The sequence below is a fragment of the Pseudomonas sp. PS01301 genome (assembly GCF_029960215.1).
Classification (GTDB): Bacteria; Pseudomonadota; Gammaproteobacteria; order Pseudomonadales; family Pseudomonadaceae; genus Aquipseudomonas; species Aquipseudomonas coleopterorum.
In genome coordinates, this window is record NZ_JASCPM010000032.1 from 1 (window position 1) to 57,671 (window position 57,671).

The following is a 57,671-nucleotide window of genomic DNA, read 5'->3' on the forward strand; positions in this document are numbered from 1 at the left end:
GGGGCAGGGCCGGCCTCTTCGCGGGCAGAGCCCGCCCCCACAATACTGCAATGCAACCCTGCTCCATGTGGGAGCGGGCTCTGCCCGCGAAGAGGCCCTCACTGACACACCGCATACAAAAAAGGCGACCCTAGGGTCGCCTTTCTGCATCAAGCCCGAGATTACTTGGGCCGACGCACGTACAGCACCAGGTTGTGATCGACCAACTCGTAGCCGTTCTGGATCGCACGCTCCTTCTGGAGCCGTTCAATCTCGTGATCGGTGAACTCGATCACTTCACCCGACTCCACATCGACCATGTGGTCGTGATGCTCGCCGTCTGCCAATTCGAACACGGCATGGCCGCCGTCGAAGTTATGACGTGCTACCAGACCGGCCGCTTCGAATTGAGTCAGAACACGGTAAACCGTGGCCAGACCCACATCCTCGCCAGCTTCCATCAGCGCCTTGTAGACCTCTTCGGCGCTCATGTGGCGTTGCTGTGCCGATTCCAGCATTTGCAGAATCTTGACCCGTGGAAGGGTCACCTTGAGGCCGGCTTTACGCAGTTCGCTATTATCAACCATGGTCAGCTTTCTCAACGATGCGGCTTCGCAGCATCTCTTAATACGGGTATGATCGGGGTTTACGTTGTCCCAGCCAAGATAGTGGAAGTCGCCCACCGATGCAAAACACCAAGCACTTGCTAACCAGCCTCACCTTCGTGGGACTGCTCGCACTCGCCGGTTGTTCATTCCCCGGGGTTTACAAAATCGACATCCAGCAGGGCAATGTCGTCACGCAGGACATGATAGACCAGTTAAGGCCCGGAATGACCCGTCGGCAAGTAAGGTTTATCATGGGCAACCCTCTGCTGGTCGACACGTTCCACGCCAATCGCTGGGATTACCTGTACAGCCTGCAGCCAGGCGGCGGCGAACGTCAGCAGGAGCGCATGAGTGTCCTGTTCAACGGCAACGACCAACTGGTTGGCCTGTCCGGCGATTTCATGCCTGGCGTCAGCAAGGATCAGGCGATTCTGGGCAGCGATACCGACACCAACGTCGTGCCCCAGCAGGGCGAGCCACAGAAAGCCGAAGAGCCACCCAAGCCTGGGTCGATGCTCGAAGACATCCAGCGCGATGTGGACGGTGTGAAGACGGTTCCCGTCCCAACGCCCCAGCCGCTGGACGTTTCGCCGCAGTAAGCAGGCGATACGAAAAAAGCCCGGTAATGCCGGGCTTTTTGATGAGCGAAGAAAACAGATCTCAGCGTGCCTTGCGCGCTTGCGCCGCCTTGGCCGCGCGCAATCGCCGCACTTCTTTCGGGTCCGCCAACAAAGGTCGGTAGAGCTCGATGCGATCACCTGCCTGCAGCACCTGTTCCGCAGGAGAATCCACAAGCTTTGCGAAGATGCCTACCGGGCATTGGGAGAAATCCACGTCAGGAAAGCGTTCGGCGATGCCCGACATTTCGATGGCCTGGGCCACCGTGGCACCTACGGGTACCTGAAGCGAGATCAATGCCTGGTCATCGACAGCGGCATAGACCACCTCAATCTCGATCGACTGGTCAACCATGCAACTGCTTGGCGCGCTGGCAAAAGGCATCGACCAAGGTATTGGCAGCCTGGTTGAACAGCGGCCCCAAGGTGGCACGAACGATGGGACCCGCGTAGTCGAAGGATAGATCCAGGCTGATCTTGCAGGCCTTCTCACCCAACGGCTTGAATACCCACATACCGTGCAATTGATTGAACGGCCCTTCTTCCAGATTCATCTCGATGGAGCGACCGGGCTCCAGGGTATTGCGGGTCACGAAGTGCTGACTCAACCCACCCTTGGCAATGTCCAGGTTGGCGCGCATCAAGGTGTCGGTTTCTTCGAGGATGGTAGTGGCCGAACACCAGGGCAGGAACTCGGGATAGCGCGACACATCGTTGACCAGGTCATACAGAGCCTGAGCAGGATATGGCAGCAAAGCCGAGCGTTGAATATGGGTAGTCATGCGAGCGTCACTTCCAAAGCTGGGCGGCGGACGCGAGCATCACGCGCCGGCCGGACGACGCCAACGGCGCCTTGAAAATAAGGTAGGCATGCCAGCAGACAGGGGGCACGCCAACGAAATCATGGGGCTTCTTTGTCGACAGCGGCAGAGCGCAGGCTATCCAAAAAGATCACGTATTGTCCGGTATTCATTGCAACCGCTCAAGCACACCGCAATACCGTAGCCGAGAGCGCAACGACTGCCTATAATGCGCGCCCTATGGCCAAATTAAAGAAACACCCTACAGGGACCATCGCGCAGAACAAGAAAGCGCGACACGATTACTTCATCGAACACCGTTTCGAGGCTGGCTTGGTCCTGGCCGGTTGGGAAGTAAAAAGCCTGCGTGCCGGCAAGGCGCAACTGGTGGACAGCTACGTGCTGCTCAAGGATGGCGAAGCCTGGCTGATGGGTAGCCACTTCACCCCCCTGACCACGGCCAGCACCCACGTGATCGCCGACCCGACGCGCACCCGCAAACTGTTGCTCAACCGCCGCGAGTTGGAAAAGCTGTTCGCCCAGGTTCAGCAAAAGGGCTATGCCTGCGTGGCCTTGTCGATCTACTGGAGCAAGCACTTGATCAAGTGCGAAATCGCTCTGGGCAAGGGCAAGAAGGAATACGACAAGCGCGATACCGAACGCGAGCGCGATTCCAACCGCGAGTTGCAGCGTGCCGTGCGCAACAAGGGCAAGGAAGACTAATCTCCCCGCCTTTGCAGCGCCGGTTTCACCGCTTTTTCCGGCTTGCTTTCACAAGCCGTTGCGCCGCTGCGCGCGAGCGGTTCGCTGCACCGTCTGCCGCGCCTCGTCGAGCACGCCCTGCACGTAGGTGATGTGCAGACTGGCCAACTCCCGCGCCTGTTCTGCCTGCCCCTCGACGATTGCTTGAAACAGCCGCCGATGCTGCGCGATGAGCTTGTCGCGGGTTTCGACACTGTGTCGATGCATCCCCCCGATGTTCACCACCATATTGCGCTTGAGCATGTCGAACAGCCCACGCACCGTGTGCAGCAACACCGCGTTGTGACTGGCTTCGGCGATGGCCAGATGGAAGTTGGCATCGGCCACGCCCTCCTCCTCCCGCGTCACGCTGTCGACCCGCCGGTAACAGTCTTCCAGAACATCCATGGCCAGCTTCAGTTGTTCACGATCGATCTCAGTGGCGCGCTGCGCCGCATAGAACGCACATGACGCTTCCAGCGTGTGACGAAATTCCAGTAGGTCGCGCTGACTCTCCGGATTGCTTTCCAGCAGCGCCAGCAAGGGATCGCTGAAGGTCGAGCCCAGCTTGTGGCAAACATAGTTGCCGCCGCCCTGACGACTGACCAGCATGCCCTTGGCCACCAGCTTCTGGATGGCTTCGCGCAGCGAGGGGCGCGACACGCCGAATTGCTCGGCGAGCGCCCGCTCGGCCGGCAAGCGCTCGCCTGCACGCAGCGTGCCCTCCAGAATCATGGCTTCCAGACGCTCGATGATGCCATCGGACAAACGCCGCTGACGGACTTGATCAATACCCATGGGTGGCTCCAACACACGATTGCTTTGGCCGCACTCGACCAAAGTCATAGATAAGGAAATTGACAGCCCCACGGCTGCGCCCTAACCTGACTTGGATTTATTGTAAATTGGTATTACCAATTTCTGCAATCAAACAGCCGCACGACAGCGCCAAGCCTTCCAAAAAAAACAAGGGGCCTCAGCTTATGCAAACCTGGCAGCAGATCTACAATCCGCTCGGAAGCCTCGGGCTGTCCGCCCTGGTTGCCGTCATTCCCATCGTGTTCTTCTTCCTGGCGCTGGCCGTATTTCGCATGAAGGGGTACATCGCCGGCAGCATCACGCTGGCGCTGTCCATCATCCTGGCCATCTTCGCCTACGGCATGCCCGCCGACATGGCGCTGGCCGCCGCGGGTTACGGGTTCATGTACGGCCTGTGGCCGATCGCCTGGATCATCGTGGCCGCCGTGTTCCTCTACAAACTCACGGTGAAGAGCGGCCAGTTTGAAATCATCCGCAGCTCGGTGCTGTCCATTACCGACGACCAACGCCTGCAGGTGTTGCTGATCGGCTTCTGCTTCGGCGCCTTTCTGGAAGGTGCGGCAGGCTTCGGCGCGCCAGTGGCGATTACCGCAGCCCTCTTGGTGGGCCTGGGCTTCAATCCGCTGTACGCCGCAGGGCTGTGCCTGATCGCCAACACCGCGCCGGTGGCCTTCGGCGCGCTGGGCATCCCGATCATCGTCGCGGGTCAGGTGACCGGCATCGACCCGTTCAAGATCGGCGCCATGACCGGCCGCCAATTGCCACTGCTATCGCTGATCGTCCCGTTCTGGCTGGTGTTCATCATGGACGGCCTGCGCGGCGTTCGGGAAACCTGGCCAGCGGCGCTGGTCGCAGGCCTGAGCTTTGCCATCGTGCAGTACCTGACCTCCAACTTCATCGGCCCGGAACTGCCCGACATCACCTCGGCCCTGGCCAGCATCGTCTGCCTGACTCTGTTCCTCAAGGTGTGGCAACCCAAGCGCGCGGCCAGCCGCGAAACGGTCGCCGTCAGCGGTGGCGCAGCCGTGATGGGCGGCGGGCCAACAGGCAAAGCCAGCACCGTCGGTGGCTCGACGCCAACGCCCTACAGCCTGGGGCAGATTCTCAAGGCCTGGTCGCCGTTCCTGATCCTGACCGTACTCGTCACCATCTGGACCCTGAAGCCGTTCAAGGCGATGTTCGCCCCGGGCGGCGCCATGTACAACTTCGTGTTCAACTTCGCCATCCCGCACCTGGACCAACTGGTGCTAAAGACCGCGCCCATCGTCGCCACCGCCACACCGATGCCCGCCGTGTTCAAGTTCGACCCGATCTCGGCCACCGGCACGGCGATTCTGTTTGCCGCGATCATCTCGATGATGGTGCTGCGCATCGACATCAAGACCGCGTTCAAGACGTTCGGTGAAACGTTGTTCGAACTGCGCTGGCCGATCCTGTCCATCGGCATGGTGTTGGCCTTCGCCTTTGTCACCAACTTTTCGGGCATGTCCTCCACCATGGCGCTGGTCCTGGCCGGCACTGGCTCCGCGTTCCCGTTCTTCTCGCCGTTCCTGGGCTGGCTCGGTGTGTTCCTCACCGGCTCGGACACCTCGTCCAACGCCCTGTTCGGCTCGCTGCAAGCCACCACCGCGCACCAGTTGGGCGTGAGTGACGTGCTGATGGTGGCCGCCAACTCCAGCGGCGGCGTGACTGGCAAGATGATCTCGCCGCAGTCCATCGCCGTCGCCTGCGCCGCCACCGGGCTGGTAGGACGGGAGTCCGACCTGCTGCGCTTCACGCTCAAGCACAGCCTGTTGTTCGCCACCATCATCGGCTTGATCACCCTGGCTCAAGCGTACTGGTTCACTGGCATGCTGGTGCACTGATCGGCAGCCGATCTACGTCTATCACACCAAACCTGGGGGCTATCATGCCCCCTTTTGGTGCCTTATGAATTTTTTTACATCCGCACACGTTTTGCGTAGAACCCCTGCATTGGCGCGAAGTCCATTCATCAAGCCCGCAAGCAATCGGGCTATTTCTGACTGCGGACGCCGATCCTACCGAGGAGCGCCGAGTCCACCTTGAGTAAGGAGATTCTTATGAAGCGTACCTATCTGCCCGGCCTGATCGTAGCCTCCGCCCTGGTAGCATCCCCTGTGTTCGCAGCTGAAGACCTGTGCGCCGTCAACATGCAGAAGCTGAACGACGCCAAGACCACTTCCATGCAACTGGGCGACCCTGCCAAAAGCCAATACGACGACGCGTACAAAGCAGCCATGGCCGCCCACGCTGCCAAGGACGAAAAAGCCTGCATCTCGCACTCCACCGATGCCATGAACATCCTGATGGATGCTCAGAAAAGCAAAGGCTGACCGCCAAGCCAACCATAGGGTTGGCCTGACGCCGCAAAATGACGTAGACTACGTCTCCCCTGCCTAACCGCAGGGGCTGGGGCCGATTAGGATTCGACGCCGGTTGCGAAACTTTAGGTGCATGCCGACTTGGTAACAGAAGTCGTAAATCCACTGTTGCAACTTTCTATAGTTGCCAATGACGAAACCTACGAGGGCCAAGCTCTCGCTGCCTAACGGTAGCTGAGCCGCTCTTCTGGCTACTTCGGTGCCAGCGATCATCAGGGGATGCCTGTAAACCCAAAGTGATCGTCACGCAGAACAGGATCGTCGTGTAGCACGCTGTGGGCAAAGCGACTAAAACTTACACAGCTCGTCCAATGCACCCTGCCAGTCGGGCGGCTGCGGATTAACTCAGTAGACACGGCTAAGCATGTAGTACCGACAGCGGAGTACTGGCGGACGGGGGTTCAAATCCCCCCGGCTCCACCAAATCTGCAGAAGAAGGCGTCCTCGGGCGCCTTTTTTTGTGTCTGGAGTTTAGTGAATGCACGGGTTTAGGTTCTACCGGGCTCCGCGGAGGGTTTCCGAACTCCAGCCGTTTAGGTATTCCAAACGGTATTCCAATCCATCCGGTGCTATTTTTTGGAATACCAAAACGGTGTCAGAGGGACCTCTCACGCCTGCTCCGGCCCTTCGCCTTTCCGACCGCCAGCTCAAGGCAGTCAAGGCGAAAGGCAATGACTACGTCCTCAACGATGGCGACGACCTTCAGCTCCGAGTCAGGAGCGACGGCTCGATGCTGTGGAACTTCAACTACCGCGAGCTGATAACCAAAAACCGTATCAATATGGGGCTGGGCACGTACCCAGAGCTATCACTAGCGAACGCCAAGAAAAAAGTGGTGGAAGCGCGCGAGCTGCTTGCACAAGGCATTGACCCCAAAGTGCAACGCAATGCACAGGACGAAGCCAAACTAGCGGACACGGAATATACGTTCGAGAACGTGTCCACCGCCTGGTTCGAGCTGAAGAAGGACTCCGTTACGCCGGCGTAGGCCGAAGGCATTTAGCGATCGCTCACGCTGCATGTATTTCCAGACATGAAAACAACGCCGCTTTGGAAAATTACCGCACCGATTGTCATCGAACCGCTTCGCCCAATGGTTGATTGGCAACGCCGGCGACAACCCGCGTAATACCCGGCCTGGTGCATGGCGACATAAGTAGTGACTGTCGCCAAATTCGCTTAAAAAAACGACTCAATCAACCCTCAATTGCTTCCAACCGTTGCTTCAGCAGCGCATTCACTAACGCTCCGCGTACCCCAGAATGAATCTCCCGATGGCAACTCGGGCACACAGCTCCCACATAACGCGGGTGATCTAGACCCCCATCCGAGAGCCGGTTTACATGATGTAGCTCTAAGTAGGGCGTGCCGTCCTTTTTCATAAATGGCGCCGGCTTCTCACAGCTTTCGCACGCCCCCTGGGCGCGCATAAGCACATAGTGAGCAACTTTTTGGCTTCGATGGTAAAGCTTACGCGGCGCGGATTGGCCTACTTCATCGATACCGGGCTTACATGCCCTCAGCGCAGCCAACCGAGCGGCGGCCAGAGAGCCGGGGAGGTCGGTCTCGTCCTCTACTTCAGCCTCAATGATCCGACTAGGCATACTTACTGGCACTAAACGGAAAACAAGCGCCGGACGCTCCCGCCCCTCAACATCCGGTTGGGTTCGCGTAAACATGTCGGCGCATGAAAACTCGCCCACGTAGGCGTAGCCGTTCCCTTTGCCGAGAGACTTAAACAAATACAGCGCGCGGCCAGCCTCAGCATGCTCAGCAATGGCTCGGTTGCCGCGGGTTAAGGTCATTGGCCCGCGCTGACCTTCGCCGGTATAAAAAAAAGCCCCTTCCTCCCAATGGTCGGCATACCCATATTGCTCACCGCTATCGCCTGTAAACAAAAAAATCGCGGGGTAGGTAGAGGACGCTGCAATGCCGCTCTGAAGGCTTCCGCCGAACGGTCCGTTGATCTCAGTTTTGCGGTCGTATACACACCCCGACGTGAACTGCACTGCTAGCTCGCTCTCCGTCCGCGGTAACTCCACAATGTTGAAGCCTCGCTTTTTGAGGTAACTATTGGTGGGGTGCCCGCCGGAAAACTCACCTACGGCAATGCCGGTAGCCAGGGAGACAATTTTCTTCGCTGGATACAACACACCACCGGAGTGAACCGCATAACGATGAGCCTGGTTATTTTCCCAGTCCTGCCACTCGCGCCTACTTCGGCACTTACTGTCAAATTCCAGCAAGGCTTTATCTATTCGTTCCTTCGAAACCGCTTTTATCGCCACGAGCCCTACCCTTTGTCTTCGAGCGTTGTAGGAAAACTCCTATCGTCGCCAAAGTGCAAAAGAGTTTCAACACGTATAAGGGCTAAAAGCCACTATCTTTTAGCCAGTGCTTGGGCAGCAGCACCATGACCAAATAGAATCCGCTAAAGGCAATCAAGACCTTGTCGCTGCTATGGGATGGCAACCCAACCGATCGGGCGCGCTCAATGGCTGGAGAAAGCCTGCGGGCCTATGATCGCCGCCTCAGCCTGCACCTGATGCTGCAGCCCTATCCGACCACTCAGCTGTTCAAAGACCCAGTGATCAATGGCCAAGGCATCCTGGGCCGTTGCCTAATCAGTTGGCCCGAGCGTATGGCCGGCCAGCGGCTCTACAAGGTGATCAACTTGAGCCGGGATGCCAGAGTCCAGCGCTACCAACAGCGGATCACCGCCCTGCTGCAACAGTCCTGGTCGCTTCATAAGCATGGCTCACTCAATCCCGCCACAATGGAGCTGACGGCCCGTGCCCGCCGGGTCTGGATCGATATTCACGACACCATCGAATGTCAGTCTGGTGAGTTTGGTGAACTGGCCGGCGTCCAGCCTGTCGCAGGCAAAGCGGCGGCGAATGTACTGCGTATCGCCGGTGTGCTGGCCTTGGTTGAGGAGGCCAGTGTATTGGAGGAAGCACACATCCAGCGCGCCTCCACGCTGATGGATTACTACCTGGCCGAGATCCAGCGCCTGACCGAACAGGAGCCGGTCAGTAGCCGATGCGAAGAGGCGGATCGACTGCTGCGCTGGTTGGTGCAGAAAGGCTGGACTCACTTCACCATTCGCGACGTCAATCGCAACGGCCCTCGCTTTGCCCGCAAGAGCGCTGACCATACCGCCTCTCTATTGGTCGTGCTGATCACTCATCGCTGGCTGAGCAGCCGCGACGGAAAACGTTCGAGGTCCGCCATGTTTCGCCTCAATGACGCGGTGCGCCGCTACCAGGCGCAACTTCAACCGCAACCAGAATCGCGGCGTGTCGCCGCCGCTGTCGCCACCCTGTCGCCACGCGCCAGGCCAGAAATGACGCGGGTTGTCGCCACTGTCGCCGCTGTCGCCACACCACCCTTTGAGCCTGCCAACCTCGCCCGGCTGATCAAGCAACTGCGCGAGGAAGGGGGCACTGCTGCAACACCAGGACAACGCCCTCCTGATCCGCCCGACACACTGGCAGCAGTTGGACAGGCTCAGCCCCCACTGGAAAGCCTTGCTGCTCTTTCTGCAAACGAACGAAAACGGAGATGACGATGGCCCTGGTCGGTCGGCGTGAGGGTCGCAACTTTGGCTATGGCCGCCAGCTGAGTTACGCCGGTCCACAAGCGCTCAAGGATCTGTTCGGCGGCGGCCACTTCACCACGGTCAAAGCGCATAGCGATCGCTGGCAAGCATTCGTGCGTTGGTGTCGGTCAGAGGACGGCCCTGGTTACAACGATGCGCGCCAGATTGATCGACAGACGCTGCAAGACTACGCCACATATCTGCGCCAGCAGATCCAGCAAGGCGAACTCGGCATCGCTACTGCGCAGAACCGCCTGAGCAGCGTCAACCGCACCCTCGCGGCGCTACGTGGTGATCAGGACGTGAGGATCGCAAGTCCGAGCCAGGCTTTGGGACGGCATCGCTCAACCCTACGCTCCAGCGCACCAGACGGCCAGGATCGTCAACAAGTGCAACGTGTGATGCAGGTACTCACGGAGCACCACTATGGGCGTGTAGCCGCGATTGCGTTGTTAGCAAGAGAGACCGGAATGCGTCTGCGCGAAGCTATTCTCGCTGACCTACCGCGCTTGCAACGAGAGGCCCACCGGCTGGGCCGCATCAACATCCAGGACGGAACCAAGGGTGGTCGCTCAGGTGCCTTTGCGCCCCGTTGGATCGACATCACGGCGGGGGCAAAGGCAGCACTGCAATTAGCAGTAAGCGTCTCCCCAAGTGGTAGCCGCAACATACTGGCTCGAGACGAAAGCTACGCTGCTTTTCTAAGACAGGTCGTGCGGCCAGCCCTAGATATCCTCCATGAGTACGGCATGAAAGGTTTACACGAGCTTCGAGCTTCGTTCGCCTGCGAACGCTACGAACAACTTACCGGACACGCTGCACCGGTCAATGGTGGGCACTGCTACCGCATCGACCGTGAACTGAATCGACAGGCGCGTCTGCAGATCAGCGATGAGCTCGGACACCATAGAATCGATGTGGTGTCCGCATACATTGGCGGCCGGTCATGAGCCGACCGTTTGATATGTCCTTGTTCCTGAGCGGTGCCCTGACTGGCTCGATGGCTACACAGCAACGACACCTGCGGCAAGCTCTAATCAAGCAAGCGGCTATCCGACAGAGATGGCACCGCGATACCCCCTGGACCTGGCAGCACAAGCATGTGTGCTGGTTCCTAGTTCACCACCTGAGGGATCGTTCTGAGGCGACCCGATACTACTATCGACTTACCGCCCAATTGATCCGGAAACGGTCAGGTAAATGATTATTGTTGGGAGGGCGCCCGCCAAGCATCCCTCGTCGGCAAGAATTTGCGGCCGAAGGGATGCGGCGCCTCGTCACCATTTTTCGAGGACGGCAAGCTGTTCACAAGCGGCTCAAGTCAAAAACGCCCTAATGATGTCAAAATGACTTGACAGAATCTCAATGTGGTGCTCGAATCTTGGGATGCCTTTAGGAGGCGAGCGGGTGCCCTTGTACTCTGGGATGCACCTAGAGAGATGGACGTTGGCGAGATAAAGCTTATTGCCAACGAATCTAGCGACTTACTTTTACGTGGTTGCGCCCGTGGACAGCCCGACTTCGGTCGGGCTTTTTTATGGAGAAAAGTCATGAGTCTGGAAAAAAAGTTAATTGACCTTATAGATGTCGAAGGACTAAAACTTACCGATAGGCAACACGCCTATCACAATGCACTTCATCTGGAACATGAGAGGAAGACCAGACGGCTGTCCAGCCCAGGAGTCAAGGATGTAAAAACGCCTGCATATTGGATCAAAGATAAAAAATTCAATCCATTTTATGTCCAAAAACACAAAAAACAAATCGCGCATTCAATTGCAAAAAAAATCATCGCAGGCACCTACACTCCAAACAAACCTGAAATAAAGAAGATCCCAAAATCTTCTGGCGGCACCCGATCGGTAACTATTTACCAAATTCCTGACGCCGCCGTCTCCAGAATGATATATGAGCAACTCATCAGAAAAAACAAACATCGTTTTAGTTCATTCTCATATGCCTATCGCAACGACAGAAATGTTCACTTTGCAATACAAGACATCGGTATTGAACTAGCTCAAAACTCTAGAATATATATAGCCGAATTTGACTTCTCTAAATTCTTCGACAGCATCGACCACAAATATTTATTTGAGCAGTTCTCAAATAACGGCTTTTTAATAAGCACTCCCGAAAAGCAAGTAATAAAATCTTTCTTAGGCGAGGACGGGAAAGGTATTCCCCAAGGCACATCGATTTCATTATTCCTAGCCAACCTAGTCTGCTGGCGATTAGACCGCGAACTTGAGCAGGCAGGCCTGCGATTTGCGAGATATGCCGACGACACCGTCATCTGGTCAACAGACTATGATCGAATCAGCAAAGCCTCTCAAATCATAAACGACTTCTCTTTTGAAACCGGCGTAGCCATAAACTCTGAAAAATCTAAAGGCATAAGGTTACTTTGCGAACAGAAGATGAAAGTCGAAATGGAAAGTACTCACTTTATAGATTTTCTGGGGTATTCCATATCAACCAAAAACATTTCAATCAAGAAGTCATCCGAAAATAAAATAAAGAGACAAATAAGCTACATTTTATACAAACACCTAATTCAACCTTTGAGAGGGACAAAGCTCGCAGCTCTGAAAATCCCGGCCAACAACAGGGATGAAAATCTCGTAAGTGCCATTATGGAGATCAGAAGATATCTCTACGGGGACCTTACGGACCAAATGATTGCAAACTACATAAACGGAGTGAGCAATCGAATATTCTTCAAGGGCATCATGAGCTTCTACCCATTAATCAATGACGAGAACCAGCTGAAAGAGTTAGATGGCTGGCTGGTTACGGCAGTTTATAAGGGAGTAAACATTCGCGGGAAACTATTAAAAGCCTGGGGATATAACCGCGACCACAACTTCCCGTTCAATGTTAGCCATGGCGAAATTATCACCGAATTCAGAAAACAAAAAATTCACGGCAAAAAACTTCTAAAACTCCCTAGCTTCTATTTCATCTACCAAGCGCTCAGCAAGGGGCTGACGGATTTTGGTGTTGAAGGGGTGATGAATCCAACATCGAACACTTATAACTACTACACATAGATCCGTCCTTTCCTCTGTCAACAGTAGCGCGTGAGCTGCAGTTAATTGGAGAATCGTCTACCAACAGGTGCGTGAGGGTTCTACCCCACGCCATCCTAGACCGTCGCCTGGCAAGTGGCTGACCGCCTTGACGTCAGTTCTAGCAGGACGGTAACCCACTTTCCAGAAGGTACCGTCTGGCTTGAAAGAGCTCCCCCACCCGTATGATTCTGCAAGGAACATACAACCTAAACACGAGCAGAAACAGCAGCTAGCTGCGTCGTAAACTCAAATATCTCGGCTGCTACCGATTTAATATGATGATTAGTATCGAATGATATCCAATTTGTGGAACTTCCAGTAATCCCTCCCAAGCTACATTCCATTATCTTCAAATCACCCCAGCTAAACTCAGGCTTTCTATAGTGAACGGAGTTGACAATCACTCTCGATAATTTTTGACTCTGAGCATAGCCATCTTCACCCTGTACCGAGTGCCCTCGAGCAATAAAGAAGGCATTACTTATGGTATACCGGATCTTCACATTCATATTGGTAGCAATGATATCGGACGCTCGCGGATTCCGTATCCCATAATCACCAAAATACAATGATGCGTTAGGGTTAGCCGACATAAAGCCTTTCCACACAATCATTTCTTTTCTTTGCACCAGCCCAGTAGAGTCTCGCTCTTTCACTGCTTTTTCAATTGAGTCAGGAATCGAACTGGCGCTCATGACTATGTAATCGAACCCTAAACCCTTCATGTGCCCGTAAGCAGTTTCCACAATTTCCATCACTTCTTGCACAGGCAACCTGGTCACGTCACCGATATCGACAAGCACCGGAGTACTCGTTTCATTCAAACCTGCACTGGCAACCATGTCTTCAATGATTTCATCTAAGTGATCCAAGTCACCAAAATCTTCAATTGCTATGCTATCCAACCTGATACAAAAAAACGCTTTTTCAGGCAAGACCATACTTTTTATGGTTTCTTGGTATTCAATCGATTCCCACCGATCATAACCAATGACCGGGCATACGATGACGCCTAACTCACTTAGTGCGGAGCAAACATAGCTTAAAACCTGCTCCCCTCCCTCAGTGGCAAAGCCAACAGGCCACTGAGAAGTGTCCAATATCACGTGCTTTCCTTTGAACACTGCGGCAATACTCTGCGCACGCTTATCAAGGTAGTCTTCGTAAGGCGTGCTGCTTCGTTTACGCGCACGTTCGAGATCAGTTCCGTCCAGCTTGGTCACTTCAGATATAGGTGTGCAACGAGCGATGGTTGATGCATCCAGGCGCTTGAGAGCTTCCATTTCCCCGGCCTTCGCACGAACAATTGGAAAATACTGTGTATTCATAATTAACACCTCAGAGGTTTTCAAGTTGAACTCGGACCAATCCCTGGCCTATAAGATCTGAGAACTGATTATAGTTCCCTACTTCTTTCCTAACACGCCCTGCGACTATGGCCGGATGTATATTTAGCTCCTTAGCAAGCTCAACAATAGTTTCCTTACTGGGTTTTAAGTACGCATCAGTACGCTTCCATATAGATCGGGGTATGAACGCATCTCTAGCAATTCTATTTGCCTCAGACTCACGCTTATCCGTACTCGCATGTTCCAAGTCATCCAAAATAGCTTCACTGGTATCATCGATATGTTTCCACACATGAACCAGCTCATGCACTAACGTAAACCAAAAATTATCAACTCTGTCATAGCGAAGCGTGAGAGCAATTATGGGCGTCCCATCTAAATCTTTTAGAGCTGCTCCATCGAGCATCGTCCCTTTTAACTGCGGCTCTATAACCACTGCAATGCCATGCTGCTTGAGAAACTCGATGGCCAATCTTGGCCCTTCCTCGAACCTACTAAATTGCACTACCTGCTTGATAAAACCGTCTCCAACTTTCGACTTCTCATAAGCTGGCAACTGACTTTTTATTTCCCTAGTCCTTTGAATAACTCTTGCAAGCCAAGCATAAAGTGCGTAACTCGTGGTAGGCGTAGGTGAGTCGCCTGACAATGTGCGTCGAAAGGAAGCGCCACCTTCTTGCAAACCCATATCTACTATAAAGCCCTGAACAATTTCCTCGACGGTTTTTTTCGCCTTGCTCGTGATGCTATCTATCCATCCTCTAGCGACCATCTCCTTTACCGGAAACTTAGACCAATCAACGTTAGTTTTTTTTGGGCTGCTACCAACCTCGTCTAGCCCGACTAATGTATCAGCTGAAATCCCTAGACCAACGGCGAGCGCCCGAATCATCGGTACTGTAAGCGGTCGTTTTCGAGCAAGTATTTCGGAAACTCGACTTCTAGTTCCAAAATATGGAACTAAATCAGCCTGCTTCAATCCTTTCTCAGCCATTCTAAAAAGGATTGCATCAATCGGATCTGGAGCTTCAACCGGATATTTCTGCTTCTCGTAATCCTCAATCAGAATCGAGAGCAATTCAAGTCTGTCGCTTTCTTCTGTACTCAGTTTCGGAGAAGCAATTATTAGCGAATGCACCTCATTGAAGTATACGAGGTACTGTTCCTCTGTTTTGATGATTTTCGGGATCAGAGTATTCATAATTTCTTCACTATTGCAGTGATAACAGCAATTCCTTGGGCAAATGCGACTTTCAATTCTAAAAATGTGCTCGATCCGCATACGGAGAAGAGAAAGGTATCCTCGCCAGTAACGAGAGCATTAGGGTATTGCTCAAGCAGCTCACCAGGGAGCTTCCATCTCGCATGGCCGATTTCGCTCACCCAGACGCAAATCCATTTGCGGATGTGTTCGCCTTCAACCTGTAGAGGGGGTAGTTTTTCTCTGCCTAGCAATCTCATGATCGTAGCTTTGTTCCCAATTTGGGAACAAAGCTACCTCGAGGCCTCACCTGAGTCAAGCGGATATGTTCCCAATTTGGGAACGCTTGGTTTACGTGGCGCTGACGCCGACGCCGAATTGGCCCCATTCCCCAGGATGAGGCAGCCCCGGCCGAGCCAAAGCTTCAAAGGGCGAGAGTGTAGAAAGTCAGGCGGGGCTGAGATATCTCTGCTCCTGGTACCGGCCGATCTTCCCGCAAGCCGAGTGGCATGATGTGGAGCTTGGCTCACCTCAATGCCTCTACCCGATATGGCTATTGGTCAACTGCGACGTCCTTTCAGCATGATCTAGTAGATCGGCGGCCTAGGGCTTCTACGAAAGATGAGAGAAGCACGTTGGCCGAACGGTATTCCAGTTGGTATTCCAGAAAAAAATAAAATAATAGAATTATTAATAAGTTTAAAAAGATAAAAGATCAATTCAACTTACCCCGGCACTAATTTCGGCGCCACAAACCAACCACCTCGGGTAGCTCGCAACTACTGTTTTTCGTGCCTGAATGATCGGTTTCGGCCGCCTAGCGCCAGCGCCAAAACATCGCTCCATCTCCCCCCTTGCAGAACCTCCCTCACAGGTCGAAACTGCACCAAACGACGAGGTACACCATGGCACTCGACTACCCGCCCAGCCTCCTGTCCCAGGAAGAACGCTCAGCCATTGCTGAAATCGAAGCCACCACCAACATCCTGCGGTTGGTGACCCGGCTCACCAACATGCGCTTTGCCGCGATCACCAAGTTCGGCGACGCCGAACTGGTGATCTGCTCTGTGCACGATGCTGCTGATTTGGGAATCGGCGCAGGTGAGGCTTTTCCGCTTGAAGACACGATCTGCAGCGAGTTTCAGCGAGATCCGGCGCCGTTACTGATTCCGAGAGTGAGCCATGACCAGAGCTTCGCCTCGAGACTGATCGTCAAAACCTATGATCTGGACAGTTACGTAGGCGTGCCCATCTTCCTGCCTGACGGCCGGCTGTACGGGGCGCTTTGTGCGATCGATTCGCGGCCTGTGCTGTTCGAAGATCCCGATGTCTGCGAAACGCTCGAGATTTTTGCCCGGTTGATCGGGTGTATATTCTTTGCGAGCTTGGTGGTGAAGGTCGAGAGTGCCGCGATTGAGTTGGAGTGATTTTTGGAAGGTGACGCTAGGGTCAGTTACACATGCACACCTTCCCTTCACACCCCCCGCATCACCTCCCTTCCTTCCACCCCAATCGCCTCGCAAATCTCCAGAAACTCGACCACATCCAATCTTCTCTCCGCATTCTCCACCTTGGAAATATACGACTGAGGCCTTCCCACTCGCCGCGCCAGCTCGGTTTGGCTCAAGCCCTTCTCCTTCCTGCACGCGATGAGTGCCCGGATCAGCATGGAATAGCGTTCTGTGTGGATGGATTTCATAAGGGCTGCCGAATGACGATTCGGCTCCTTAAGTAAACCCAAAACAGGATTATCCCAAAATAGGATATAGGTGCTATGGTTGGTGTCAGCTTTCACATCAGCCAAGAAGGGGAATGGTCATGGAACGTCCATCACAGTCGCTCAAGCTCGTCGGTTCGGATTTTTCTGCAGGCAGTCGAGGGCCGACTCCGATTACCAAAGATGAGATCCTCGAGGGCATTTGCCACTGCGTGCTAGAGCGCTGGCATCAGCTTGCTCCTGATAACCAGACGGCACTGGGTCTGGATACCCGCACTGCCGAATCACCCGATGAGCAAGCACTCCAGTCGGTGACCTGGCTGCTTCTGGAGGCCGCGAGTTTGGCCGCGCAAAAGGCTAGGCAGGCGTGCAATAAGCGGTTGGACGCTGCCGATTACTAGCGGTGAAGGGCTCTATCCCATCGGACTGAACCCCGAAGCCGCCGAACAATACCGCTCCCGCAGTGCCGGATTTCGCTCTGAACGGCACTGCTCCTTGAACCACTGCTTCGCGCCTTTCCTGCATTCCCGATATTCAATCGACCCACTTCGGTAGCCAGTGCAAACACTGCCGTGATCAATCTGGTTATCACTGACACTCCACGAAGCCGTATACGACCTCTTCCCGTCCCAACCGAGTATCAGGTGCGATTCAGACCCACCACTAACAGCCCGCCGAACCGGCCGCGCACTCTGCCCCGCCTTGTACTCCGCCAAATACTGCGCCGACACCATCCCCTGCACCGTCCGCTCTTCGCGCATTAGCTGAGGACGGTCCCCGTACCAACACCGCAACACCTGGTCGTTGACCACATTGTCAGCGCCCATGCACTCGTGCAGGGTTTTAGGCACAACGGGCGCCACTGCTCGCACAACGGGTGCAGATACCGGCGCAGTTTCAACAACCGGCGATTCATATCGCTCAACCACCTCAGCAGGCGGCTCTACACGCGCAGGCTCAAAGTACGCGGCAATCCGCGCCCAGTTCATACCCACCGCGATCGCTGGTACCAGTAGCCACAACAGCCACCCCGGATGCGCCCGTTGTTGAACGCGCGGACGTGGCGCAATGGGTCCATCGTGCAGGTCGTCATGCAGACTCATTTGAAATTCCATTTCCAAAGCAAAGGTTGAAATGCCATCACTGACTACCTATCGGTAGCGCTTTGCCATTCTTTAGGTAGAGCGCCTGCCGAGCCACTTCATCGCACTTCGTGAAAATCCCCTCAAAAAAGCGTTAACGCTTTGTGAAACTCTTGTTAGGATACGCGCCACTGAGACACATTCTCAGTTGCCAGGGAGGCGCTTCATTGACCTCTTCTATTCCCGGAATTGCTCCCATGGCCCTTCGTTTTCCTTCTCGCCCTACCCTTCTGGCGGTGTGCTGCTCACTGAGCCTCGGCGCCCACGGGGCGGACGCTCTCGTGTTGGACGCTACCTCGATCGATGCGCAAACCTCCAAGACCACCAAAGGCGCTTCGCCCGAGGTGTTTGCCGGTGGGCAGGTGGCGCGCGGTGGGCAGATGGGTGTGCTGGGCAACCAGGACAACATGGATGTGCCGTTCACGCTGACCAGCTACACCTCGAAGCTGATCGAGGATCAGCAGGCGGAGGACGTGGGCGATGTGCTGCTGAATGATCCGTCGGTGCGGCAGTCGTTTGGTTTCGGTAACCAGGCGCAGGTGTTCGTGATTCGTGGTTTGCCGCTGTCCAGTGATGACATTTCCTACAACGGTTTGTACGGGGTGTTGCCGCGGCAGATCATTTCCACCGATGCGGTGGAGCGGGTCGAGGTGTTCAAGGGGCCGAACGCGTTCATCAACGGTGTGAGCCCGACGGGGACCGGGTTGGGTGGCAGTGTGAACCTGGTGCCCAAGCGGGCGGGCGATGAGCCCATTCGTCGCTACACGCAGGACATCAGCACGGATGGCCGTGTGGGTGAGCATCTGGATATCGGTCAGCGCTTTGGTGAAGGCAACCGTTTTGGTGCGCGGGTCAATCTGGCCCAGCGTGAGGGTGATACGGCGGTCGATGACGAGTCGCAGCGCACCAAGCTGTTCACGCTGGGGCTGGATTATCGGGGTGACAACTTCCGCCTGTCCGGCGATTTCGGTTATCAGAAGCAGCGCATCAATGGGCTGCGCAACTCGGTGCGCTTCGGCACGATTACGAGCATCCCGCGGGCGCCGGATGCCAGCCACAACTACGGCCAGGATTGGACCTACAGCGAGACTGAGGACACCTTTGGCATGCTGCGTGGCGAGTGGGACCTCAACGAGGACTGGACGGCGTACGTGGCGGGTGGCGCCAAGCACACGCGGGAGAACGGTGTGTATGGCACGCCGGTGCTGACCGATTCGAGCACGGGCGCGGCGACCATCGGCGGGTCGAAGATTCCGCACGACGAGGACAATACCACTGTCATGACCGGCATCAACGGCAACCTGCAGACGGGGCCGGTGAGTCATCAGATCAGCGTGGGTGCGTCGAGCATCTGGACCGAGCAGCGCAACGCCTACGAGTTCTACCTGCCCACTGGCACTACCAACATCTACAACACCGGGCCTCTGGCCAAGCCTACCGCGGTGAACTTCGCGGCCGGTGACATGAGCGATCCTGGCATCACTGGCAAGACCCGTAACCGCAGTTTTGCAGTGTCGGACACCTTGGGTTTCTTCGACGACACGGTGCTGGTCACGGCCGGGCTGCGGCGCCAGCAGTTGCTGGTGCAGAACTATGCGTATGAGTCCACGACCGGTGCAGGGGGCGGTCGGACCGCCATGTACGACGAGGCGATCACCACGCCGGTGTACGGCATCGTCTACAAGCCGGTGGAGTCGGTATCGCTGTTTGCCAACCGCATCGAGGGGCTGTCGGCGGGACCGACTGCGCCCGGCTCGGTGATCAACGCGGGCCAAGCGTTCCCGCCCGGTCGCACCAAGCAGGTGGAAGCCGGGATCAAGCTGGACAAGCAATCATGGGGGGCGACGCTGGCGGCGTTCCGCATTGAGCGACCTACCGATGGCTTCACGCAAAGCGTTGCAGCGCCCGGCGGCGGCACCGTTGACGTTTACCTGCGCGACGGCAAGCAGATCAACCGTGGTGTCGAGTTGAGTGTGTTCGGCGAACCCGTGGAAGGCCTGCGTCTGATGGCCGGCGGCACGCGCCTGCAGTCCGAGCTCGAAGACACGCAGGCCGGCGCGAATGACGGCAACCACGCCATCGGCGTGCCGACCTTCCAGCTCAACGCGACGGTGGATTGGGACGTACCGGGCCTGAATGGCTTGGCGCTCAACGCCCGTGCGCTGCGCACCGGTGGCCAGTATGCCGACCAGGCCAACAACCTGAGTCTGCCCACCTGGAACCGCTTCGACGCGGGCGCACGCTACACCTTCAAGGTCGAGCGCAAGGACATCACCCTGCGTATGAACGTGGAGAACATTACCGACAAGAACTACTGGGCATCGGCCAACGGCGGCTACCTGACCCAGGGTGAGCCACGGCTGGTGAAGTTTTCCGGGACGGTGGATTTCTAAAACACGATGCTTATGGGCGTGGACGGAGAAGATGCAGTGTCTGATCCACACCCAGCGCCTCAATGAAGGCATCGTCGTGGGACACCACCAGCAGCGCGCCCTGGTACTGACCTAGCATCTGTTCAAGTGCCAGCTTGCTGGGCAGATCCAGGTGGTTGTCGGGCTCGTCCAACAGCAATAGCTGGGGTGGGCGGTGCGCGTGCAGCAGTGCCGCCAGGGCTATCTTGAGACGTTCGCCGCCGCTGAGCTGCGCGGTCTGCAGTAGGACGCGATCGGCGTCGATGCCCAACTGGGCCAGCCGAGTCCTGGCTTCGGCTTCGGGCAGTTCCGGGTTGCTTTCGTGCAGCCATTGCACGGCGGTCCGATCAGGGTGTTCGAGGCCGGCGTGTTGGTCCAGCCAACCCACTTCCACCGTGCAAATGACTTCTCCGGCGCGCGGTATCAGGCAGCCGGCGATGACCTGAAGCAGTGTCGATTTACCGCTGCCGTTGGCGCCCGTGATGGCCAGGCGCAGGGGGCCTGTCAGGGTAAAGCTAATCGGCGGGACATGCCCGAACGGCAGTATCAGATCATTGAGCTGAAGCACCAGTTTGCCGTTGGGTACGACGGTTTCCGGGGGCAGCATTATGCGTTGGATATCGGCGGCGCAGCGCGCACGGGCATCGGCAATGCGCTGTTGCTGCTGCTCGCGGGCGAGCTGTTGATTGAGGCGCAGTTTGCCTTGGCTGTTCTCGCTGCGTTCTTTCTGAGCATTGGTGATCAGCTTGGTCTGGCTACCATCACGGGCGTTACGATCACCGCGTGCATTGCGCCGTTGCTGGCGCTCCATCTGCATGGCCATTTCCCGTTGCTCGCGCTTGGCTTGGGTGCGTTCGCCTTGCAAGGTCGCCTGGAAGGCTTGTTGCTCTAGTTCGCGGGCAGCGACGTAATGGCTGTAGTTGCCGCCATAAACGGCGAGGCCGGTGGGCGAGAGTTCGACGATTTCATCCATGAGTTCGAGCAGAGCGCGGTCATGGCTGATCATCACCAAGCCGTTCGGCCAGCGCTGGATCTGTTGTGCCAGTTTCTGCTGTTGTTCGCGGTCGAGGTGGTTGCTCGGTTCGTCGAGGATCAGCCAGTCGGCCTTGGACAGCCAGGCACCGAGCAGTGCGATGCGCTGGCGCTCGCCACCGCTGAGGGCGTGCGTCGGTGTGTCGGCGGTCAAGTGGCCCAAGCCGTTCAGGTCCAGCTCTGCGCGCAGGCGTGCTGCGCAATCCCACTGGTCCATCGCAAGCGTGTGGTCGTGATCATCGAGGCTGCCTTCGGCGATCCGCTGCAGGGCTTGCAGGATGTGCTCGACGCCCGCCAGCGCGGCAACGGTGGGAAAACGCTCGGGCTCGAGCTGTTGAGAGACGACATAGACATGCCCCTCGCGGCGGACGCAGCCATTGCTCGGCGCACGGTCGCCAGCCAGCAACTGGCCCAGCAGGGATTTACCGCTGCCATTGGCGCCGACGATGCCGGTGGCTTTGGCGTGGAAGCTGTGGTTGAGGTTGTCCAGCAGTAGGCGTCCATCCGGGAGGGTGAGGCAAAGGTGATCGAGATGGAGTTGTCGTTGGGTCATGGTGCTCCCTTGTGATGGAGTCTCGTTGTTGGGTTTGGCGTAGCTGCCAATGATGAGAAACAACTTGGAGCTGCGTTCGTAGACGACTGAGGTGATGTCGATAATGGCTGCAGATAGCAACTGTCATACCTTGACGGTTATCAACTCAAATTAGTGATACTGAGTCATCCGTTCAGGTCATGCGTTACAAGTGTCTTCACATGAGCGTGACCCAGCTACCCTTGCAGATCCGAAGGGTCATGGGTCTTGAGCCAGTCCGCCAATGCGGCATTCATGCGCGTCTGCCAACCAGGCCCAGAGGCTCGGAATTCTGCGAGCACGGCCGGTTCGAGGCGGATCGAAATGCGCTCCCGCACAATGCCAGATTTGGGTCGACCACGGCGGATGACTTGACTACCTGCGTACTCGTCGGCACGCTCGAAAAAAGCATCGGTCAGCTCCGGAGCATCGTCAGGGTCAACCCAGTCGATGCTGATAGCGGTCTTGTTCTCGCTCATTGGCTTTCCTCATGGAAATGATGCGGCGCGAGGTCCGCATCATCAGGATCAATCGTGCACGGTGATCAAGATCATAGCCCTTTCAGATACGCCTGCCACGCCCCCCCCACCTCCCACCACCCATTGAAGCCCCGTGCCCCTTACCGCACACTGACGCGATTCCTTTCCGACAAAACGGCCGTCCATGAGCAACCCACCGAGCCCCATCCCCCTGATCATCCTCGATGTGCAAGACGCCATCGACCAGCCGAGATGGAAGGGCAAGAGCAACCCTGGCTATCTGGAAACCATCCAGCGGCTTCTGCAGCTGTGGCGCTCGAATGGCTGGCCGGTGCTGCATGTGAAGCACAATGAGCCGACGCCTACGTCGACGTACCACAGCCATGGGCCGTGGAATGGGATCAAGCAGGAAGTTGCGCCGGTGGAGGGCGAGCCGGTGATTACCAAGCAGCAGAACTGTGCGTTCATTGGCACGGAGCTGGATGCGGTGCTCAAGGCCATGCAGGTGACGCGCTTCGTGCTGACGGGTGTGGTCGTTCACAACAGCATGGATGCCACCGTTCGCGCCGGAAAGGCGCTGGGCTACAGCATTACCCTCCCCTCGGATGCGACGACAGCGGTCCCGGTGACCGGCGCGGATGGAACGGTTTGGGATGCGGGCACCGTTCACGATCTGACGTTGGCGATACTCGGCAGCGAGTACGCCGAGGTGGTGCTGGCCAGCGACGTCGTCGAGGCGCTCGGGCTGGGGTGAGCGGTGAGCGGCGACACCAACCCCAGATCATCCCGTATACACGCCACGCCATGACCTGCGCTCACTTCGCGCAACAGCGGTCGATCCTGTGCGCAGGCGGGCAGCACATAAGGGCATCGGGTGCGAAACGCGCATCCCGAAGGCGGTGAAATAGGGCTGGGGATATCGCCTTGCAGCACGATTCGCTGGCGCCGCTGCCCAGGTTCGGGCATGGGGATGGCCGACATCAGCGCTTCGGTGTAGGGGTGGCGGGGATGGCTGAACAGCTCGCGGGTCGGCGCTATTTCGACGATGCGGCCCAGGTACATCACTGCAACGCGGTCGGCGATGTGGCCGACCACGGCCAGGTCGTGGGTGACGAAGAGCATGGTCAGGTTCATCTGCCGACGGATGCGCGCGAACAGGTTGAGCACTTGCGCCTGCACCGAGACGTCCAGAGCCGACACCGGTTCGTCGGCCATGATGAATTCAGGTTCCAGGGTCAGGGCGCGAGCGATGCCGATGCGCTGGCGTTGGCCGCCGGAGAACTCGTGGGGGTAACGGTCCAGGTACTGGGCCGCGAGGCCGACGGTTTCCAGGGCCTGCCCGGCCTTTTCGCGGCGCCCGGCGGCGTCGAGTTCGGGGTTGTGGAAGCGCAGCGGCATGGCGAGGATGTCGCCCACGCTCATGCGCGGGTTCAGCGAGCCGTAGGGGTCCTGGAAGATCATCTGCATGCGCTTGCGATAGGGCTTGAGCAGGCGGTCGTTGAAGGGTGTGATCTCGGTGTTGTCGAAGACGATGTGCCCGTCGGTGGGTGGATCGAGCATCATCAGGCTGCGGCCCAGGGTGCTCTTGCCCGAGCCGCTTTCGCCCACCAGGCCCAGCACTTCGCCACGGGCGATGCTCAGGTCGACGCCATCCACGGCGCGGACCAGGTTGTCGTCGCGGTCGCGGCGGTGGGCGAGGAAGGTCTTGCGCACGGGGAAGTATTTCTTCAAGCCAACGACGTCGATCAGCGGACGTTCTTTCATCGTGCACCTTCCTGTTCGGTCGCCAGTTCCCGCCAGCGCACGCAGCGCAGTTGGTGGCCCATTTCGATTTCTTCCAGCACGGGTGCCTGTTGGTCGCAGCGGCCAGCGATGCTGTAGCCGCAGCGCGGGTGGAAGGCGCAGCCGCTGGGCGGTGTGCTGGGGTCGGGAACGAAGCCGGCGATGGTGCCCAGTTCACCTTGCGCCAGACCGGCCTGTTCGAAGCGCGGCACTGCGGCCAGCAAGCCGCGGGTGTAGGGCATGCGCGGCGAGGACAGCACCTGGCTGACGCTGCCCTGTTCGACGATGCGCCCGGCGTACATCACCATGACCCGGTCTGCGATTTCCGCGACCACGCCGAAGTTGTGGGTAATGAACAGGATCGCCATGCCGTTCTTCTTTTGCAGGTTGCGCAGCAGGTCAAGAATCTGCGCCTGCACGGTGACGTCCAGCGCGGTGGTGGGTTCGTCGGCAATCAGCACGTCCGGCTCCATGGCCAGGGCGATGGCGATCATCACCCGCTGGCGCATGCCGCCGGACAGCTCGTGGGGATAACAGTCCAGGCGCTTCACAGGTTCCGGAATGCCGACCTGCTCCAGCAGGGCCAGCGCGCGGGAGCGGGCATCGGCCTTGCTCAGGGACTCATGGAAACGGATCGCTTCGGCGATCTGGTCGCCCACGCGGTGCACCGGGTTCAGTGAGGTCAGCGGTTCCTGGAAAATCATCGCCACGCGGTTGCCGCGCACGTGGCGCATCTGCTGTTCGCCCATGGCCACCAGGTCGATGGGCGCGCCGTGGCGGTCGGCGACGATGGCGCTGCCGTCGATGCGGGTTTTCGGCGCTTCGGCGAGCAGCTTCATGATGGCCAGGCTGGTGACGCTCTTGCCCGAACCGCTCTCGCCCACCAGGGCCAGGGTTTCGCCGGCAGCGATGGTGAAGTTGATGTCGTGGACCACCGGTACGTAGTCGGCGCCCTTGCGGAAGGCGACGTTGAGGTGCGCCACGGCGATCTTTTCATCTGCGTTCATTTCAGGTCGCTCCTGCCGTCCAGCGCGTCGCGCAGGCCGTCGCCGATGAAGTTGAAGCTGGTCACCGCGAGGGTGATCGCCAGCCCGGGAATGATCGCCAGCCAGGGCGCCTTGCCCAGGTACTGTTGGGCGGCGTTGAGCATGTTGCCCCAACTGGGCAAGGGCGGCTGGATGCCGTAGCCGAGGAAGCTGATGTAGGCCTCCAGCAGGATGGCGTTGGCGATGGTCAGGGTGGCCGCAACGATGATCGGGCCGATGGCGTTGGGCATCAGTTCGCGGAACATGATCCAGCGGTTGCTGGCGCCGATCATGCGGGCGGCCAAGGTGAAGTCGCGCTCACGCAGCGAGCGGATCTCGGCTTCGACGATGCGCGAGATTTCCATCCAGCTGGTCACGGCGATGATCAGGGTGATCATCATCGGGCTGGGTTTGGTGAACGCCGCCAGCACCAGCACCAGGAATACGCTGGGAAAGGACAGAAACGCATCGACAAAGCGCATCAGCCCGGCGCCGATCCAGCCGCGGTAGTAACCGGCGATGACGCCGATCAGGGTGCCGATGACGATGCTGATGAGCATGGCGCAAAAGCCCACCATCAGGGAGATGCGTCCGGCGTTAAGCAAGCGGGCAGCCGTGTCGCGGCCCAGCGCGTCGGTGCCCAGGTAGTGATTGCCGGTGAACGGCGGCGCGAAGCGGTTGCGGATGTCGATGCTCAGGTCGTTGTAGTGCAGCAGGTAGGGGCCGAACACGCAGGCCAGAATCAGTACGGTGATCATCACCACGCCGAGCACGGCCAGTTTGTGGCGCATGAAACGGCGCAGGGTGGGGTTGGCCAGCCAGGCCCAGCGGCGGCTGGCGGGCAGGTAGTGCGTGGCGGTGGTCATGGGCGGTACTCCTTCAGGCCAGCCGGACACGGGGGTCGGCGACACCTATCAACAGATCGGCGAGCAGGTTGCCCAGCAGCACCAGCACGGCGGAGAACATCAGAATGCCCATGATCACCGGGTAGTCGCTGTAGCCCAGGCTGTCGAGGAACAGCCGGCCCATGCCGGGCCAGGTGAACACCGTTTCGGTGACCAGCGCGCCGCCAAGGATGGTGGGTATCTGCAGCCCGGCCAGGGTGATCATCGGCAACAGGGCATTGCGAATCACGTGGTGAGTCAGCACGCGGCGATAGGGCACGCCCTTGGCGCGGGCGGTGCGGACGAAATCCTGGTCGATCACGTCGAGGGTGGCGGAGCGCATGTAGCGGCTCCAGATCGCCACGTTGACCAAGGCCAGCACCAGCACCGGCAGCACCAGGTGAATGGCGTAGTCGCCCAGGGACTGGTCACCGATGGTGTACATGTTGCCCGCCGGCAGCCAGCCCAGGTGCAGGGAGAAAAAGAAGATCGCCACCAGCCCGAACCAGAAGGTGGGAATCGACAGCGCCACCATCGCGCCGACCGTGGCCAGGGTGTCGAACACCGAATAGCGGCGCACCGCGCCCAGCACGCCGACCCAGGTGCCGATGACGATGGACAGCAGCGTCGAGGTGCCCATCAGCAGCAACGTCGCGGGCAGGTGCCCGGCGATCACGCTGAGCACCGGGCGGCCGTCGCGAAACGAGTGGCCCCAGTCGCCGACGAATAGATGGCTGAACCAGTCGATGTACTGCACCAGCAGTGGCCGCTTCAAGCCCAGTTGCTCGGCGATGCGGTCCAGCTCGGCCTGGCTCATGCCGGGGTTCAGGGCGAACTGAGACATCGGCCCGCCGGGGGCCAGGTTGAGCACCATGAAGCCGATCAGCGAGACCAGCACCAGCACCACGGCGCTCTGCCCCAGGCGGTTGAGAATGTAGTTCGGCATGCTTGAATCCTCTGCGGTGCGAACGACACCCGACCCTGCGGCCAGGCATGGGCGTGCTCAGGTCCAGGACCAGGTGTTGACGTTCCAGGGTTCGATGCGCAGGTTGATGTTGCCGGTGAAGCCCTTGAGGCCCGATTTGTAGCCGCGCACGTAGGTGTACTGAAACAGCGGCAGGATGGGCAGGTCCTGGCGGATCAGGTCCTGCACCTGCACGTACACCGCCTTGCGCTGGGCGACGTCCTGGATCGCTGCGCCCTGGGCCAGCAGTTCGTCGACCTTGGCGTTGACGTACTGCGAGTTGTTCTGCCCGGCCCCGCCTTTGGCGTTGGTCGATTGCGAACCGAAGTAGTCGCGGGTGTCGGGGTCGGCACCGGTGAGGAAGTTGTTGCCGACGATCACCGAGTCGAATTTGGACTGCACCCAGTACTCGCCCCACATCACCGCAGGCGGCAGGTTGGAGATTTTCATCTCCACACCGATGGCCAGCCAGGTCTGCTGGATGAACTGCTGCGCCTGCTCGCGGATCTGGTTGCCGGCGGTGGTGGAGTTGGTGAACGAAAGGCGCACCCCACCCTTCTCGCGAATGCCGCCAGCGCCCGGTTTCCAGCCGGCGTCATCGAGCAGTTTGCTGGCCGCCTCGATGTTGAAGCTTTGCTTGGGCAGGTTCGGGTTGTAGTAGGCCGACTGTTGCGGCATGTAGGTTTCGGTGGGCAGCACCAGGCCGAAATACAACTCGTCGATGATGGTCTTCTTGTCGATGGCCATGTACAGCGCCTGGCGCACGACAGGGTCCTTGAACTGGGGGCGTTCCATGTTCAGGGTCACCGACTCGATGGTGGCCACCGGCAGGATCACCACGGTGCGCCCGGCCAGGTCCTTGGCTTCCTCGTAATGGTCGGGGGTGATGCCCTGCATGGCGGTGACGTCGATGTCGCCGGTCTTGAACTGGGTGTAGAGCACGGTCAGGTCGGGGATGTACTTGAAGATCACGCTGTCGATCTGCGGCTGGGTGCCGTGATAGTCCGGATTGGCCTTGAGTTGAATGTGGTCGCCAGCCACCCGCGTGCCCCACTTGAACGGCCCGGTGCCGATCGGTGCGTTGTTGAACGGTGCCGTGTTGACGTCGGCGGCGACCGAGAGAATGTGCTTGGGCACCATGAAGGTGGACGACAGGATCGAGGCGTAGGGTGCGTAGGATTTCTCCATGCGCCAGTGAATTTCGGTGGGCGAAACCACGGTGATGTCGCGCAGCAGGTCATGGCCGGCGCGGCGACCGCTGCGAAAATTCGGCGAGACGATCAGTTCCAGGGTGTACTTCACGTCTTCGGCGGTGAAGGGTCGGCCGTCGTGCCATTTGGCATCGCTGCGCAGTTTCACCTTCCACTGCAGACCGTCGGCGGAGATGCCGCCATTGGCCACGGTCGGTACTTCGGTGGCCAGGGCCGGAACGAATTCACCGCTGGGCGAGATGCCGAACAGGGGGTCGAACACGTTCCAGTGGATGCCGTCGTCCACTTCGATGTGCGGCATGTGCGGATTGAAGACGGTGGGTTCCTGGGACAGGCCGATGATCACCTGCCCGGACGGCGGGGCGGCCATGGCCGCGAAGGATTGGCTGGCCCGGCCCAGGGGCAGCAGGGTGCCTGCGGCACCGATGATGGCCATGGCCAGCGCCTGGCGGCGGGTCGGGTTCAACAGGCTGTTGCCTTTATCCGAGTCATCTCGTTGCGACATGCTGAAGCTCCCACAGTAAGGAAGAAAGGGCAGGTGGCAGGCGTTGGAAAGCGTTTTGGACGCTGGACCCGGGCTCGTTCGAACGAGCTTCTGCAGGGCTGTTGCCGAGTGATCGGGTGCTTCTAGAATCCGGAAATGGGCCGTGGGTTGGAACCATCGCTGAAGCGCGACAGGCGAAACGCTTGCGGGTCGACGATCGGGGTTTCACCGGTGACCAGATTGGCCATCAGCCTGCCTGCCGCCGGCCCGATGCCGAAGCCATGACCCGAGAATCCGGTGGCGATGAAAAACCCGGGCACACCGTCCACCGCCGAGATCACCGGCACGGCATCGGGCGTGACATCGATCATGCCGCCCCAGCGCTGGGCGATCCGCGCATTGGCGAACACCGGGAAGCCGTTGGTCAGGCTGGCGAGGGCGCGGTTGGTTTGCCGGATCGATGGCACCGGATCGAGCACGCGGCGGTATTCGAACGGGCTGGCTTCGTCCAATGCCCAGCGCTTGGGCAGCACGGCTTCCTGGAAAAAACGCTGGCCCAGGCGAAACGACAGTGATTTGTGCTCCTGCTGCAACGCAGGCCAGAACTGCCGCGCGTAGCGAAAGGAGTCGGGGACGATGTCGGCGATGTTCTCGTGGCCGGAGGCGACGGTATAGCCGCCGTCCTGGCGTTTGCGCACGGCGAAGTCCATTGCCCAGATGGCGGATTCCGGGCCGCCCTGCAGTGGCGTGGTACGGATCACCGAATTGAGCACCTTGAGCTGCGGCAAATGCACCTTCAATGGCGAGCAGAACAGGCTCGACCAGGCGCCACCGGCCAGCACCACGGACGTGCAGGCGATCGCGCCGCGCTCGGTGATGACGCCGCTGACCCGGCCTGCCGCGCGCTCGACGCCACGCACCGCGCACTCGGTGAAGATCATCGCCCCTTTGGTCCGCGCCGCTTCGGCAATCGCCGGGGCCGCCTGCTGCGGTTCGGCGCGACCGTCATCGGGGGTGTACAGCGCACCCTTGATGCGCAAACGCTCGGCGCCGGGCAGCACTGCGGACAGGTCGGTGCCCGAGAGCATCCGCCCACGCACCGGGTAATCGTCCAGATTGGCCTTCCAGCGCTCGTGCTCCGCGTAGCTTTGATCGTCCGCACAGGTGAAGAGAATGCCGGCGCGGGTGTAGCCGACGTCCTTGCCGATGCGCGCGGCGAGGTCGCCCCAGAGGTTCAGGGCATGGGCCATCAGCGGCAGTTCACGCGGGTCGCGGCGTGAGATGCGCACCCAGCCCCAGTTGCGACTGGACTGCTCGTGACCGATGCCACCTTTCTCGCACAGCGCCACCTTCAAGCCGCGTTCGGCAAGCTCCAGAGCCGTGGAGGCACCGACGATGCCACCCCCGATCACCACCACGTCGACACGCTCCGGCAGTTGTTCATCGCCCTGTACGGGTACTACGCGAGGTCCTGGCATCGCTGGCTCTTCTCCTGATGGATCATGAATGAATGGGCGCGGCGAGGGCCCGGATATTGCAGCGCATTTGCAGTGCCAGTCGGCCTGCCGGGCCATGGCTCGGCAATCGTCGCTTAACGGGAGAGGTCAGCATGCCCCACACCGACTCATCGACCCGCCGCCTGCCACGCTGCAGCACTCAAGGCACGCAGACGCTGGATCGCTCCTTCGACATTCTCCAGGCGATCGCGGCGCGCGGTGCGCAGGGCGCAACCATCGAAGCGCTCAGCGCCGACACCCAGCTCAGCCGCGCCACTCTCTACCGCCTGCTCAAGGCCATGAAATCCTACGGCTTCGTGCGCCTGCCGCGGCTGCGGGGTCCCTACTTTCTGGGTTACCAATTGCTCAGCCTCGGTGCCCAGGCCGGCAACACCGGCGGCGTGCGCGAGTTGGCCCGTCCGGCCTTGCTGCGCCTGTGCGAGACCTTTCAGGACAGCTTCTTTCTGTTCGTTCAGGACGGCTACTATGCCCTGTGCCTGGAGCTGCACGAAGGCGCCAATCCCACCCAGAGTTTTGCCGACTGCGTGGGCGCGCGCGTGCTGAGCGGCGTTGGCCAGGGCTCGCTGGCGCTGCTCAGCCACCTGCCCACTGCGGCCCGTGCGCAGATTCTGGAACACAACGCGCCGCGCCTGCTGCGCGAATACGCCATCAGCGACAGCGCCCTGCGCTCCACCTTCAAGCAGGTGCGCCAGCAAGGCTTCGCCTGCGGCCTGGCCGATCGCGTGCTGCCGCTGCACACCGGCGTGGCGGTGCCGATCCTCGACGCCAGCGCCGCCCCGGTGGGGGCGCTGAGCTGCGCCTTGCCCAGCGTGCGCATGACCCCGCTTTACCAGCAGCGGTTGGTGCAGGCCATGCGCAAGGAGGCCGATGGCATCGCGCAACGATTGGGACCCTGAATGAACGCGCCTCATCGGGCGAACCGTGCGAAACGAAACGGCGCAGGATCGACCAGGGGTTGCTCGCCGGTGATCAGGTCGGCCATCAGGTGGCCGGCGCCCGGTCCGATGCCGAAACCATGCCCGGAGAAGCCGGTGGCCAGATAGAAACCCGGCAGGCTCTGCACCTGATCCATCACCGGGACGATGTCGGGTGTGACATCGATCAGCCCCGCCCAGCGCTGCTCGATCCGGGCCTGGGCAAAGATCGGGAATTGCTCGGCGAGCATGCTCAGGGCCTTGTCGAGGTAGGCGTCCACCGGCTTGGGATCGTACAAACGCTGTGTCTCGAATGGTGAAGCCTGGGCATTGCTCCAGCGTTTGGGGGTGTTGAGTTCCTGCCAGCTCTGGCGGGTCACGCGCAGGCGGTATTCGTGGTGATGCGCCCTGACCATGGGCAGAAAGTCGGGCAGGTAGCGAAAGCTGTCCGGCACCAGCGCCGCCACGTTGGCGTTGCGCAGGGCCACGGTGTAGCCGCCGTCGGCGCGCTTTCTGAACGAGACCTTCTCGGTGGCCACGGCGCACTCCGGCCCGCCCGGCAGCGGCCCGGTGCGCATCACCGAACCGAGCACGCGCAGCTGCGGCAGGCGGATGCCCAGGTTGCCGCAGAACAGGCTCGACCAGGCGCCGGCCGCCAGCACGACGCTGGTGCATTTGATTTCGCCCAGTTCGGTGACCACCGAGCTGACCTTTCCCGCAGTGGTTTCGACACTGCGCGCGGCACAGCGCACGAACAGCCTGGCGCCGCGTGCGCGTGCCCCTTCGGCGATGGCCGCCGTGGCGATGTCCGGCTCGGCGCGGCCGTCGCTTTCGGTGAACAGCGCACCGGTCCACGAGGCCGGCACCTTGGCTTGCAGGCGCGCCTGAATCTGGACGGTGTCGAGCAGCCGCGCCTCGATGCCCAGCGGTTTGGCCTGATCCAGCCAACTGACCTTGGCCGCCAGCTCGGCTGCCGATTCGCAGGCATAGAGAATGCCGGAGCGGGTGAATCCTGTCTCGTGGCGCAGCTTGCTGGCCCAGCCGTCCCAAAGCTTCAGACTGGCGATGGCCAATGGCACTTCGGCGACGTCACGGCCCATGGTCCGCACCCAGCCCCAATTGCGCGACGACTGTTCGTGGGCGATGCCGCTCTTTTCCACCAGCACCACCGACACGCCCCGCTCGGCCAGAAAGAAGGCCGTGCACACGCCGATGATGCCGCCGCCGATGATGACCACATCGGCGCTGTCGGGCAGAGAAGTGTCGCTGTCGACGTGGGAAATGAGCGGGTACATGGGAACGCCTGCCAATGTCGGTGCCCCTACATCTACCCCTTGGAACGGCGAGCGGCAAGTCCTGGGGACGTGGCGCGCTCATGCTCTCACATGCTGAGACAAAGCCTGGGGCAATGGAAAATTATCCGAATTTTTTCAGTCATTTTTTGCAACACCTTAGCCGCCATGAGACGTGGCCTGCGGCCATTACCACCGGGCACGTTGTCGCAGGCAACGCCCGCTCAGGCGGTTGCGCTGAATCGTTTCAGATGCGATAACAAATAAGCAAACGGCGCGAAAATCTCAAATAAAGCAGATTACAGGGCCCATGCACGCCGTACGCCGGCGATCCTGCTGCGCCCTCCTACCCGCCGATTTGTGCCACCACTGCGTGGCGATTTGCTCTTCACCGAGCCTGCCTTCCAACCTCATCGAGGCCATTCATTCGGCGCGCCCAAGCGCCGTGCTGCAAAAAAGGAACGGACCATTGAGCAATCAATCCACTCCGAACACCTCCCTCTCTCGCCTGTGCGACAAGATCGGCATCCCCTACCCCATGTTCTGGGGCTTCGTCGGCCTGCTGATCTTCATGATCGGCGACGGCGTCGAACTGGGTTACCTCTCCCCGTTTCTCAGTGACCGCGGCATGCCCGAAGGCGAAATCGCCATGGTGTTCACGCTGTATGGCGTCACCGTCGGCATCTCCTCCTGGCTGGCCGGCGCACTGTCGAATATCTGGGGGCCGAAACGGGTCATGATGCTGGGCCTGTTGATCTGGAGCGTGTTCGAGGTTCTGTTCCTGATCTATGGCCTGGAAACCCTGAGCTACAAGATGATCCTGCTGACCTATGGTCTGCGCGGCTTCGGCTATCCACTGTTCGCCTACGGGTTTCTGGTGTGGATCGCCGCCGCGACACCGTCGCGCAAGATGGGTCTGGCGGTTGGCTGGTTCTGGGTGGCTTATGCGGCGGGCCTGCCAACCCTGGGTTCGCTGGTGGCGAGCGTGAGCATTCCGCTGATCGGCGCGTTGCAGACTTTCTGGCTGTCGTTCGCGCTGGTGGTCATCGGTGGTTTGATCGGCCTGATCGGCATGCGTGAAGCCCACGGCATGCGCCGCCTAGCGCCCGAAGGCGAGAAGCCGCTGGTGTCGATGGCCAAGAACGTCACCATCATGTGGTCGCACCCCAAGGTGACCCTGGCCGGTGTGGTGCGCATCATCAACACCTCGTCGATGTTCGGTTTTCTGGTGGTGCTGCCGGGGTTCTTCATGGACACGGTGGGGTTCACCCTGGAGCAATGGCTGCAACTGCTGACCATCGTCTTCGTGTTCAACATCATCGGCAACATGGGTTCCAGCGTCATCAGCACGCGGATCGGCTATCGCAATACCATCCTCTGGCTGGGTGCCATCGGTAGCACGATCACCACGCCGCTGTTCTTCTTCATGCCGCAGGCCTTTCCCGACAACTTCCTGCTGGCCTCGGTGTTCGGCGCGCTGTATGGCCTGACCCTGGCGTGCTTCGTGCCGCTGTCGGCACTGGCGCCGGCCCTAGCGCCGCACAACAAGGCCGCCGCGCTGTCGGTGCTGAGCCTGGGTGCAGGCGCGTCCACTTGGGTGGGCCCTGCGGTGGTGGCGATCTTCAATGAAAGCTTCGGCTTGGAAGGCGTTGTCTGGGCCTTTACTGGCCTGTACGCATTGAGTGCGGTATTGACGGTGTTCCTGAAGGATCCCGAGCCGGTGCACGAGCCGCTGTTCAGCAAGACCAAGCGCCGAATAAAAGTCCGTGCGCCGCGTCTGGACTATCGCTGGGCGCATGCCACCAAGGATTGATCGTCCCGATCAGGGCCGCTCGTAGACGGTCACCCGATTGCGGCCAGCGCGCTTGGAGGCATACAGCGCCTGGTCGGCCCATTCGATCAGTTGCTGGTGTTCGGTGCTGGGGTAGCCGAGGTCGGCTACGCCCAGGCTGATGGTGAAGCGGATCGGGCCGCTTTCGTGCTCGACCACTTCAGCCTCGACGGCCTGGCGCAACCGCTCGGCCAATATGGCGCCACCGGCCTTGTCGGTGTCCGGCAGCAGCACGGCGAACTCCTCGCCGCCGTAGCGTCCGGCAATGTCGGCGTCACGAACCAACCCGCGCAGCACCTGCGCCACGCGCTGGATGACCTGGTCGCCCACCTGATGGCCATAGGTGTCGTTGACCCGTTTGAAATGATCGATGTCGAACATGATCAACGAGGTGGCGTGGCCGTAACGCCCGTGCCGGACGTACTCGACCTTCAGCGCTTCTTCCCAATGGCCACGGTTGCACAGCCCGGTGAGGCGATCGGTGCTCGACAGCTTCTGCAATTGCAGGTTGGAGGCCTGCAATTGACGCCGGTTGATGGCCACGTCGGTGACATCGTAGATCACCACGCAGATGTGCTTGACCTCACCATGGGTGGAGCGCAGTGGCAGGATGGTGGTGTTCTGATACATGAACGCCTCCTGCCCGGTGATCGGCTGGTAGTTCTTGAAGCGCAGCAGGTACGGACGCTGTTCCCAGATGGTGAAGGCCGGGGTGCCGAGGGTGACCACACTGCTGACCTTCTTGCGGAACCACTCGCAATCGATCTCCGGGAACAAGCTGAAGAAGCAGTGTCCGATGGCGTCCTTGGGCTGCACGCCGGAGCGGTTTTCCATGAAGGTGTTCCAGACCTGCACTTGGTAATCGCTGTCGAGCACCACCACGCCTACGTCGATGCTCTGGGTAATCGCCAGCAGCCAGTGAAATTCGTCGAGTTCGATAGGTCGGCTCATGGTTCAGTTCATCAGGTAGTCGAGCTTGTCGCGCAGCAACGGCACCGAGTCCTCGGTGAACAGCAGCAACAGGTCGAAGTGAATGCAGTGGCCTTCCAGGGCGTAGCTGATTTCCACGGTGAGAGTCTTTTTCCAGCGGTGCTTGCCGACGGCGATCAAATCGTCGATCGCGGCATGATTGCCAAGGATGTGCGGGTGGCTCTGGGAGAACATCACGTCCAGTTGCTGGGCCAGGCCGCTGAGGCAGGCGCCGATGATGACCGATGACAGATCCAGCAGCATCTCGAGGTCGGAGTAGTCGAGCGCGCTGCGATTCATCAAGCGAGCCAGGTCGGCGATGTCGCAATCGTGGAAGATCAGCATCGCTTCGCCGGCAATGCCGCCGCCGATGAACCCCTGACAGATGGCGGTAATCGGTTGCTCACTCTGCACGTCCGCCAGCACCATGTGCAGCTCGCTGGCTTCGAGCAGGTTGACGTTGGGTACGGGCAGGTGGATGAACACGCCAAGCACTTTGGCCAGCATGGCGGCGGCCTGGCCCATGGCAACGTTGATGGCTTCGCGCAGGGCGTCGATGAAGCCGATGTGCAGCGTGCTGTCGCTGCTGCGATGCAGGGCCGGGCCGGTGTTTTTTTCCAGCAGGCCGGCCTTGAGTAGCACCCTGCGCAGTTCTTCGGGTTCGGCCGGTTTCTTGATGAAGGCCAGCGCGCCCAACTCGCGGACCCGGCGCAGGGCCTGATCCTGCACGTCACCCGAGACGACGATGACCTTGCACGGCAGGTTTTGCTCGCGCAGCGCGGCCAGGACCTGGTAGCCGTCCATGTCAGGCATGGTCAGGTCCAGCAACATCACATCGCCTTTCCCCTCGCGCACGGCCTCGAGCGCCTGGCGGCCGTTCACCGCCTGGGTCACAGTGGTGTCCCAATCCGCCGGCAGGGCGCGCAGCAGCTGCTTGCGAGCCATGTTCGAGTCGTCGCAGATCAACAGGGGAATGGGCAGCATGTCCTCTCGTTCTCTCCATGGGGCGACGCGCATGATCGCCATTGATGCACCATTGCCCACCTTACCTCTAAGGCCCTGTCCGCCGCTACCTTGCGTGCTGGCTATTTGCTTTCATTCGGCGCGAATGACGATGTGGGTTACCACGTTCAGCCAGATTCACCGCATCCACCGCCGACGCGGGGTGCCAATCGATCACGCCAAACCTCTGTAGCAGCGGCGCAAGCCGCGTCCGGACGCACCGCGGTCTGCCTGATCCACCGCGCCGACCGCCGACGCGGCTCGCGCCGCTGCTACAGGAGCCAAAACCGCTCACGGCGAGCGGTCTGCCTGATTCACCGCGCCAACCGCCGACGCGGGTCGCGCCGCTGCTACAGGGGCCACAACCGCTCGCGACGGGCTTTTGTAGCAGCGGTGCAAGCCGCGTCCGGGCACACCACGGTCTGCCTGATTCACCACATCGGCAGCCGAGGCAGCTACAGTGGGTGATTCGGGGGGCAACTTGCCCGGTATATGACCAAGTTGTATGATGTCTGTTAACAACCCGCCCACAGGACACGGAGACAACAATGCCTAACATCCTCGGTCACAACTTCATCGGCGGCAACCGCAGCGCCAGTGGCGAGCCCAAACTCAAGAGTGTCGACGCCACCACCGGCGAGGCGCTTCCTTATGCCTTCTACCAAGCCACCGATGCCGAAGTCGACGCCGCCTGCCAGGCCGCCGACAACGCTTTCCTGGAATATCGCCAGCTGAGCCCTGCTCGCCGCGCCGAATTCCTGGACGCCATCGCTGACGAACTCGATGCCCTGGGCGATGACTTCGTTGCCGTCGTCTACCAGGAAACCGCCCTGCCTGCCGGCCGCATCCAAGGCGAGCGCGGTCGCACCAGCGGCCAGATGCGCCTGTTCGCCAAGGTCCTGCGCCGCGGCGACTTCCTCGGTGCCCGCATCGACCTCGCCCTGCCGGACCGCAAACCGCTGCCGCGGGTCGACCTGCGCCAGTACCGCATCGGCGTCGGCCCAGTGGCCGTGTTTGGCGCCAGCAACTTCCCGCTCGCATTCTCCACCGCCGGTGGCGACACCGCCGCAGCCCTGGCTTCGGGCTGCCCAGTGGTGTTCAAGGCCCACAGCGGTCACATGGCGACAGCCGATCTGGTGGGCACCGCCATCATCCGCGCAGCGGAAAAAACCGGCATGCCCAAGGGCGTGTTCAACATGATCTTCGGTGCCGGCGTCGGTGAGCCGCTGGTCAAGCACCCGGCGATTCAGGCAGTCGGCTTCACCGGCTCGCTGAACGGCGGCAACGCGCTGTGCAAGATGGCCGCCGAGCGCGCCCAGCCGATCCCGGTGTTCGCTGAAATGTCCAGCATCAACCCGGTCGTGCTGCTGCCGGACGCCCTGGCCACCCGTGGCGAAACCGTGGCCAAGGAACTGGCGGCTTCCGTGGTGATGGGCGGTGGGCAGTTCTGCACCAACCCAGGCCTGGTGATCGGCGTTCGCTCGCCGGCCTTCAGTGCTTTCCTCGAGCACCTGCAAGCACAAATGGCAGCCCAGGCGCCACAAACCATGCTCAACGCCGGTGGCCTGCGCAGCTACAGCAAAGGCGTGGAACACCTGCTGTCGCACCAAGGTGTCACGCACCTGGCCGGCAACCCGCAGGAAGGGCAACAGGCTCAGGCACAGCTGTTCAAGGCCGACGTGAGCCTGCTGCTCAATGGCGACGAACTGCTTCAGGAAGAAGTGTTCGGCCCGGCCACCGTGGTGATCGAAGTCGCCGACGATGCCGAGCTCAAGACTGCCCTGCAATCGCTGCGTGGACAGCTGACCGCCACGCTGATCGGCGAAACTGGTACGGACCTGGTCAAGTACCAGTGGCTGGTGCCGGTGCTGGAGCAGAAAGTCGGTCGCATCCTGGTCAACGGCTACCCGACCGGGGTGGAAGTGTCCGACGCCATGGTCCACGGCGGCCCTTACCCAGCCACCTCCGATGCCCGCGGCACGTCGGTCGGCACCCTGGCGATCGACCGCTTCCTGCGTCCGGTCTGCTACCAGAACTACCCGGACGCGCTGCTGCCCGAAGCACTGCGCAATGCCAACCCGCTGGGCCTGCAGCGCCTGGTCAATGGCGAGTGGAGTTCACAGCCGATCGCATGACGCATCGGTGGTGACAATGAACGGCGCGATCTTGATCGCGCCGTTTTTTTTGCGTCACCGTTCTCACTTTTTGTTTCAGCTCTGCCGCCCGTGGCCGATATGGGGAAATCACCGAGACCTTTTCATGGCGACCGCCATAAGCACAACTATGGTCGTCCAGGTCTGACCCTTTACTGTCAGGAGCACATTTTATGAACGGCTGGTTCGGCAATATCAGCGTTACCCGAAAACTTGCATTGGGCTTCGGCCTGGTGCTGGTATTGACCGCGCTGTTGGCGCTGACCGGATGGACCAGCTTGAGCAGCCTGATCCAGCGCAGCAACTGGATGAGCGATATTTCCGAGCTCAACAACAGCCTGACCAAGCTGCGTATCGTGCGGCTGCAATACATGCTGGCCAACGGCGACGACGCTTCGGCGCAGACCGTTCAAACCCAGCTCGACGGTTTCAAGGCTCAGCAGCAGAAGCTGATCGAAGGGTTCAAGAGCCCGGAAAACCTGCAGCGGCTCAAAGCCCAGGCGGAACAGATCGAGGCGTACCAGAAGTCGCTCAACCAGATGCGCGACGGCTACAAGACGAGCAACGTGGCGCGGCAGAACATGACTGACACGGCAGCGGCCGCCACTGCATTGGTCGCTCAGATCAACGACGCCGTACTCGCCGTGCCCGACATCGAGCTGCGCTTCGAAGAATTGCAGGCCAGCGCCCGGATTCGGGAATTGACCCAGCAGACGCGCTATGAAGTGCTTGCCTATGTCAGCAACGCCAACGAAAAATCCGAGCAGGCTGCATTCGCGCAGATGGACCGCGCCGCCGTCGAACTGCAACAACTGTCCACTCGCCTGCCTACCGAGCAGGCCCGCATGCAGCAGCTCATTGCCGCACTGGTCAATTACCGCAATGCGGTGACCAGCTTCAAAGCATCGATTGCCACCATCACTACCGCACGCGCCGAGATGACCGTCGAAGGTTCGGAAATCGTCCGCCTCAGCGATGAGCTGTACAAGATCCAGATTCAGCGCCGCGATGCCGAAAGCGCTGAAGCGCGCAGCTATCAGATCGGCGCGGCACTGCTGGCATTGATCTTCGGCATCCTTGCCGCCTGGATCATCACCCGGCAGATCACCCGCCCTCTGCAGGAGACTCTGGACGTGGTCGAGCGCATCGCCAGTGGCGACCTCAGCCACGACTTGAAGGTAACGCGCAAGGACGAACTGGGCGTGCTGCAGCAAGGCATCCAGCGCATGGGCGCAACCCTGCGCGAACTGATCGGTGGCATCCGCGACAGCGTCACCCAGATCGCCAGCGCCGCCGAAGAGCTGTCGGCCGTCACCGAGCAGACCAGTGCCGGGGTCAACAATCAGAAGGTCGAGACCGATCAGGTCGCCACCGCCATGCACGAGATGACCGCGACCGTTCAGGAAGTGGCTCGCAACGCCGAGCAGGCCTCGGTGGCTGCGACCACGGCTGACGAGGAAGCGCGCGAGGGCGACAAGGTCGTCGGCGAAGCGATTGCGCAGATCGAAAAGCTGGCCGAGGAAGTCCGCCGTTCCACCGAAGCGATGAACGCGCTGCAGAAGGAAAGCGACAAGATCGGCAGCGTCATGGACGTGATCAAGGCCGTGGCCGAACAAACCAACCTGCTGGCCCTCAACGCGGCCATCGAAGCGGCCCGCGCAGGCGAGGCCGGACGTGGTTTTGCGGTGGTGGCCGATGAAGTGCGCGGCCTGGCCCAACGCACGCAGAAATCCACCGAGGAAATCGAAGGGCTGGTGGCAGGCTTGCAGTCGGGTACCCAACAGGTCGCCGCCGTCATGCTCAGCAGCCGCGGCCTGACCGACAGCAGTGTCGAACTGACGCGTCGCGCCGGCACGTCGCTGGAAAACATCACGCGCACGGTGTCCAGCATCCAGGCCATGAACCAGCAGATCGCCGCAGCCGCCGAGCAGCAGAGCTCGGTCGCCGAGGAAATCAGCCGCAGCATCATCAACGTACGCGACGTGTCGGAACAAACCGCCTCGGCCAGCGAAGAAACCGCCGCCTCAAGCGTCGAACTGGCCCGCCTGGGCAATCAGCTGCAGATGATGGTCAGCCATTTCCGTGTTTGACCAAAACACGCCCAAACCCTGACGCGGCTCGCGCCGCTGCTACAGAAACCCCCATCCCTGTAGCAGCGGCGCAAGCCGCGTCCGGCAGCAACGCGGTCCCGACCGCTCACTCCACTTCCTTCAACACCCGCTCTTCATGAAAGAAGTCATTGGGGTCCACCCCGGCGCGGAAGAAGTACCCGTAATCCTCCAGGTAATACAACGTCTCCACCCGCTTGAAACTGTCCTCCAGATGCGCGCACCGCAGCTTCTTCGCCTGGCCGCTCAGACGGGCGTTGACCTGCGCGGCGGGCACCTGCTGTTCGACGCGGCAGTCGAACGCCTGGCGCGGCTTGCCGTACTCGCCCACCACGCTGTTGCTCATCTTGCCGTCGGTGACATAGCCCAACTGAGCGCCCACCGGCATGTTCTTCCAGTCGCCACTGAACGCAATGGCATTCAAGCCTATGTTATCCACCATCGGCGCTTCGCCGCTGTACACGGTCTGCTGGGCCAACGCGACCAGCCCGCGAAAGCTCACCGCCTGCCCCTCGAAGTTGCTGCCCTTGGTTCGCACGGCCAGCAGGCCCGACGCCTTATCCTGGCTGAACGACTTCTCCTCGGTGAACGGCGCACTCTGCCCCTTGAGATGAGCGGTGCCGGTTTCCACTGTCCGCTTCAACTGCTTTGCCGGTGCCGGCAGGTTCAACTGTTTGACAGACGACAACGCCGGCGCCTGCACCCTGGGCGTGGTCAGCACCAACGGTGCCTTGGTCCGCGGTTTGAATGCCGGCAACGCAGCCAGGCCCTCGGGTTTACCGCAGGCCGCATCGAACAGTAATCGATAGTCAGGATCGCTGCCCTTCACCGCGTAGGTCTTGGGCTCGAAGAACACCCCGCCATCGGTCACGGTGTTGTGTTCGTCCAGGTCATACCCGGCCAGCAGGCTGAAGGTCTGTTTGCCGCAGTCCAGCGCATAGCGTTCGCGCTTCTGTGCATAGGGCGCGTTGTACGGCAGGTCGTGGCCGATGCTCGGCGAATCGTAGCCGGCCCAGAACTGCAACTGACCGTCGATGGTGGACAGGCTGTTGCGATCGATCATCACATACTGCTCGTCACCCTTGCCCTTGAGCACACGCCAATCCGGCTGGGGCGTTGTGGCGCAGGCACGCTGGAAGGCGGGGCTGGCGTTGAGCACTTCTACCTGGCCGGCAGGAATCGGACGCGCCGGCGCGTATTTGCCATCGGGGCTGGCGAAATAGATGCGCTTCACGCCATCCAGATAGATCAGGCTGGCGCTGGGGCTGGAACAGGCCGCATCGACCTGCAACAGAAAGCCGAACGGGGATGTCTCGCTCTTGGGCTGCAACAGCATGAAGCTCAGGCGGTCACCGTTGCGCATCACGCTCTGCGGCACGGGCGGCTGCGACATCGCCTCCTTGAACATGTCCTTGGCCTGTTCGTTGCCCAGGCTGCCTTCGTCGGGCCCCTTGCTGGAGCAGCTGGCCAGCGTGATGAGGGCGGCGAGCAATGCAATGCGCTTCATGATGAGTCCTGGCAGTGGCAATCAGGCTTCATGGTAAGCGGCGGATCGAAAGCGGTGCAATCCATCTGCGCCCGCGTCAGCAGGCATAGATTCAGCAGGCGTAAATGGCCAGCTTGTCCTGAATGAAGTCCAGGAAGCACTGAATTCGCAACGCCAACTGCGAATTGCGGTAGTACACCGCATGGATCGGCTGTCGATAGCCGCTGTTGGCCTCGGCCAGCACCACCTGCAAACGCCCCTGGCGAATGTCTTCATGGGTCATGAAATGCGACAGGCAGACAATCCCCTGCCCCTCCAGCGCCAACTGACGCAACGTTTCGCCACTGGACGCCGCGATCCGCGGCTGGATCTGCAACCGATCGCCCTCGGCATGGCGCAACGGCCAGTGATTGAGGGTTTCGGTCTGGGTGAAGCCCAGCAGCACATGCTGGCTCAAGGCGGCGATAGTCTCGGGAACGCCATGGCGTTCGAGGTAGGCCGGGCTGGCAAGAATATTCAGCGGCGTGCAGCCCAGGGAGCGTGCATGCAAGGTCGAGTCGGCCAGCACGCCGATGCGAATGGCGACGTCGGTGCTGTGCTCGATCAGATCGATGATCAGATCGTCGCTGTTGAGCTCCAGTTGAATGTCCGGATAGCGCTCGCGAAATTCGGCCACGTACGGGACGATCGCGTGCAGCATGAACGGTGACGCGGCATTGATGCGCAAGCGCCCGGCCGGCGTCTGCTGACGCAGCGACAAACGCTCTTCCAGCTCATCCATGCGCGCCAGGATGTCCTTGGCCTGCTCGAAGAAAAACCGCCCCTCCTCGGTCAGGTCCATGCGCCGTGTGGTGCGGTTGATCAGGGTCGTGTCCAGCTTGGCTTCAAGCTTGGACAGCGTGCGGCTGACCGCCGATGGGGTTTGCCCGAACTGCTCGGCGGCTGCGGAAATGGAGCCGCTCTGGATGACGGCGACGAAGACTTGCAGCTCATCGGATCGGGATTTCAAGGCAGGCCTCATCGGGTGTACCGGGACGTGCGCAACATACACCAATCGCTACCCGGGCGAGCGTACCGTCAGCCCAGCACCTTGGCCAGATGCGCTTCATAGCGCGCGACGTCGTTGTCGATGTCGGGTCTCTTCATCACATCGACGCTGAGGAAGGTCGGCAAGGCGGTCATGTTGAGAAACTCGTTGGCCTTGTGGAACGGGAAGTACACCGCGTCCACCCCTTTGCCCTCGAAGAAATCGGCAGGATCGTCGAACGCCTGCTGCGGCGCGTTCCAGGTGGCCGAGATCATGTACTGCTTGCCCTTGAGCAAACCGCCGCTGCCATATTTCTGCGAAGCATCGGAACGCGTGCGGCCGTCGTTGGCGTAGAGGCTGCCATGGCCTTCGGTGAACACTTCGTCGATGTACTTTTTCACGGTCCACGGCGCGCCCATCCACCAGCCCGGCATCTGATAGATGATCACATCGGCCCATTGGTATTTCTGCACTTCTTCGGCGAGGTCGTAGCCGCCGTCGATGAAGGTCTGCTTCACGTCGAAGCCGGCGCGGTCCAGGTAGGCGACGGCGGCGTCATGCAGGGTCTGGTTGTAGCGACCGTCGGAGTGGGCGAACTGCTTGCCGCCGTTGAGCAGGAGAATCTTTTTCATGAAAGTGGCCTCGTTGACTGTGCGAGTAATATCGATGGGCGCAGTCTAGAGGCCTTGGTTGCGGGGAGTAAGGCAGCGATACGCAAATGTATGTTGCCTGGCAGGCACGAATGAACGTTCATTCGTGCGATTTCATTGGCGAGCCGAAATCCGCCTGTCGGTATGTCCGCGCGGATTTCAGCTCATGACCACAGCGCTTCCTACTCCTTGCTCAAGTCCACCAACGGCGTCTGCCGCACTTCGGTCTGGCGACCGTCGCGAATCGTGTCGATGGTCTTCAGCGCCTTGTCCACGGCAGGCTTGTCCGCCAGCAGGCTGTAGCTGATGCTGAACTGCTTCTGCTGCTTGGGCTCGATGGTCGGGACCAGGTTCAAAGGCCGCTGGTAACGGCGGTTATAGGAAAAGCTGGTACCCGGCTCCAGCCCCGTCACGTACCCCTGACCTTGTGTATCGGTGTTCTTCCACAACGAGAACACCGGCAACTGCTGGACATTGAACCCCACCGCCACGCCCAGGCTGCCGGCCTTGTTGTGCAGCACGGTCAGCGTGTCGCCCTTGGCGTCGCCGTAGGGCACCACGTTGTAGACGGTTTCGTCATAGTCCTTGGTCGGCGCGCGATAGGTCTGCCAATCGGCTAGGTCGCCCTTGGCCTTGTCGTTGAACGGCGACACCTGTTTGACCGCTGCGGCGAACCGCGCGCCCTCCTCCAGGAACGGCGTGCTGAAGTTGCTGTGATACAGCGCCTGGTATTCCTTGGGGTAGTCGCCGTTGTTGGTCAGGGTGTCGTTGAGCACGAAACGGGCCGCGCCGGGTTCGGTCACCAGCTCGGTCTGTACGCTGAAGTCGACCTTCTTGAAGGCCTGCTCCTTCAGCTCGCCGCGCACGTGAATCGCATAGGGCGGCGCTTCGTCGATGTGCACCGTGACCTTGCTGGCCGGAATGTTCGCAGCGCGACCATGCAGGGTCAGCAACTCGCCATTGTCCATGCCGGGGTGACCGACCCATTCGTAACCGCAGCGGGTGACCAGCTCGTTGAAGCCTTCCAGCCAACCCAGACCGCCTCGGCCGTTGAGCTCGATGAAGGCCGGATTGACCACCTCCTTCACCGGCGAATCCCAGCCCATTCGCGCATCGCCGACCTGGGCATGCAGCACGTTCATGCCACGGGTGGGGACCAGCGTCAGCTTCATGGTGCCGTTATCGATGTCGATCAGGCTCACACCTTCCTGACGGCCGCCGTGCAGGGTTCGCATGGTGATGGAAAACGGCTTGTCGACTTTGACGCCCAACTGTTCGCTGGTGATGCGCTGGTTCTGCGCAGGCTTGTCGCTGTCCAGCAGCACGAAATCCCAGGCCAGGGCGTGGGCGCTGAGGGTGAACGCGGAGATGGCACAGGCGAGGGGGAGCAGTTTCATGGGGGTGGCCCTTTATTGGAGTTATGAGGCAGCAGAGTGAAACGTTTCAGCTTTTGAGTCTAGTCTGCCCACGTTCATTTGGAAACTCACCTGTAGCAGCGGCGCGAGCCGCGTCCGCTGCTTGAAACATGTTTCCTCTACTACCTACAGGCCGCTGGTCACTCCATTGGGCGCTGGTACGCCTTGACGATCGCCGAAAAATCCAGCCCACCATCCCCGCGCAAACTCATCGCCTGATACAACTGCTGCGCCACCGCCCCCAGGATCACCGGCTGGCAGGCCTGCTTGGCCGCCTCGGTCGCCAGGCCCAGATCCTTGAGCATCAGTTCGGCTCCAAAGCCCCCGCTATACCCACGAGCAGCCGGCGCTGTCTCGCTGACGCCCGGCCACGGATTGTAGGTGTCCGAACTCCAGCATCGGCCCGTAGAGCTGTTGATGATCCCGGCCAGCACCTGGGTATCGATGCCCAGCGCATTGCCCAGGGCCATGGCCTCGGACACACCGACCATGGAAATTCCCAGCAGCAGGTTGTTGCAGATCTTGGCGATCTGCCCAGTGCCCACCTCACCACAGTGAACGATGTTGCGCCCCATCTGCGCCAGCACTGGCTGCAACTGGCCAAACAGCTCGGTCGAGGCGCCGACCATGAACGTCAGGGTGCCCGCCTGGGCGCCGCCAGTGCCACCCGATACCGGCGCATCGGCCAGGTCGACACCCTGCTTGGCCGCTGCGGCGGCAATGTCGCGCGCGGTCTGCGGATCGATGGTGCTGCAATCCACCGCCGGCGTACCGGAACGAATACCCGCCAGCACGCCCTCCTCGCCCAGGTAGACGCTGCGCACATGGGCGGCTGCCGGCAACATGGTGATCACCAGCTCGCCCTGCGCGGCGGCATCCTTCGGCGATGCGCTGATATGGCCACCCAACTGCGCCAGTTCGGCAAGCACAGCCTGGTTGAGATCGAACAGGTGCAACGTATGGCCGGCCTTGAGCAGGTTGCGCGCCATGGGCGCGCCCATGTTGCCTAGGCCAATGAAAGCGATGTTCATGGCGGTGCTCCTACTTCAGGTTGATGGTGGTGTTGACGCCATCGTTCACGCTGTCGTCATCGAACCAGCGCGCCGTGACTGTCTTGGTCTGGGTATAGAACTGCACCACCTGCTTGCCGTAGGGCCCCAGATCGCCGAGCTTGGAACCGCGCGACCCGGTGAAGCTGAACGAAGGCACCGGCACGGGAATCGGGATATTGATCCCCACCTGGCCCACATCGATCTCGCTCTGGAACTTGCGCGCCGCCGCACCGCTCTGGGTGAACAGCCCCACACCGTTGCCGAACGGATTGGCGTTGACCAGGGCGATGGCATCGTCGAGGGTGTCGACTTCCAGCGTGATCAGCACCGGCCCGAAAATCTCCTGGGTATAGATCTGCATATCCGTGGTGACACCGCTGAACAAGGTCGGCCCCACGAAGTTGCCCTGCTCGTAACCGGGCACCTGCACGCCGCGGCCGTCGAGCTCCAGCTTGGCGCCTTCCTGTACCCCGCTGTCGATCAAACCCGTGACACGCTCCAGCGCACGCCGGGAAATCACCGGACCCACGTCGGTGCCCGGCTCGCTGCCTGCGTTGACCTTGAGTTTCTGCGCCAGCGCCTTCAGGTCCGGAATCCACTCGCGGGACTTGCCCACCAGCACCGCCACCGAAGTCGCCATGCAGCGCTGCCCGGCTGCACCGAACGCAGCGCCGACCAGCGCATTGAGGGTCTGCTCGCGGTTGGCGTCCGGCAATACCACCGCATGGTTCTTGGCCCCCATCATCGACTGCACACGCTTGCCATGGCGACCAGCCAGGTCATACACATGAGTGCCGACCGCAGTCGACCCGACGAACGATACCGCTTTGATATCGGCGTGGGTGCACAGCGCATCCACCACTTCCTTGCCGCCATGAACCACGTTCAGCACGCCAGGTGGCACACCCGCCTCCAGGGCCAGCTCTACCAGCTGGATCGTGGACAGCGGATCCTGCTCGGACGGCTTGAGCACGAAGGTATTGCCGCAGACGATCGCCATCGGAAACATCCACAACGGAATCATCGCCGGAAAGTTGAACGGGGTGATCCCGGCACAGACGCCGATGGGCTGACGCAAGGTGTAGGTATCGACGCCCCCGGCCACGTTCTCGGCGAACTCGCCCATCTGCAGGCTGCCGATGGAGCAGGCGTGCTCGACCACTTCCAGGCCGCGGAAAATATCGCCTTCGGCGTCGGCAATGGTCTTGCCCTGCTCGGCACTCAAGGTCTGAGCGATCCGCTTGGAGTGTTCGCGAATCAGGGCCTGCAGCTTGAGCATGATGCGCATCCGCGCACCCAGCGGCGTCAGACGCCAGGTCTTGAACGCACGCTGCGCGGCAGCTACCGCGGCATTGACTTCATCGGTCGTGGCGAAGGGCACGCGCGCCAGCACTTGCTGGGTGGCCGGGTTGACGATGTCGCGCCATTCCTGAGTGGTCGAGGCGACCCATTGACCATCGATCAGCAGTTTCACATCGTCGAGCTTGCTGGCATTCGGTTGAACGGACACGTTCATGGATGACCTCCGCGTATTTATTGTTGTGGCGAGACGGTTCTGCGATGGAGTATAGAGGCTGCAAACATCTAACAAGAACTCACAATAAAGCCGGTCCAACATGCAAAAAGACCTTAGCAGCCTGAACTGGGACGACCTCAAGTTCTTTCTCGAAGTGGCCCGCACCCGCAAGGCCAGCATCGCAGCCAAACGCCTGGGGGTGGACTACACCACCGTGTCGCGACGCATCGGCTCGCTGGAGAACGCGCTGGGTACCCTGCTGTTCGAAAAATCACGGACCACCGGCTTCGTCCTCACCGCCGAAGGGCAGCGCCTGCTCGCGTCGGCCGAATCAATGGAAAGCACCCTGCACATGGCCTGCGAACAGGTTTCAGGCTCCGGCGTGGCACTGTCCGGACACATTCGCATGGGTTGCACCGAAGGCTTCGGCAGCTTCTTCATCACCCCGCAACTGAGCCACTTCGTCGACACCTACCCGGCCATCTCGGTCGACATCCTGCCGCTGCCACACTTCATCAGCCTCTCCAAGCGCGAAGCCGATATCGTCATCGCGCTCGAACGCCCCGAACACGGGCCCTACGTCTGCTGCAAGCTCTGCGATTACCGACTGAAACTGTATGCCACACGCACCTACCTGGATCGCCACCCGCCCATCGACAGCAGCGCTCAGCTCAGCGGCCACCGCTTCATCAGCTACGTCGACGACCTGGCATTCAGCTCCGAGCTGCTCTACCTGAGCAAACTGCTGCCCAACGTCAACGCCGGACTGCGCAGCACCAGCGTGATCGCCCAGTACACTGCGGCGCTCCAAGGCCACGGGCTGGTCATCCTGCCCTGCTTCCTGGCTGCCCAGGACGAACGCCTGGTGGAGGTCCTGCCCGAGGAAATCGATATCACCCGGCAGTTCTGGATGTACTGCCGCGAGGATCTGCGCAAGCTGAAACGCATTACCCTGTTGTGGGATTACATCCGCAACGTTACCGACCGCAACGCACCGCTATTGATGGGCACCCCCGCCCCCCTGTAGCAGCAGCGCCAGCCGCGTCCCGCTCCACTCAGACGTTAGACTGCCACCCAAGCATCAACCCACTGAGCCTCTTCACCCTGCGCCGCACCGCTTCCTCGAACACGCCCTTGCGGCTTTCGACCAGGGTGAACCAGTGTTTGGCACGCGTGATTCCGGTGTAGATCAACTCTTTGGTCAACACCGGATTCAACGCGTCCGGCAGGATCAGCGCCGTGTGCGCGAATTCGGAACCCTGGGATTTGTGCACCGTCATCGCGTACACCGTCTCCACGTCATTCAACCGACTGGGCAGCACGAAACGAATGCCGCCCTGCCCGTCGTTGCGCGGGAAGGCCACGCGCAAGACCTTTCGCTCGCGCCCGCCACCCTCGGGCAGCATAAGGGCGATGCCGATATCACCGTTCATCAAACCCAGGCCATAGTCGTTGCGGGTCATCAATACCGGACGGCCTTCGTACCAGGGTTGGCTTCCGTCGATCAGGCGCGCCTGAGTCAAAGCCTGGGTGGCGCGTGCGTTCAGGCTTTCGACCCCCCAAGGCCCTTTGCGCACGGCGCACAGCAGCTGAAACTCGTCGAAAGCATTCAGCAACCCACGGGCCCAGGTTGCCCAGGCTTCATCTCCAAGTGGCGTTTCAGCCGGCGGTCGAGCCATGTCCATCTGCTCAAGATAGCGGCGGTAGCCTTGCGGTCCATCGCTGCTGCGACCATGCCCGTCCAGCAGCAGACGCAACAGCGCTGCATCGTCTTCACCCTTGAGCGGCAGCCAATGCACATCCTGGTACCGGCCTTCCTGGAGCAAGGCACGCGCACCTTCGGCGTCCTGCAGGTTGACCCGGGCGGCCAACTGTCCGATGCCACTGTCCTCGCCGAACCGACGCGAGTGCCGCAACATGACCACCTGTTGTGCCAAAGCGTGATCACGCTCGTTACCTTCGAGCAAACCACTGTGCGCCAGATCCTCGCCGCTCACCTGCTCCAGCCAGGCTCGCGTCGCCGGGCTGTAATAGCCGGCCTCGGCCTGACTGCATAGATCGCCTAGCACGGCCCCCGCCTCGACCGACGCCAACTGATCCTTGTCGCCCAGCAGCACCAGCCGCGCATGGGCCGGCAGCGCATCGAGCAGGTTGGCCATCATCTCGAGGTCGATCATCGAGGCCTCGTCGACCACCAACACGTCCAAGGGCAAAGGGTTGGCCGCATCGTGACGAAAATGCCGCGTACCCGGACGGCTTCCCAGCAGCCGGTGAACGGTGGTTACCTCGGTGGGAATGCGTGCCTTGATCGCCGCGTCCACTTCCAGGCTCTGGACCTGCAGGCTGATCGATTCCGTCAGCCGAGCCGCCGCCTTGCCGGTCGGTGCCGCCAGACGAATGCGCAGCGGTTTGTCTTGGGCAACGGCAGGCCCCTGCAATAGCGCCAGCAGGCGTACCACCGTGGTAGTCTTGCCGGTCCCCGGGCCGCCGGTAACGATACTGAAGGCGCCGCGGGCCGCCAGCGCGCAGGCCAGTTTCTGCCAATCGATCCGCGCCCCATCGGCGGTGCCGAACAATTGCGTCAAACGCTGGGCAAGATCCTCCGGTATCGGCTCATGCGCCCCCAGACGCTGGCGCAACGCATCACCGATGCGCCGCTCGTAAGTCCAGTACCGACGCAGGTACAGACGTTGACTCGAAAGCACCAAGGGCGAGCTGCCTGAAGTGTCGTCCCCATTGCCCACCAATGGGCTATTCGCCAGACTGCTCAACCAGGCGTCGGCACTCAGGCCCTCCAGCAACTGCGATGGCAGCAGGGCCACGCCTCCCTGCAGGTCGCCTTCGGGCGGCAGCGACAAGGCGAAATCCGGCGCCTGCAGCGTTGCTGCCAAGTCCAGGCAAACGTGTCCATGCCCAAGCTGGTGACTGGCCAAGGCAGCAGCCAGCAACACCAGGGGATCTCCCTGCGGATCAAGGTCAGCCAGAAACGCCACGAAGGCCTTGTCCAGCGCGCGCAGCCAGCCGCGCTCCACCCAGCGTTCGAGCAGCGCCAACAGGTCAGCCGTATGTGTGCGGGGCTGCAATCGAGCAAGGCTGTGTGCGTCCAGAGGCGTCGGCAACAGGTCGGCAAACGAGCGGGTCATGGTGTACTTTCCTCGAACAGGTCGGCCTGGACATCGCGGCGTCCGCCTTTGAACAATGCATCGAGCTCCTCGATGAGCTCACGTGGCGGACGCGTGAAGTACACCCCTTGACTGGGCGCCCCCAGGCCGCGCAGAAACACGAATACCGCACCTCCGACATGCTGGTCGTAGTCGTACTCCGGTAGCCGGGCTTTCAACTGTCGGTGCAAGGCGAGCAGGTACAGCACGTATTGCAGGTCGTAGCGGTTGGCCAGAATGGATTCGGTCATCGCCTCCTGGGTATAGGCATCATCATCCGGGCCCAGCCAGTTGGATTTGTAGTCGGCAACGTAATACTGGCCCTGATGCTCGAAGCACAGGTCGATGAAGCCCTTGAACATGCCATTGAGCATCGCCCCTTCGGCTGGCAGCCGAAGCACGCCTGGGTGAGTGTACTGGCGCACCAGAGTATCGAGGCGGGTCACGTCGACCTTGTGGCTGGCGAACCAGAACTCCATTTCGATCTGGTATTGATCGAGCTCAGCCATGCGTACCGGCGCGCGCTCGGATCCGAGGCGCAATGGCTCGTCGATGAAACGTCGCAGCCATTCGTCGAGGGTCGGGATCCAGCCAGTCCAGCCGCGCCGACTGCAACGGCGCGCGACGTTGTCGGCCAAACGTTCAGGCGTCGCCGCAACACTGGCGAACCCTTCGCGTCCCGCCCACTCCAGCAAACCGTGCAGAAAGGTCCCTGGACCCGGACCACGGGGGAAACGATGAATATCGCCGCTGGTGGCCGGCACTTCGCGCGGTACCTGGACGTCCAGGCGCTCATCGTCCATGAGCTTCTGCTCAAGCGCGCTGTCGGGCGCCTGATCGACATCCGCGCTCAAGGTGTCGCTGATGCGCAACGCACTGTAGGAGGCTATCCACCAGTTTTCCCGCGCACTGCGCTTGGGTAGACGCAACTTGAGCAGCGCGGCATCGCTGCGCAACGGTACGTAGCGGGTCTCGTCCGCTTCCGGTACCGGCAGGCTCACGATGTCCGGGCATCCCGCACTCGCAGCCTGCAACCAGCTCGCAAGCTGGCTCGCATCGACCAGAGGCTGCCCGCCGCCCAACAGGTAACCAATGGCCGAGCGATGAAACACCGACTCCTTGGTTGTGCCGCGCTTGAGGTCCGCGATGCCGAGCCAACAGCTGTGTTGAGCCCGGGTCAAGGCCACGTAGAGCAGACGCAGATCCTCGGCCAGACGCTCGTCGTCGGCCAGCGCCACCTGTTCAGGCGTAGGGCTCAGCGTCAGTTGCGCCCGGTGTGACGCATCGTGATAGATCAACGGCAAGCGCTTGCCATCCACCGGCTTGCAGCTGCAGATGAAGGGCAGGAAAACCAGCGCGTACTCCAGCCCCTTGGACTTGTGAATGGTCACCACCTTCACCAACTGCTCGTCGCTTTCCAGGCGCAGGATGTGCTCCTCGGCCGCGCTGCCGGACAGCGCCAGCTGTTCGCTCAGATGACGGATCAACGCTTGCTCGCCGTCCAGTTCGCTGGATGCCTGCTGCAACAGTTCGCACAGGTGCAGCAGGTTGGTCAGGATACGCTCGCCATCGTCGCGACCGATCAACGCCAACGGCAGGTCGAAGTCGTGCAGCAACCTGCGCAGCATCGGCAGCACACCCTGGCTGCGCCAGATGGTTCGATAGCTGCGAAACTGCATGACTCGCGCTTCCCATTCCAGCTCGCTGAGATTCAACTGCTCCAGTTCATGCAGCGAACGGTTCAGCGTCATGCTCGCCAAGGCAGCGCGCAATTGCCGCTCCGAATCGGGCTCGGCGCACGCCTTCAGCCAGGCCAGCAGATCGTGGGCCTCCTGTGCAGCGAACACCGAGTCCTTGTCCGACAGGTACACGCTGCGTACCCCGCGCTCGGTCAACTCGGCGCGCACGGCCTGAGCTTCCTTGCCATCGCGTACCAAAATGGCGATGTCGGCCGGCAGGATACCTCTGGCTTTGCGCCCCTCCACTTGAAAGCCACCTTGCCCGGCTTGGCCAGCGTTCAACAGGCGCACGATTTCGGCCGCGCAGGCAGCTGCCAGGGCCTTGCGATAGACAACACCCGAAACAGGCTGATCACTGGGCAATTGCCAGAAGGTCAGCGCCGGTACGGCCTGCTCCTCGACGATCAACGATTCCTTGCGCCCCTGGGCCCGCACATTGATGAACGGCACCGGATTGTCTTCACCCTGCCGGAACAGGAACGCACCTCGCCCCTGCGCACGCTGCTCGGCCTGCATGAACACATGGTTGACCGCCCCGACCATGGCCTGGGTTGACCGGAAATTGGTACCCAATGTATGCAGCCGGCCCTCGGTCGCACGACGTGCCTGCAGGTAGGTGTGTATATCGGCACCGCGAAAGGCGTAGATCGCCTGCTTCGGATCGCCGATCAGGAATAGACCGGTCTCCTGTTCGTTCTCCTCGATGTGATAGATACGCTCGAAAATGCGGTACTGAACCGGATCGGTGTCCTGAAACTCATCGATCAGGGCCACCGGGAACTGTTCGCGAATCAACTGGGCCAACTGCTCACCACCGGCGCCCTGAAGCGCACGGTCGAGCCGGACCAGCATATCGTCGAAGCCCATTTCCGCACGCCGGCGCTTCTCTTCCTCGAAGCGTTCGCCGATCCACTGGGCAGCATGCCTGAGCACCGCGCTTTCAGGTGTCGGCAGCGCCGCCAGCGCTGCGGGCAGCATAACCATCGTCTGCAATCCAGGATGATCAGGGGCCTCTCCCTTCCAGGCTTCGGCCATGCCTTCGGGGGTCAGGCGGGTAAAGCCGGTGCCGATATCCAGCTCGTGCTGATCCGGGTCGGTCGCCCAGGCCGTGATCTTCTCGAACCAGGGTTCGAAATAGCGGGCCTGCATCTTGCGACCGTCGACCGCCTTCGCCGCCACGGCCTGCAGGCAGATTTCACGCAACTCGATGGCCCACTGCGGCCAGGGTTTCTTGAGCTCGATCAAGGCCTGCTCGCGCTCGGCCAGAGCACGCTCGATCAGCTCTCCAGGTTCATCGCCCGAAGCGCCCTCGTGCGCATGGGCAAACAGCCCACGTACTCTGGCGAGCAACGCTGCGGGCCCGCCCAGATGAGCTCTTACCCAATCCAGGGCAGCGCCTTGCATCGGGTAGTAATAGCGCCGCCAATAGTCGCGCACGACTTCGCCCAGCAGGTCGCTGTGATCGGTCTCCAGGCTTTGGGTGAACAAACTGCCGCTGTCGAACGCATGCTCGCGCAGCATGCGCTGGCACCAGCTATGAATGGTGGAAACAGCCGCCTCGTCCATCCATTGCGCAGCAATATCCAGTCGGGCTGCGCTGGCCGCCCACTGGGTGGTGTCGAATTCGTCGCGCAACTGCGCGATCAATGCATCCGGTGCCGCGATCTCGTCTCGAAAAAAACGAGCCGCTTCGGCCAGCCGTATGCGGATCCGCTCGCGCAGCTCCTTGGTCGCCGCATCGGTGAAGGTCACGACCAAGATCTGCGGAGGCAGCAGTTCGCGACCGAATCCGTTGATGTCCGCACTGTGGCCCAGGATCAAACGCAGATAGAGTGCGGAAATGGTGAATGTCTTGCCGGTGCCCGCGCTGGCTTCGATCAACTGACTGCCACGCAGGGGGAAGGCCAACGCCAATGGACGTTCAAGAGAGGTCATGATCGGGCCTCCTGCTCATCGACCGAGCGCCAGGGCGCTTCCAGCATGGGTTGGTAAAGCGTCTGAGCCCAACCCTCGAATTCTTCACTGTCGACCAGTGCATCGAAATCAGCGAACTGACGCATCAACGCCACCGCCTCCCGGCGCTCGCCATTGCTGGTCACGCCATCCCCCTCATAGGCTTTTCGTGCTGCCGCCAAGGCTTTCTCCTCATCAGTCTGCGAAAGCCAGGCCACGGCTGTCTTCACCGCTACCGGCAGAGGACGGGTCATGCCCGTCTGCCAGGCCAGCAAGAGATCGCTCAGCGCCGTTTGAGCCTGGTCCAGAGGCAATGGATCGAGCAACAAGGTATCGTCGCTGGCCACTACCGCCGTTGTCAGGGGCAGCCCCACGGCGCACGAGGCGAGATGCAAGACCCACGGACGTATCAGACGATGCCATTTGCGCGAGCGCACGCCGCCGATGGCATTGGCGATCGTCGAAACGCTGAGGCAGTTGCCATCCTCGCGCTGGTACACGCCCGCCAGCCACCCCTCCAGCACGATGCCCTGTGCTTGGAAAGTGATCGGTAAAGCGCTGTCCAGCCGGGAAGGCCAGAGCACGAGCAACTGGCGATAGCGCTCGAGCAGATCGGGCAATGGTTCGATCAATTCTTCCCGCAGTCGCGTACCGAACTCTGCCATTGGCAAAAGACCGCTGCCCTGCAACTTGCGAGCGTGGTTCTCCAGCGTGTCGGTGATTTCACCGGCACTGGCCATGCCCGCACTGAGCAGGCTGTCACTGAGCGTGTAACGCTCCAGCGCATCGAGCACGAAGGGCTCGATATCGGACACCGGCTTCTCGGCCGACTCGAAGAAGACCTTGAGCCGCTGGCTGAAAAAGTGCCTGACCGGATTGCGCAGAAAATCCTGCAGCTGAGCCACGCTCAATGGCTCCTCCTGACGATGAGCAGGCAGCGTTGCCTGTGTATCTGCCACCGCCACCCCTGCGTGCAAGTGCTGCCACTCGCTGGCAAAACTGAAGAGCGCAGGATTTCCCTGGTGAAAGTACCGAGCACTGAAAGGCTGAAGCGGATGCTCCAGCGTGAGCGCGTGCAAGAGCTTCTGTCCGCGAGCGGAACTGTCCAGTGCCTCATCGCCTGACAGCCGCCAGCCACTGGCCAGGTGATCGCGCAACTGCCCAATCAGCACCGACGGTGGACGTTCGCTGTTGTCCCTGATGCTGCGCCCCACCCAGCTCATGTAGAGTTGCTCACGCGCCGAGAGCAGCGCTTCCAGCAGCAGGTAGCGGTCGTCCTCGCGACGGGAACGGTCGCCTGGGCGGTAATCACTGCCCATCAAGTCGAAGTCCAGCGGTGGCTGCGCCCGCGGGTAGTCGCCATCGTTCATGCCCAACAGGCAGACGATCTTGAACGGAATGGCGCGCATCGGCATCAAGGTGCAGAAGTTGACGGAGCCTGCCAGAAAGCGCTGGCTCAAGCGCCCCTGATCCAGCCCCGCGAGCCAGGCTTCACGCACCACCGTCAGCGGCAATTGCTCGACCAGTCCCACCGCTTCGCAGGTTTCCAGCCACTCTTCACGCAGTTCTTCAAGCTGATTGAGCAGGTATTCGTCATGCTCCGTGTCGGCAGTGAAGAACAGCTGCAGCAACTGATGCAGTCTGATACCCCACTGCGCAGGGGTGGCCGGACGATCAAGTTGCTGGCAGGCCACTTCCAGCGCATCCAAAAGCGCTGCAAGCGGCCCGATAAGCGCTGCATCCAGGCCACCGATTTCGTCGTAGGGCTCGATGTCACTGCACCCTATTCCGGTTCCCACGGCATAACCAAGCAACATTCGTCGCAGCCCAAAGCGCCAGGTGTTCTGCTCCAGTTCGATCGGCAGTCCCATCTGCGTGCGTTGGCGTGCATCGAGACCCCAGCGAATACCCGCCCCTTCGATCCAGCGACGCAGCGTCGGCAGATCCCGCTCCAGAATTGCAAATCGACTGCGCAGGGCAGGCACGTCGAGCAGATCAAGAATCTCGCTCACGGGGAAGCGACTGTCCGGCAGCTTGAGCAGGTGCTCGACCGCTATGAGCAAAGGGTCACGCCCGCGTTGCCCTTGATCGGTCAGCGTGAAGGGGATGAATCTGCGGTCATCCCGGTCCAGCTGGCCAAACACCGCCCGAATATGGGGGGCGTAGCTGTCGATGTCGGGCACCATGACGATCACATCACGTGGACGCAGCGCGGCATCGGCACTGAAGCGTGCCAACAGCTGATCGTGCAGAATCTCCACCTCGCGCTGCGCACTGTGGGCAACGTGGAAGCGAATGCTCTTGTCGGTCTTGATATCGACGCTGGGCCAGATCGACTGTGTTTCGCCCAGGGGGCGCAGCTCGAGGATGTCGTCCTGCAACTGACCCAACAGGTGTCGCGGCTCGCCTTCGCTGAAAAGGTCGATACGACCGTCGCCAAATGCAGCCTGATAGCTGGCGGGGTCGTCATAGCTGTCGAGCAGATTGATGTAGTCACGCCCTTGCTTGCCCCAGGCGGCGAGCAGGGGATGGGCGTGCTGATGCAGGTTGTCTGAATCCAATACGACCGGCATGCCCTGCTTGCGAGCCTGTCGCTTGTATTGATGACGCAGCAGGTCCTTGTCCGCCACGATATCGGCCCAATGGTGCCGACAGGGGTTGTGCACACACAACAGCACCTGACTGAAGCGACCCAGCGCCGCCAAGGCTTCCAGGCCTTGGGCTGGTAACGAAGAGATACCGAACACGATCACACGCGATGGCAATGTCGAAGGCGCTTCATCCAGCGCCGCGGCAGCCTCCATGAAGCGTTGATGCACCCCCGCCCGGCTTTGTGCCATGCCTTCGGACCCTACATCCTCCAGCAACGCCCTCCACAACTCCGCTTGCCAGCAATTGCCTGCCGGCAAGGGCTTGCTCAAACCTCGCCCATTGCGCAGTTGATGCTTGCCTACCGCCCAGTCCTGAAGCCAATCCGCGCGATAGACCTGGTACTG

General features: G+C 60.5%; 45 protein-coding genes, 1 other RNA gene and 3 pseudogenes (1 of these 49 running past the window's edge). 20 read left to right on the top strand and 29 right to left on the bottom strand.

Features of this window, described 5'->3' with window-relative positions; all coding sequences use genetic code 11:
• Positions 1-161 precede the first annotated feature (161 nt).
• Positions 162-566, bottom strand: a complete 405-nt coding sequence (fur, locus tag QMX89_RS16185; RefSeq protein ID WP_049858656.1) for a ferric iron uptake transcriptional regulator — start codon at positions 564-566, stop codon at positions 162-164.
• 98 nt (positions 567-664) lie between these two features.
• Here fur and QMX89_RS16190 point away from each other — a divergent pair, with 98 nt between their 5' ends.
• Positions 665-1,186, top strand: coding sequence for an outer membrane protein assembly factor BamE (locus tag QMX89_RS16190; RefSeq protein WP_049858655.1), 522 nt, complete (start codon positions 665-667; stop codon positions 1,184-1,186).
• A 61-nt stretch (positions 1,187-1,247) separates the two neighbouring features.
• Here QMX89_RS16190 and QMX89_RS16195 read toward each other — a convergent pair whose 3' ends face one another.
• Positions 1,248-1,559, bottom strand: coding sequence for an RnfH family protein (locus QMX89_RS16195; RefSeq protein WP_282348960.1), 312 nt, complete (start codon positions 1,557-1,559; stop codon positions 1,248-1,250).
• The gene (locus tag QMX89_RS16200) at positions 1,552-1,986 is read right to left on the bottom strand and encodes a type II toxin-antitoxin system RatA family toxin (RefSeq protein WP_043190809.1); all 435 of its coding nucleotides are present in this window, start codon (positions 1,984-1,986) and stop codon (positions 1,552-1,554) included. Before QMX89_RS16200 ends, QMX89_RS16195 begins: the two co-directional genes overlap by 8 nt.
• Before the next feature lie 258 nt (positions 1,987-2,244).
• Between QMX89_RS16200 and smpB the strand changes: the two genes are divergently transcribed.
• A complete protein-coding gene (gene smpB / locus QMX89_RS16205; RefSeq protein ID WP_043190812.1) occupies positions 2,245-2,727 on the top strand; it encodes an SsrA-binding protein SmpB in 483 nt (160 codons plus the stop codon).
• Positions 2,728-2,775: 48 nt separating this feature from the next.
• Here smpB and QMX89_RS16210 read toward each other — a convergent pair whose 3' ends face one another.
• Positions 2,776-3,543 carry a GntR family transcriptional regulator gene (locus QMX89_RS16210; protein WP_282348961.1) on the bottom strand — a complete coding sequence of 256 codons (768 nt, stop codon included), beginning with the start codon at positions 3,541-3,543 and terminating at the stop codon, positions 2,776-2,778.
• Between the two features lie 185 nt (positions 3,544-3,728).
• Between QMX89_RS16210 and QMX89_RS16215 the strand changes: the two genes are divergently transcribed.
• The 4 genes and pseudogenes from QMX89_RS16215 to QMX89_RS16230 form a co-directional block, all read left to right on the top strand.
• Positions 3,729-5,429 carry a lactate permease LctP family transporter gene (locus tag QMX89_RS16215; RefSeq protein ID WP_282348962.1) on the top strand — a complete coding sequence of 567 codons (1,701 nt, stop codon included), beginning with the start codon at positions 3,729-3,731 and terminating at the stop codon, positions 5,427-5,429.
• Between the two features lie 216 nt (positions 5,430-5,645).
• Positions 5,646-5,918: a hypothetical protein gene (locus QMX89_RS16220; protein ID WP_282348963.1), complete on the top strand. Its 273-nt coding sequence runs from the start codon at positions 5,646-5,648 to the stop codon at positions 5,916-5,918.
• 78 nt (positions 5,919-5,996) lie between these two features.
• Positions 5,997-6,389: a transfer-messenger RNA gene (gene ssrA, locus QMX89_RS16225) on the top strand.
• A 169-nt stretch (positions 6,390-6,558) separates the two neighbouring features.
• Positions 6,559-7,062: pseudogene (locus QMX89_RS16230) on the top strand (integrase arm-type DNA-binding domain-containing protein); the annotation flags it as partial.
• Between the two features lie 100 nt (positions 7,063-7,162).
• Here the strand turns inward: QMX89_RS16230 and QMX89_RS16235 are convergent.
• On the bottom strand, positions 7,163-8,254 hold the full coding sequence (locus QMX89_RS16235; protein WP_282348964.1) for an HNH endonuclease signature motif containing protein: 1,092 nt from the start codon (positions 8,252-8,254) through the stop codon (positions 7,163-7,165).
• A 110-nt stretch (positions 8,255-8,364) separates the two neighbouring features.
• Between QMX89_RS16235 and QMX89_RS16240 the strand changes: the two are divergent.
• From QMX89_RS16240 to QMX89_RS16260, 5 genes and pseudogenes are all read left to right on the top strand, one after another.
• Positions 8,365-9,215 (top strand): annotated as a pseudogene (locus tag QMX89_RS16240) (DUF3987 domain-containing protein); the annotation flags it as partial.
• A pseudogene (locus QMX89_RS16245) lies at positions 9,199-9,559 on the top strand (hypothetical protein). The pseudogenes QMX89_RS16240 and QMX89_RS16245, both read left to right, overlap by 17 nt.
• Complete coding sequence (locus tag QMX89_RS16250) at positions 9,537-10,517, top strand: integrase domain-containing protein (protein ID WP_282348966.1); 981 nt, start codon at positions 9,537-9,539, stop codon at positions 10,515-10,517. The pseudogene QMX89_RS16245 and the gene QMX89_RS16250 overlap by 23 nt, the downstream one beginning before the upstream one ends.
• Complete coding sequence (locus QMX89_RS16255) at positions 10,514-10,771, top strand: hypothetical protein (RefSeq protein WP_282348967.1); 258 nt, start codon at positions 10,514-10,516, stop codon at positions 10,769-10,771. Before QMX89_RS16250 ends, QMX89_RS16255 begins: the two co-directional genes overlap by 4 nt.
• A gap of 163 nt (positions 10,772-10,934) precedes the next feature.
• Positions 10,935-12,617 carry a reverse transcriptase domain-containing protein gene (locus QMX89_RS16260; protein ID WP_282348968.1) on the top strand — a complete coding sequence of 561 codons (1,683 nt, stop codon included), beginning with the start codon at positions 10,935-10,937 and terminating at the stop codon, positions 12,615-12,617.
• Positions 12,618-12,844: 227 nt separating this feature from the next.
• Here QMX89_RS16260 and QMX89_RS16265 read toward each other — a convergent pair whose 3' ends face one another.
• The 3 genes from QMX89_RS16265 to QMX89_RS16275 are packed head-to-tail and all read right to left on the bottom strand — an operon-like array spanning position 12,845 to position 15,448.
• On the bottom strand, positions 12,845-13,966 hold the full coding sequence (locus QMX89_RS16265) for a beta family protein (RefSeq protein ID WP_282348969.1): 1,122 nt from the start codon (positions 13,964-13,966) through the stop codon (positions 12,845-12,847).
• Between the two features lie 10 nt (positions 13,967-13,976).
• Positions 13,977-15,188: an ImmA/IrrE family metallo-endopeptidase gene (locus QMX89_RS16270; RefSeq protein ID WP_282348970.1), complete on the bottom strand. Its 1,212-nt coding sequence runs from the start codon at positions 15,186-15,188 to the stop codon at positions 13,977-13,979.
• Positions 15,185-15,448, bottom strand: coding sequence for a type II toxin-antitoxin system HigB family toxin (locus tag QMX89_RS16275; protein ID WP_282348971.1), 264 nt, complete (start codon positions 15,446-15,448; stop codon positions 15,185-15,187). The genes QMX89_RS16270 and QMX89_RS16275 overlap by 4 nt, the downstream gene beginning before the upstream one ends.
• 645 nt (positions 15,449-16,093) lie before the next feature.
• On the opposite strand from QMX89_RS16275, the gene QMX89_RS16280 reads away from it, so the two are divergent.
• Positions 16,094-16,615: a GAF domain-containing protein gene (locus QMX89_RS16280; RefSeq protein ID WP_282348972.1), complete on the top strand. Its 522-nt coding sequence runs from the start codon at positions 16,094-16,096 to the stop codon at positions 16,613-16,615.
• Positions 16,616-16,662: 47 nt separating this feature from the next.
• On the opposite strand, the gene QMX89_RS16285 is transcribed toward QMX89_RS16280, so the two are convergent.
• The gene (locus QMX89_RS16285) at positions 16,663-16,983 is read right to left on the bottom strand and encodes a helix-turn-helix transcriptional regulator (RefSeq protein ID WP_349012746.1); all 321 of its coding nucleotides are present in this window, start codon (positions 16,981-16,983) and stop codon (positions 16,663-16,665) included.
• A 23-nt stretch (positions 16,984-17,006) separates the two neighbouring features.
• Between QMX89_RS16285 and QMX89_RS16290 the strand changes: the two genes are divergently transcribed.
• Positions 17,007-17,306: a hypothetical protein gene (locus QMX89_RS16290; RefSeq protein ID WP_282348973.1), complete on the top strand. Its 300-nt coding sequence runs from the start codon at positions 17,007-17,009 to the stop codon at positions 17,304-17,306.
• A 938-nt stretch (positions 17,307-18,244) separates the two neighbouring features.
• Positions 18,245-20,440, top strand: a complete 2,196-nt coding sequence (locus QMX89_RS16295) for a TonB-dependent siderophore receptor (RefSeq protein WP_282348974.1) — start codon at positions 18,245-18,247, stop codon at positions 20,438-20,440.
• Positions 20,441-20,450: 10 nt separating this feature from the next.
• Here QMX89_RS16295 and QMX89_RS16300 read toward each other — a convergent pair whose 3' ends face one another.
• Positions 20,451-22,043: an ATP-binding cassette domain-containing protein gene (locus QMX89_RS16300; protein ID WP_282348975.1), complete on the bottom strand. Its 1,593-nt coding sequence runs from the start codon at positions 22,041-22,043 to the stop codon at positions 20,451-20,453.
• Between the two features lie 215 nt (positions 22,044-22,258).
• Complete coding sequence (locus tag QMX89_RS16305) at positions 22,259-22,540, bottom strand: BrnA antitoxin family protein (protein ID WP_056845190.1); 282 nt, start codon at positions 22,538-22,540, stop codon at positions 22,259-22,261.
• A 184-nt stretch (positions 22,541-22,724) separates the two neighbouring features.
• On the opposite strand from QMX89_RS16305, the gene QMX89_RS16310 reads away from it, so the two are divergent.
• Complete coding sequence (locus tag QMX89_RS16310) at positions 22,725-23,294, top strand: isochorismatase family protein (protein WP_282348976.1); 570 nt, start codon at positions 22,725-22,727, stop codon at positions 23,292-23,294.
• On the opposite strand, the gene QMX89_RS16315 is transcribed toward QMX89_RS16310, so the two are convergent.
• The 6 genes from QMX89_RS16315 to QMX89_RS16340 all read right to left on the bottom strand — a co-directional run bounded on the left by QMX89_RS16315 (position 23,207) and on the right by QMX89_RS16340 (position 30,368).
• Complete coding sequence (locus QMX89_RS16315; RefSeq protein ID WP_282348977.1) at positions 23,207-24,304, bottom strand: oligopeptide/dipeptide ABC transporter ATP-binding protein; 1,098 nt, start codon at positions 24,302-24,304, stop codon at positions 23,207-23,209. The genes QMX89_RS16310 and QMX89_RS16315 overlap by 88 nt on opposite strands.
• Positions 24,301-25,329 (bottom strand): ABC transporter ATP-binding protein, encoded by a 1,029-nt coding sequence (locus QMX89_RS16320; RefSeq protein WP_282348978.1) that lies wholly within the window; start codon positions 25,327-25,329, stop codon positions 24,301-24,303. Before QMX89_RS16320 ends, QMX89_RS16315 begins: the two co-directional genes overlap by 4 nt.
• A complete protein-coding gene (locus QMX89_RS16325) occupies positions 25,326-26,213 on the bottom strand; it encodes an ABC transporter permease (RefSeq protein ID WP_192237976.1) in 888 nt (295 codons plus the stop codon). Before QMX89_RS16325 ends, QMX89_RS16320 begins: the two co-directional genes overlap by 4 nt.
• A gap of 13 nt (positions 26,214-26,226) precedes the next feature.
• Positions 26,227-27,177: an ABC transporter permease gene (locus tag QMX89_RS16330; protein WP_043190850.1), complete on the bottom strand. Its 951-nt coding sequence runs from the start codon at positions 27,175-27,177 to the stop codon at positions 26,227-26,229.
• 57 nt (positions 27,178-27,234) lie between these two features.
• Positions 27,235-28,911 (bottom strand): peptide ABC transporter substrate-binding protein, encoded by a 1,677-nt coding sequence (locus QMX89_RS16335; protein ID WP_122743166.1) that lies wholly within the window; start codon positions 28,909-28,911, stop codon positions 27,235-27,237.
• 122 nt (positions 28,912-29,033) lie between these two features.
• A complete protein-coding gene (locus tag QMX89_RS16340; protein ID WP_282348981.1) occupies positions 29,034-30,368 on the bottom strand; it encodes an FAD-binding oxidoreductase in 1,335 nt (444 codons plus the stop codon).
• Positions 30,369-30,499: 131 nt separating this feature from the next.
• On the opposite strand from QMX89_RS16340, the gene QMX89_RS16345 reads away from it, so the two are divergent.
• Positions 30,500-31,303 carry an IclR family transcriptional regulator gene (locus QMX89_RS16345; protein WP_192069101.1) on the top strand — a complete coding sequence of 268 codons (804 nt, stop codon included), beginning with the start codon at positions 30,500-30,502 and terminating at the stop codon, positions 31,301-31,303.
• Positions 31,304-31,314: 11 nt separating this feature from the next.
• Here QMX89_RS16345 and QMX89_RS16350 read toward each other — a convergent pair whose 3' ends face one another.
• On the bottom strand, positions 31,315-32,616 hold the full coding sequence (locus QMX89_RS16350; RefSeq protein ID WP_282348983.1) for an FAD-binding oxidoreductase: 1,302 nt from the start codon (positions 32,614-32,616) through the stop codon (positions 31,315-31,317).
• Between the two features lie 466 nt (positions 32,617-33,082).
• On the opposite strand from QMX89_RS16350, the gene QMX89_RS16355 reads away from it, so the two are divergent.
• On the top strand, positions 33,083-34,426 hold the full coding sequence (locus QMX89_RS16355) for an MFS transporter (RefSeq protein WP_282348984.1): 1,344 nt from the start codon (positions 33,083-33,085) through the stop codon (positions 34,424-34,426).
• Positions 34,427-34,435: 9 nt separating this feature from the next.
• Here the strand turns inward: QMX89_RS16355 and QMX89_RS16360 are convergent, their stop codons facing one another.
• Together QMX89_RS16360 and QMX89_RS16365 are read right to left on the bottom strand one after the other, a co-directional pair.
• Positions 34,436-35,395 carry a sensor domain-containing diguanylate cyclase gene (locus QMX89_RS16360; RefSeq protein WP_282348986.1) on the bottom strand — a complete coding sequence of 320 codons (960 nt, stop codon included), beginning with the start codon at positions 35,393-35,395 and terminating at the stop codon, positions 34,436-34,438.
• A 3-nt stretch (positions 35,396-35,398) separates the two neighbouring features.
• The gene (locus tag QMX89_RS16365) at positions 35,399-36,397 is read right to left on the bottom strand and encodes a response regulator (protein WP_282348987.1); all 999 of its coding nucleotides are present in this window, start codon (positions 36,395-36,397) and stop codon (positions 35,399-35,401) included.
• Positions 36,398-36,963: 566 nt separating this feature from the next.
• Between QMX89_RS16365 and QMX89_RS16370 the strand changes: the two genes are divergently transcribed.
• Positions 36,964-38,550 (top strand): aldehyde dehydrogenase (NADP(+)), encoded by a 1,587-nt coding sequence (locus tag QMX89_RS16370; RefSeq protein WP_282348988.1) that lies wholly within the window; start codon positions 36,964-36,966, stop codon positions 38,548-38,550.
• A 191-nt stretch (positions 38,551-38,741) separates the two neighbouring features.
• Complete coding sequence (locus QMX89_RS16375; RefSeq protein WP_282348989.1) at positions 38,742-40,658, top strand: methyl-accepting chemotaxis protein; 1,917 nt, start codon at positions 38,742-38,744, stop codon at positions 40,656-40,658.
• Positions 40,659-40,764: 106 nt separating this feature from the next.
• Here the strand turns inward: QMX89_RS16375 and QMX89_RS16380 are convergent, their stop codons facing one another.
• The 6 genes from QMX89_RS16380 to QMX89_RS16405 form a co-directional block, all read right to left on the bottom strand.
• Positions 40,765-42,183 (bottom strand): hypothetical protein, encoded by a 1,419-nt coding sequence (locus QMX89_RS16380; RefSeq protein ID WP_282348990.1) that lies wholly within the window; start codon positions 42,181-42,183, stop codon positions 40,765-40,767.
• A gap of 91 nt (positions 42,184-42,274) precedes the next feature.
• Entirely contained in the window at positions 42,275-43,171 is an 897-nt protein-coding gene (locus QMX89_RS16385; protein ID WP_049858618.1) for a LysR family transcriptional regulator, read from the bottom strand.
• Between the two features lie 68 nt (positions 43,172-43,239).
• Positions 43,240-43,821, bottom strand: coding sequence for an NAD(P)H-dependent oxidoreductase (locus QMX89_RS16390; protein WP_282348992.1), 582 nt, complete (start codon positions 43,819-43,821; stop codon positions 43,240-43,242).
• A gap of 200 nt (positions 43,822-44,021) precedes the next feature.
• A complete protein-coding gene (locus QMX89_RS16395) occupies positions 44,022-45,236 on the bottom strand; it encodes an aldose 1-epimerase family protein (protein WP_282348993.1) in 1,215 nt (404 codons plus the stop codon).
• Between the two features lie 158 nt (positions 45,237-45,394).
• A complete protein-coding gene (gene mmsB, locus QMX89_RS16400) occupies positions 45,395-46,285 on the bottom strand; it encodes a 3-hydroxyisobutyrate dehydrogenase (RefSeq protein ID WP_282348994.1) in 891 nt (296 codons plus the stop codon).
• 10 nt (positions 46,286-46,295) lie between these two features.
• On the bottom strand, positions 46,296-47,822 hold the full coding sequence (locus QMX89_RS16405; protein ID WP_282348996.1) for a CoA-acylating methylmalonate-semialdehyde dehydrogenase: 1,527 nt from the start codon (positions 47,820-47,822) through the stop codon (positions 46,296-46,298).
• A gap of 100 nt (positions 47,823-47,922) precedes the next feature.
• On the opposite strand from QMX89_RS16405, the gene QMX89_RS16410 reads away from it, so the two are divergent.
• Complete coding sequence (locus QMX89_RS16410) at positions 47,923-48,849, top strand: LysR family transcriptional regulator (protein ID WP_282348997.1); 927 nt, start codon at positions 47,923-47,925, stop codon at positions 48,847-48,849.
• A gap of 28 nt (positions 48,850-48,877) precedes the next feature.
• Here the strand turns inward: QMX89_RS16410 and recD are convergent, their stop codons facing one another.
• The 3 genes in view from recD to recC are tightly spaced (each overlapping or abutting the next) and all read right to left on the bottom strand, a layout consistent with a single transcriptional unit that may run on beyond the window.
• Positions 48,878-50,965 carry an exodeoxyribonuclease V subunit alpha gene (gene recD, locus QMX89_RS16415; protein ID WP_282348998.1) on the bottom strand — a complete coding sequence of 696 codons (2,088 nt, stop codon included), beginning with the start codon at positions 50,963-50,965 and terminating at the stop codon, positions 48,878-48,880.
• Positions 50,962-54,657, bottom strand: a complete 3,696-nt coding sequence (gene recB, locus QMX89_RS16420; protein ID WP_282348999.1) for an exodeoxyribonuclease V subunit beta — start codon at positions 54,655-54,657, stop codon at positions 50,962-50,964. Before recB ends, recD begins: the two co-directional genes overlap by 4 nt.
• A protein-coding gene (gene recC, locus QMX89_RS16425) for an exodeoxyribonuclease V subunit gamma (RefSeq protein ID WP_282349000.1) crosses the window boundary here: on the bottom strand, positions 54,654-57,671 show its 3' portion. Its footprint extends 462 nt past the window's final position; only the last 3,018 of its 3,480 coding nucleotides appear in the window; the start codon falls outside the window, past its right edge — the gene reads right to left on this strand; its stop codon occupies positions 54,654-54,656. The genes recB and recC overlap by 4 nt, the downstream gene beginning before the upstream one ends.

Bases quoted from the DNA above. Each gene is read 5' to 3' on its own strand.
- QMX89_RS16350 (WP_282348983.1), bottom strand. From the start codon at position 32,616: ATGTACCCGCTCATTTCCCACGTCGACAGCGACACTTCTCTGCCCGAC.
- QMX89_RS16270 (WP_282348970.1), bottom strand. From the start codon at position 15,188: ATGAATACTCTGATCCCGAAAATCATCAAAACAGAGGAACAGTACCTC.
- QMX89_RS16380 (WP_282348990.1), bottom strand. From the start codon at position 42,183: ATGAAGCGCATTGCATTGCTCGCCGCCCTCATCACGCTGGCCAGCTGC.
- QMX89_RS16255 (WP_282348967.1), top strand. From the start codon at position 10,514: ATGAGCCGACCGTTTGATATGTCCTTGTTCCTGAGCGGTGCCCTGACT.
- QMX89_RS16335 (WP_122743166.1), bottom strand. From the start codon at position 28,911: ATGTCGCAACGAGATGACTCGGATAAAGGCAACAGCCTGTTGAACCCG.
- QMX89_RS16305 (WP_056845190.1), bottom strand. From the start codon at position 22,540: ATGAGCGAGAACAAGACCGCTATCAGCATCGACTGGGTTGACCCTGAC.
- mmsB (WP_282348994.1), bottom strand. From the start codon at position 46,285: ATGAACATCGCTTTCATTGGCCTAGGCAACATGGGCGCGCCCATGGCG.
- QMX89_RS16265 (WP_282348969.1), bottom strand. From the start codon at position 13,966: ATGAATACACAGTATTTTCCAATTGTTCGTGCGAAGGCCGGGGAAATG.
- QMX89_RS16195 (WP_282348960.1), bottom strand. From the start codon at position 1,559: ATGGTTGACCAGTCGATCGAGATTGAGGTGGTCTATGCCGCTGTCGAT.
- QMX89_RS16365 (WP_282348987.1), bottom strand. From the start codon at position 36,397: ATGCTGCCCATTCCCCTGTTGATCTGCGACGACTCGAACATGGCTCGC.
- QMX89_RS16325 (WP_192237976.1), bottom strand. From the start codon at position 26,213: ATGACCACCGCCACGCACTACCTGCCCGCCAGCCGCCGCTGGGCCTGG.
- QMX89_RS16210 (WP_282348961.1), bottom strand. From the start codon at position 3,543: ATGGGTATTGATCAAGTCCGTCAGCGGCGTTTGTCCGATGGCATCATC.
- QMX89_RS16295 (WP_282348974.1), top strand. From the start codon at position 18,245: ATGGCCCTTCGTTTTCCTTCTCGCCCTACCCTTCTGGCGGTGTGCTGC.
- QMX89_RS16280 (WP_282348972.1), top strand. From the start codon at position 16,094: ATGGCACTCGACTACCCGCCCAGCCTCCTGTCCCAGGAAGAACGCTCA.
- QMX89_RS16370 (WP_282348988.1), top strand. From the start codon at position 36,964: ATGCCTAACATCCTCGGTCACAACTTCATCGGCGGCAACCGCAGCGCC.
- QMX89_RS16200 (WP_043190809.1), bottom strand. From the start codon at position 1,986: ATGACTACCCATATTCAACGCTCGGCTTTGCTGCCATATCCTGCTCAG.
- recD (WP_282348998.1), bottom strand. From the start codon at position 50,965: ATGACCCGCTCGTTTGCCGACCTGTTGCCGACGCCTCTGGACGCACAC.
- QMX89_RS16290 (WP_282348973.1), top strand. From the start codon at position 17,007: ATGGAACGTCCATCACAGTCGCTCAAGCTCGTCGGTTCGGATTTTTCT.
- QMX89_RS16360 (WP_282348986.1), bottom strand. From the start codon at position 35,395: ATGAGCCGACCTATCGAACTCGACGAATTTCACTGGCTGCTGGCGATT.
- QMX89_RS16405 (WP_282348996.1), bottom strand. From the start codon at position 47,822: ATGAACGTGTCCGTTCAACCGAATGCCAGCAAGCTCGACGATGTGAAA.
- recB (WP_282348999.1), bottom strand. From the start codon at position 54,657: ATGACCTCTCTTGAACGTCCATTGGCGTTGGCCTTCCCCCTGCGTGGC.
- QMX89_RS16375 (WP_282348989.1), top strand. From the start codon at position 38,742: ATGAACGGCTGGTTCGGCAATATCAGCGTTACCCGAAAACTTGCATTG.
- QMX89_RS16410 (WP_282348997.1), top strand. From the start codon at position 47,923: ATGCAAAAAGACCTTAGCAGCCTGAACTGGGACGACCTCAAGTTCTTT.
- QMX89_RS16390 (WP_282348992.1), bottom strand. From the start codon at position 43,821: ATGAAAAAGATTCTCCTGCTCAACGGCGGCAAGCAGTTCGCCCACTCC.
- QMX89_RS16250 (WP_282348966.1), top strand. From the start codon at position 9,537: ATGGCCCTGGTCGGTCGGCGTGAGGGTCGCAACTTTGGCTATGGCCGC.
- smpB (WP_043190812.1), top strand. From the start codon at position 2,245: ATGGCCAAATTAAAGAAACACCCTACAGGGACCATCGCGCAGAACAAG.
- QMX89_RS16315 (WP_282348977.1), bottom strand. From the start codon at position 24,304: ATGAAAGAACGTCCGCTGATCGACGTCGTTGGCTTGAAGAAATACTTC.
- QMX89_RS16310 (WP_282348976.1), top strand. From the start codon at position 22,725: ATGAGCAACCCACCGAGCCCCATCCCCCTGATCATCCTCGATGTGCAA.
- QMX89_RS16275 (WP_282348971.1), bottom strand. From the start codon at position 15,448: ATGAGATTGCTAGGCAGAGAAAAACTACCCCCTCTACAGGTTGAAGGC.
- QMX89_RS16340 (WP_282348981.1), bottom strand. From the start codon at position 30,368: ATGCCAGGACCTCGCGTAGTACCCGTACAGGGCGATGAACAACTGCCG.
- QMX89_RS16220 (WP_282348963.1), top strand. From the start codon at position 5,646: ATGAAGCGTACCTATCTGCCCGGCCTGATCGTAGCCTCCGCCCTGGTA.
- QMX89_RS16320 (WP_282348978.1), bottom strand. From the start codon at position 25,329: ATGAACGCAGATGAAAAGATCGCCGTGGCGCACCTCAACGTCGCCTTC.
- QMX89_RS16345 (WP_192069101.1), top strand. From the start codon at position 30,500: ATGCCCCACACCGACTCATCGACCCGCCGCCTGCCACGCTGCAGCACT.
- QMX89_RS16395 (WP_282348993.1), bottom strand. From the start codon at position 45,236: ATGAAACTGCTCCCCCTCGCCTGTGCCATCTCCGCGTTCACCCTCAGC.
- QMX89_RS16190 (WP_049858655.1), top strand. From the start codon at position 665: ATGCAAAACACCAAGCACTTGCTAACCAGCCTCACCTTCGTGGGACTG.
- QMX89_RS16330 (WP_043190850.1), bottom strand. From the start codon at position 27,177: ATGCCGAACTACATTCTCAACCGCCTGGGGCAGAGCGCCGTGGTGCTG.
- QMX89_RS16215 (WP_282348962.1), top strand. From the start codon at position 3,729: ATGCAAACCTGGCAGCAGATCTACAATCCGCTCGGAAGCCTCGGGCTG.
- QMX89_RS16300 (WP_282348975.1), bottom strand. From the start codon at position 22,043: ATGACCCAACGACAACTCCATCTCGATCACCTTTGCCTCACCCTCCCG.
- fur (WP_049858656.1), bottom strand. From the start codon at position 566: ATGGTTGATAATAGCGAACTGCGTAAAGCCGGCCTCAAGGTGACCCTT.